This is a genomic window from Stutzerimonas tianxiuensis, assembly GCF_053470365.1.
The window spans coordinates 461,107-516,372 of sequence record NZ_JBPVWS010000002.1 but is presented as its reverse complement, the minus strand read 5'-3'; the positions used below and the strand labels follow the sequence as shown (position 1 = coordinate 516,372).

Here is a 55,266-nt window from a genome sequence, read left to right as displayed (position 1 = left end):
GACACCTTCATGGCGAACATGCAGAAGAACGGCACCTACTCGGTGGTGCCGCGCATTGCCGGCGGTGAAATCACCCCGGACAAGCTGATCGCGCTCGGTGCGGTGGCCAAGAAATACGATCTCTATACCAAGATCACCGGCGGCCAGCGCATCGACCTGTTTGGCGCCCAGCTGCACGAACTGCCGGACATCTGGGGCGAGCTGATCGAAGCAGGCTTCGAGACCGGTCACGCCTACGGCAAGTCGCTGCGCACGGTGAAGTCGTGCGTCGGCAGCACCTGGTGCCGCTACGGCGTGCAGGACAGCGTCGGCATGGCGCTGCGCCTGGAGGATCGTTACAAGGGCCTGCGCTCGCCACACAAGATCAAGTTTGGCGTCTCCGGTTGCACCCGCGAATGCGCCGAGGCGCAAAGCAAGGACATCGGCGTGATCGCTACCGAGAACGGCTGGAACCTGTATGTCGCAGGAAACGGCGGCATGCGTCCGCGCCACGCCGAGCTGTTCGCCACCGATCTGGATGACGAAACCCTGATCCGCTACATCGACCGCTTCCTGATGTTCTACATCCGTACCGCGGACAAGCTGCAGCGCACCTCGGTGTGGCGCGAATCGCTGGAAGGCGGCCTGGACTACCTCAAGGAGGTGGTCATCGACGACAGCCTGAACCTCGCCGCCGAGCTGGAAGCGCAGATGCAGCTGGTGGTCGACCGCTACGAATGCGAATGGGCCAACGCCATCAAGGACCCGGAAAAGCTCAAGCGCTTCCGCACCTTTATCAACGACAGGCGCGGCGACCCCGACGTCCACTTCGTCAGGGAACGCGGCCAGCGCCGTCCGGTACATGCACACGAACTTCACCTGATTCCCGTCACCGAGGAGGTGCTCTGATGAGCCAGCCCAACGCCGTACGTATTGATTCCGTTCAATCCGCCAGTTGGCGAGCCCTGTGCAGCCGCCGCGATCTGGTTGCCAATTCAGGCGTGGTCGCCTGGCTCGAGGGAGAACAGGTGGCGCTGTTCCACCTCCCCGACACCGAAACCGGCGAACAGGTCTTCGCCATCTCGAACAAGGACCCGAAATCGGGCGCCAATGTCATCGGTCGCGGCATCCTGGGGCAGCTGAAAGGCGACCTGGTGATTGCTTCGCCCCTGTACAAGCAGCACTTCCGCCTGGCCGATGGCAGCTGCCTGGAGTACCCGGAACAGCAATTGCAAGTATGGCCAGCGCGCCTCAACGGCGATGCAGTGGAGATTGCCGCGGTCTGACCGCGGCCCGGCACAACGAGTAGCGATACGCCAACAGCAGGATCACCTGCTTTGCCAACACAACCAGAGAATTGAAAAATGTCCTACATCGTCCCTTCGGAATTCGTCACCAAAATGGTCGACGCCGGTGAGTCCAAGGTCTTCATGTCCACTCGCGACACGCTGATCCGCGCCTTCATGGCCGGCGCCATCCTGGCTCTGGCTGCGGTATTCGCCGTGACCATTACCGTGCAGACCGGCTCGCCGCTGGTGGGCGCCATGCTGTTCCCGGTCGGTTTCGTCATGCTCTACCTGATGGGCTTTGATCTGCTCACCGGCGTCTTCGTCCTCGCCCCGCTGGCGTTGCTGGACAAGCGTCCGGGAGTGACCGTCAACGGCGTGCTGCGCAACTGGGGACTGGTATTTCTGGGTAACTTCGGCGGAGCGCTGACAGTCGCCTTCATGATGGCCTTTGTCTTCACCATGGGGTTCTCCACCGATCCGGGCCCGGTCGGCGAAAAGATCTCTCACGTGGGTGAGGCGCGTACGCTGGGTTACGCCGAGTTTGGTGCCGCTGGCTGGTTCACCATCTTTCTGCGCGGCATGCTGTGCAACTGGATGGTCTCGATGGGTGTGGTCGGCGCGATGATTTCCACCTCGGTCAGCGGCAAGGTCATCGCCATGTGGATGCCGATCATGCTGTTCTTCTTCATGGGCTTCGAGCATTCGGTGGTGAACATGTTCCTGTTCCCCTCGGCGATGATCATGGGCGGCAACTTCTCGATCATGGATTACATGGTGTGGAACGAAATCCCGACGGCCTTGGGCAACCTGGTCGGCGGTCTGGCCTTCACCGGCCTGACGCTTTACACCACTCACGTGCGGACTGCACCGAAGCGCGCCCTGGTTCGCTGATCGGTTGTGGACCCCGGGCAGCCGGGGTTCACTGCATCCCATGAGCAGTCAACTCAAGGTTTCGGTGGGCCAACACACCGACAAGGGCATCAAGGAAACCAATCAGGATTTCCACGGCGTCTACATTCCCAAAGAACCTCAACTGAGCAGCAAGGGCATCGCCATCGCCCTGGCCGATGGCATCAGCAGCAGCGCCGTCAGCCATATTGCCAGCGAGTCAGCGGTCAGTGGCTTTTTCGCTGACTACTACTGCACATCGGACGCCTGGTCAGTGAAAACCTCGGCGCAACGGGTGCTGATGGCGACCAATTCCTGGCTGCACGCCCAGGGCCAACAGAGCCCACATCGATTCGATCCGGATCGCGGCTACGTCTGCACCTTTAGCGCCATGGTCATCAAATCGACCACGGCGCATCTCTTTCATGCGGGCGATTCACGCATCTACCGCATTCAGGGCGCTACGCTCGAGCAGCTGACCAATGACCACCGCATGTGGGTCTCGGAAGACAAGAGCTATCTGAGCCGAGCGTTGGGCATTCACCCGCAACTGGATCTGGACTATCGCGCCGAACCGGTCGACGTGGGCGACACCTTTATCTTCGCTACCGACGGCGTGTACGAGTACGTCAGCGCGCCGTCGATGATCGGCGCCATCGCTCACTATGCGGATGATCTGGACGCAGCCGCACGGGCCATCGTCGCCCAGGCGCTGGAACAGGGCAGCGACGACAACCTGACGGTGCAAATCCTGCGCATCGAGGCGCTGCCGCTGCAGGCTGCCGACGAACTCCTGCAACAGCTGACCGAACTGCCCTTCCCGCCCATCCTTGAGGCGCGAGCGGCATTCGACGGCTACACCATCGTGCGAGAAGTCCACGCCAGCAGCCGCAGCCATGTCTACCTCGCCACCGATGATGACAGCCACGCAACGGTCATCATCAAAACGCCCTCGATGGATCTGCAACGGGATGTGCAGTACCTGGAACGTTTCCTCACGGAGGACTGGGTGGCACGACGCATCGATAGCGCACACGTCGCCAAGCCGTGCCTGCAGACGCGCAAACGCAGCTACCTCTACAGCGTGAGCGAATACATCGAAGGCCAGACGCTGGCGCAATGGATGATCGACAATCCGTGCCCCGACCTGGAAACGGTCCGCGGCATCGTCGAGCAGATTGCCAAGGGTGTTCGCGCCTTTCACCGGCTGGAAATGCTGCATCAGGATCTGCGCCCGGCCAACATCATGATCGACGCCACCGGCACGGTGAAAATCATCGACTTCGGCTCCACGCGGGTGGCCGGCATCATGGAAGTGGCGTCGCCCATCGAGCGCAACGAGCTGCTGGGCACAGCCCAGTACACTGCACCGGAGTACTTTCTCGGCGAGAGCGGTAGCACCCGATCCGACATGTTTTCGCTGGCGGTGATCACCTATCAGATGCTGACCGGCGCCCTGCCCTACGGCACTCAGGTCGCCAGCTGCCGCACCCGCGCCGCACAGAACAAACTCAGCTATCAACCGATCCGCGAGCACGACCGCGGCGTACCGGCCTGGATCGACGACGTGCTGCGCAAGGCGCTGCATCCGGACCCGTACAAGCGCTACGAGGAGCTGTCGGAGTTCGTTTTCGAGCTGCGCCAGCCAAATCAGGCTTTTCTGAACAAGGCGCGCCCGCCGCTTCTGGAGCGCAACCCGGTGCTGTTCTGGAAAGGTGTGTCGTTGCTGCTGATGATCGCCGTGATTGTTTTGCTGGCTCGCTAAGCGAAGGCATCAATCCGTACGTTGCGGCGCATAGACATTGAGTGCCGGATCGCTGATGCCGTCTTTCGAAGGGTCGAGAATCCAGCGCAGCTGCGTGACCAGCTCCTCACAGTTCTCGCCGCGCTGCTGCCAATCCTGAAAAGCAATGCGTGCCGCAGTCAGCGATGACTCCGCGATCTGCTCGGTTTCGGTCGTGGCATCGCCGGGCTGCCAGTGGTCAAAGACCGATTTGAGCGCATGCTGCGCCTCATCGGCACCCAGCTCGCCGTCGGCCCAGCGCGACGTGATGGCCTGCGCTTTCTGCAAGGCGGATACCGAGGGGGTAGACGATTCCATTTTGGGATTACCTCCAGCCAGTGCGTGTATGCGTTGGAGTCCGGCAGCGCCTGCAAATTCGCCGTTGAGCTGCCGTTGGTCCGCGGCTGTCGCATCGAGCGCGTGCCGGTTGGTCGTATCACAAACCACGCCGACGCTGGGAACCCTGACTATGCAACTCGTCCTTCTTTTTTTACCGCTGTACGACAATGCCCAACAGGCACTGCCAAAGTCCTTGTTTGCTGAAGTGCGGGACGAACTCATGGCCAAATTCGGTGGCCTGACCGCCCATAGCCGAGCCCCTGTCGACGGGCTCTGGCAGGAAGACGACAGTCATCCCGTGCGAGACGACCTGATCATTTATGAAGTGATGACCTCAGAACTGGACCGTACCTGGTGGAAGGAATATCGCAAGTCACTGGAGACCCGCTTTCGCCAGGAGCATCTGTTGATCCGCGCTCAGACAGTCGAAATGCTCTAGCGGCAAGCTGGTCTTTCGCACTGGTTCAGGCCCGCACTGCAGCGGTACTGGCCACGCCGCCCGCACAAAATCATGAAAATTTAATGAACCCCAAGGGCTTCCCGCTGTCAGTCCTGTCTGCAGAACTACAGGGGCCAATGGCTCCATTCTGGGAGAAAACATCCTCCCACTTACGATCGGCACTTCCGGAACGCCTGCTGTTCGACTCATCGAAACACGCAACTGGCGTACTTCGTCAGCCCGGAATACCGCTTATGTTTAGGCCCGTTCACCGGGGCCTCCATTTTTGCCAGCGCGAACACTACCCCATGTCCCTATCTCGTCCTCTCATTGCACTCATGTCCCGAATGTCCTGGTCCGCTGCTCAGCGCCGCGCTTTCAACGCGGGTCTGCTCGGTACGCTGCTAGCCGTCATCGCACCAGCCCAAGCCCAGGAGGCGACCACTGATCGTTGGGTCAGCGACGCGCTCACCACCTACGTGCGCAGCGGCCCAACCGACGGCTACCGTATCGTCGGCAGCCTCACGTCCGGCCAGAAAGTCGAGCTGCTGGAAACCAGCGGCGACTACAGCCAGGTCCGCGGCGAAAATGGCGACCGGGTATGGATTCGCAGCAGTGATCTGCAGGAGGTTCCCGGTCAGGCAGAGCGTCTGCCGCAGCTTGAGCAACAAGTGGCCGAGCTCAGCGAAGAGCTGAAAACCATCGACGATTCGTGGAAAACCCGCGTCAAGGGAATGCAGGAGACTCTCGATTCGCGCAAGGCGCTGATAGATGAGCTGGAAGCACGCCGTGTGGCCCTGGACGAAGCCCTCACTGCCACCGAATCGGAGTTGCGTGACGCCCAGGCGCGCTTGGGCGACGAAAACAATCAGGTACTGATGCGTTACATGGTTTACGGCGGCAGCATCGCCGGCGCCGGGCTGCTGGTCGGCTTGATCCTCCCAGCCATGACCCGTGGCCGCAAGCGCAACGACCGCTGGTTCTAAGTGGCTGAACCGCGCCCTGCTCAGCTCGGCGCGGCAACGTGCTCAGGCTCAGGCTCAGGCTCAGGCTCAGATTGGACGAAAACCGAAGGGCCAGCCAGCGCCTGAGCCGCTCGTTGCAGAACCTGCCCCGGCATCAGTGGCCCATCCAACAGTAAACCTCGCAGCGCTTGGCAAACTTGGACATTGAGAAAGGCGTGTTGCTCGGCCGTTTCCACGCCTTCTTCCATACCTCCCAAGAGCTCTGGCCAGCATGGGGATAGCCGAGACGATTACCGAATCTTCGTGTCCGGCGCCCATCTCCTTGACGCACGTGCGATCGATTTTCCACCCCCGTCCTGCAGACGATTGAGCTGGAACAGGCTCACGTTTCGCCGAGCCGACGTCGTCATTGGATACCGAGCGCCAAGTGTCGAGAGGCTTTTCTCCGTAACCATTCACCCCGCGCGAAGCCAGGCCGGCTCTCGCCGCCTGCGGCATAAACACGTCTGACGACGGCAAACCAAGCTGCCGATACTGCCAACGCAACGATGACCAAAGCCGCTCACCGGCCCGACCGGCGTTTCAAACCTGGCTCATATCTGCCGCTGCCACTCGCCGCTCACCGCCCGCCTCGAACTAGGCAACAGCTGAAATCGATGGGGCTCCTGTCCGCCCTCCAGGTGCGGATTTGCTCAAGCAAACGGCTGGACCTGGACCATGACGTCTGTCCGGCAAACTTGACCGAGCTACCAACTTGAGGCGAAATGCGACACTTTGCCACTACACTGGAACCAGCACATCGAGATATCCGCATGCTCTATCTCGAGCGAACCTGGCTTCAGCCAGCAAGACACGTCTACCCTGGTTCTCCAAGATCGGTATAGCCTGCTCAAGAGCCCCATCCGTCTGCCTGCGTATCGAGCGTAAGAAGTTTTGCTCAACCGGAACGCCTGTCAGCAATTCGGATCAAACCCGACAATCGCTGCACCTCCCCTAAAGGACCCGCGCCAATGGCCTCATTGCAACAACGCACCTTCACTGTAATCGCCAAGAAAGAGCACGAGTTGCTCGACAGCTGGACCCGCGAACTTGAAGCCAGCGGCCTGTACCGCAACGTCAAGATCGAAGAGTTTCGCCAGCAGACAGCCGAGTTCATCCGTTTACTGATCGAGGGCGCTGGCCAGGCCGAGTCCACCGATCTGCGCGGATCAAATTGGGAAGACATGCGGCAGTTCCTCGAACAGCTGTCACACAGCCGCGTGTTGCTGGGCTTCGACTCTCAGCAAACCGCCGGCTTCATCTTTTCGTTCAAGCGCCCGCTGATGCCGCTGATGCAGAGCGAATATGCCGATGAGCCAGCGATCCTCGCCGAGCAACTCTGGGCGCTGTCCGAGCTGATCGACCAATTCGGCCTGCACACGGTCCGCACGTTCCAGAAGTCCCGCGAGGCGGTCATCAAGCGCCAGCAGGAAGAACTGCTCGAGCTGTCCACGCCAGTGGTCAAGCTGTGGGATGGCGTCCTCGCGCTGCCGATGATTGGCACCCTTGATTCCCAACGTACCCAGGTGGTGATGGAGTCGCTGCTGCAGCGCATCGTCGATACCGGTTCGGAAATCGCCATCATCGACATCACCGGCGTGCCGACCGTTGACACACTGGTCGCGCAGCACCTGCTGAAAACCGTCACGGCAATCCGCCTGATGGGCGCCGATGCAATCATCAGCGGCGTACGCCCGCAGATTGCACAAACCATCGTGCACCTCGGCCTGGATCTGCAGGGCATCGTCACCAAGGCTTCCCTGGCCGATGCGCTGGCGCTTGCGCTGCGTCGCTCCGGGCTGACTGTCAGCAAGGCGGTGTAATGGAGCGCATCCCAATACTCCGGATGGGCGAGTTCCTGCTCGTTACCATTCAGGTCGATATGCATGACCAACTGGCAATGACGCTGCAGGACGATCTAGCCGAGCGCATCAGCTCTACGTCGGCCAAAGCGGTGCTGATCGACATCTCTGCGCTGGACATGGTCGATTCGTTCATCGGCCGCATGATCAGCTCGATCTCGGGTCTGTCCAGCATCATGGACGCCGAGACCGTGGTGGTCGGCATGCAGCCTGCCGTAGCGATCACGCTGGTCGAGCTGGGCCTGACGCTGCAAGGCGTCAGCACGGCGCTCAATGTCGAGAGAGGCATGCAGCTGCTGCATAAACGGATGGCCGCTAAATGACCGTGCGCGGCAGCGGCAGCACACCGGTACGGATCGAACAGGACGTGGTCTTGGCCCGCCAGGCGGTCCGTAAGCTGGCGCAGGACAGCGGTATGCGCTTGATCGACCAGACCAAGCTGGTTACTGCCGTCAGCGAGCTGGCCCGTAACACCGTCGTGTACGGTGGCGGCGGCGACATGGACTGGGAGATCCTCGACGAAGGCCCGCGCACCGGCATTCGGCTGACCTTCCGCGACGAGGGCCCCGGGATTGCCGATATCAAATTGGCCTTGACCGATGGCTGGACCTCTGGCGGCGGCCTCGGCCTGGGGCTGACCGGCGCCAAGCGTTTGGTCGACGACTTCGAGCTCGACAGTACACCCGGCATCGGCACACGCATCAGCATTACCAAATGGTCATGAACATTCAGGGCTCGATGACCACCGTTCTGCCGATCGAAGACGAAAGTCAGGTCGGCCACGCGCGGCGCGTGGCGCAATCGCTAGCCATCGAATTTGCGTTCGATGAGACCGATGCCGGACGCGTGGCGCTCGTTGCGACAGAGCTGGCAACCAATCTGCTCAAGCATGCACACCATGGTGCTCTGCATCTGCGTGCGATACCGGCGCAGAGCGGATATGGCGTCGAACTGATCGCCATTGACCGTGGCCCCGGATTCAACCCCAATGAATGCCTGACCGATGGTTTCTCCACTGGCGGCACGCAGGGCACGGGGCTCGGTGCGTTGATGCGTCAGGCACAGCTGTTCGACATTTATTCCGACAGCAGAGGTTCGGTGGTCCTGGCGCAGCTGTACCCGCGGCACGTCTCGGCGCTGCCCCTTCGGTTCGGGGTCAGTCAGCATTCACTGAAGAACGATCCGGCATGCGGGGACGTCTGGCATCTGGCTGTCGATGGCTCGCGACTCAGCGCGTTGGTCATCGACGGTATCGGACATGGCGAAGATGCTGAGGCGGCCGGCCTGGCAGGTGCTGCCGCCTTTGCCGAGAACCCGTTCGCCGACCCGACGATCAGCATGCTCGACATGCACCAGGCGATGACCGGTTCGCGGGGTGGCGCAGCGGCGATCGCCTTACATGACGCTAGCAAGGTGCGTTTCGCCGGAATTGGCAACATCGGGGCCTGCCTGCTGACTGCTGAAAAGAGTCGCGGCATGGCATCCCATCCTGGCATCGTGGGCTCCCAGTTCCGCAAGGCCGTCGCCTTCGATTATCCCGTCGAGTCCCGACAGCTGCTGGTCATGTACAGCGATGGACTGCAGTCGCGCTGGGACCTGCGCGACTACCCCGGCCTGGTGCATCGTCACCCGGCCATAATTGCAGCGCTGTTGCACCGCGATTTCTGTCGCGGTCGTGATGACGTGACCGTTATGGTGATTGCACTGGAGGCAATCGTTGACTGACTCGAACACGAACGACCTCATCGAACAGCTGCGCAGCGAGAACGATCTGCTACGCGCCGAGCTCGAGGAAACCAACCAAGGTGTCCTAGCACTGTATGCCGAGCTCGACACCCAGGCCGAGCAGCTACGCCAGGCATCGGACCTGAAAAGCCGCTTCCTGTCGTACATGAGCCACGAGTTCCGTACGCCTTTGGGCTCCATTCGCAGCATTACCCGCCTGCTCAGCGATGAGCTGGACGGCCCGCTCAGCGCGGAACAGCACAAGCAGGTATCGTTCATCAGTGGTGCTGCAGGCGAACTCAGCGACATGGTCGATGACTTGCTCGATCTGGCGAAGATCGAGGCCGGGCGCATCACCATATCGCCCGCCTGGTTCGACATGCTGGATCTGTTCGCTGCCTTGCGCGGAATGTTTCGCCCGATCGTCGATGCCAACGCGGTGGATCTGATTTTCGAAGAGCCCCACGACATGCCGCGGCTGTACACGGACGACAAAAAGCTCGCGCAGATTCTGCGTAACTTCATCTCCAACGCCCTCAAGTTCACCCAGAACGGCGAGGTGCGCATTTCCGCCTGCGCCGAAGGTGACGGCGAAGTTCGCTTCGCCGTAACAGACACGGGCATCGGCATCCCAGAAGACATGCACGGCAACCTGTTCGAGGATTTCGTGCAGATCGATACGCCGCTGCAGAAGCGTCTGCGTGGCACCGGCCTGGGGCTGTCGCTGTGCAAGCGTTTCGCCGAATTGCTCGGAGGCCGAGTGGGCGTCGACAGCAAACCGGGGGTGGGATCGACTTTCTACGTAATCATTCCCGTCGCGATTTCCACGGAGAGCGCTGATGGATAAGAGCCGGCTGCTGATCGTCGATGACAACGCTGCCACTCGCTATGCAATACGCCGGGTGCTGGAGCGCCACGGTTATGCCGTGCTCGAAGCCGGAACGGGTACCGAAGGATTGGGCCTGATCGCCACCGGGCAAATCGACGCGCTGATTCTCGACGTGAACTTACCGGACATGAGCGGCTTCGACATCGTGCGGCAGCTGCGAATCGATGACCGCACGCGGCTGCTGCCGGTCATTCACGTTTCCGCAGCCTCAATCCAGACCGGCGACATCATTACCGGCCTGGACGCAGGGGCCGACGCCTACCTCATCCACCCTGTCGATCCGGACGTGCTTCTGGCGACACTGCGTACGCTGTTGCGGGTGCGCGATACCGAGCATGCGCTGCGCGAAAGCGAGGCTCGCTTTCGTGAAATCTTTTCCCAGGTGGCGGCCCCCATCGCGGTGATCGACCCGAACCTGCAGATCCACGAGAGCAACCGAGCGCTGTCCTTGCTGCTAGGTGACCAGCCGGAACCATCGGCGCTTACGGCAAGCCTTGCCGGGGGACAGGACGCCAAGCTGCTGACACTGCGGGCGAGCCTGGCCAGTGGTGCCCGCTGGCACGACACGCTGTTCATGCAGGTTGCTGGGGAGCGGCTTGAAACCAAGTGGCAGGTTTCGCCATACCGGGCCTCCGAGCTGGGGCTGGTCGTTATCGAAGATATTACCGAACAGCGTCAACGCGAGCGCTCGCAACGGCAGCAACTCGACAACGCCACCAACGAGCTTGCCCGCGAGGTCGCCGAGCGTGTGCGCACTGAAGGGCAGCTGATGCAGGCGCAGAAAATGGACGCGCTGGGCAAGTTGACCGGCGGCATTGCGCACGACTTTAACAACCTGCTGACCGGCATCATTACCGGCATTGAGCTGCTCAAGAAGCGCGTGCACGAAGGCCGCACCGATGCCGTCCTGCGTTTTGCCGATACAGCGCTAAATTCGGCTCGCAGTGCCGCCTCGATGACCAACCGGCTGTTGGCTTTCGCCCGCCAGCAACCGCTTGATGCGCGCCCCGCCGACCTCAACGATCAGGTTCGCTCGCTCGAGGAGCTTTTGCAGCGAACCATTGGCGAGCACATATCGCTGAATCTGGAGCTGTCCGAGCAAGGTGCGGTGGCACAGGTCGATGCCAACCAGCTCGAAAGCGCCATCCTCAATCTGGTCATCAATGCGCGCGATGCCCTGCCCCGTGGCGGCAACATCACCATCCGCACCGCAGCGCTGCAGTGTGAGGGCGATGCGGACCTGGCTGACGGAAGCTATGTCGTGCTCACGGTGGAGGATGATGGCATCGGCATTGCGCCCGATGTGCTGGGTAAGGTGTTCGATCCCTTCTTCACGACGAAACCGCTGGGCCAAGGCACCGGTTTGGGATTGTCCTCGATTTACGGTTTTGCCCGGCAGTCCGGGGGCGAAGCCAGACTAAGCAGCGTTGCTAGTGAGGGTACGCAAGTTTCTCTGGTGTTGCCGGCTGCCATTGCTGCGCAAGCGACAACCGCGTTGGTCAAAGAGTTGTCGCAAGGCAATGGGGAGCACGTGCTCATCGTCGAGGACATGCCGGCAGTCCGCATGCTGGTGACCGAGATGCTGTGCGAGGCCGGCTACCGCTGCAGTGAAGCCGGCGATGTCGCCACGGCGTTGTCAGTCCTGCGGGATGATGCCACCGTCGACCTGCTTTTGACCGACGTTGGGCTTCCACAAATGTCAGGGCGGGATCTGGCTGACGCAGCGCGAATCCACCGCCCTGCGTTACCGGTGCTGTTCATGACCGGTTACGCTGAAAACGCCGTTCGCCGCGATCGCTTTCTCGCCGCAGGCATGGATATGGTGATCAAGCCATTCCAGATCGGCGAGCTGCTCGACAAAGTGCGCCACATGCTCGATCAGTCGGCAACTTCCCCGGCTGACTGACCAAGCGAAAACCCAGCTGCACTACCCCTTTCTTTTCTGAACCTTGTCGATCGCGATCAAGTCTCCCCAGTCACCGTATTCGTACCAGTCGTCCCCCATCATTTCAGCCGGATGCTGAGTTCTGCCAGCACCATTGCCGCAGGCCAGCGAGTCGGCTGGGCAATAGCGATCACACCCCCAGCAGATGCGCTCGGGATGCGGCGGATTGAGCGGAAATTTCTTGGCCACCACAGCCTTCCAGGTTTGCGCGGAAAGAAGCATTCAGGCTAACCAGACCGTCGTTGGCTGAACTTGATCAGGCTCAAAGATGGTCATTTCCAGCAGATAGGTAAGGGTTTGGCAGCGTCCAAACGCGGCCCCTCTGTACCAGTCTGAGTGTCTTTACGGTCTTGCGAGCTGAACCCTGGCCGTGTGGGTAGCTCTACTGAGTCATTACCGCAACGATGCGATTACGCCAGAGGGCCCGTTTTGCCAGAACTTCAGACAATGGGATTGTCGATGAGCGTAGGCCTTTTATTGGTCTGCGCGGTGGTGATTGGCATCGTGGGCACCCGCCTTACACGGGTCGTCGATGAGCTCGCTGACCGCACCGGCATGGGCGAAGCGATGGCCGGCGCCATCCTGCTGGGAATGGCGACCTCGTTGTCAGGGATCGTTCTGTCGGTCACCGCCGCCTGGGAAGGCCGCCCCGAGCTGGCAATGAGTAACGCGCTGGGCGGCATCGCGGTACAGACGCTGTTCCTCACGGTCGCCGACCTCGCCTTGCGGCGGGTCAACCTAGAGCACGCAGCGGCTTCGATCGGCAATCTCATGCAAGGCACGCTGGTGTTGTGCCTGCTGTCGCTGATCCTTGTCGGCTGCTTTTCCCCGGATGTCACCGTTTGGAGCATTCATCCTGTCACCCCGCTTTTGTTGATCGGGTATCTCTATGGCCTGCGCGTAATTGCTAAAGGCCAAAACGAAGCCATGTGGTTTCCAGCGCGTACCCGCGAGACTCGCGAGGACACGCCGGATGAAGAATCGACGGATCGCTCGCTGACTTCACTCTGGGTCCGCTTCGTGATCATGGCTGCAATACTGGGCATCAGCGGCTGGTTGCTGGAGGGAGCGGCCAGTGAGATCGCAACCCAAACCTGGCTCAGCGAAGCGGTCGTTGGCGTTCTCATGACGGCCGTGGTGACGTCGCTGCCGGAGCTGGTCACCTCGGTCGCGGCCGTCAGGCGCGGTGCATTGACTCTGGCCGTTGGCGGCATCATCGGAGGCAACGCGTTCGATACATTGTTTGTCGCGGCCTCGGATATTGCGTACCGAGACGGTTCGATCTACCACCATGTTTCCAACAGCGTGCTGCTCTGGGTGGCGCTGTCGATACTGATGACCGGCGTGCTGCTCATGGGCCTGCTACGCCGCGAGAAGCACGGACTGGGCAAGATCGGCTTCGAAAGCGTCACGCTGATCGGCTTGTATTTCGCCGGCGTCGCAATGGTCCTCGCCAAAAGCCAGCTCGGTTGATAGCCGCGTTAGAACAAGCCGAGCTGCTCGTCGATCAGTGCGTTGAAGCTGTCATTCACGAACGGCAGGATGGCATCGGCGACAGGCTGCAATTGGCGGCTCACGTAGTGGTCGTAGTCGATAGGCGCCCGCCGCACTTCGAGCGGTTCCGGCCCGGCCACAGTGATCAGGTAGCTGATCCAGCCGCCGTTCTGGTACTGCCGCTGGCGACCGTTTTGCAGGTTGTATTCGTCGGCAATACGCGCAGCCCGCACGTGTGGCGGGACGTTGCGCTCGTAGTCATCCAGGCGCCGACGCAAGCGCTTGCGAAAGATCAGCAGGTGGTCCAGCTCACCGGCCAGCGTACGCTGGACGTAGGTGCGCACGTAGTCCTGATAGGGCTGGCGACTGAAGATGCGCCGATACAACTCCTGTTGGAACTGCTGAGCCAGCGGCGACCAATCGGTCCGCACCGTTTCCAGCCCTTTGAACACCAGGCCGTCGCTACCATCGGGACGCGTGACCAGCCCGGCATAGCGCTTCTTGCTGCCCTCCTCCGCGCCACGGATGGTCGGCATCAGGAAGCGCTTGAAGTGTGTTTCGTATTGCAGTTCCAGCGCACTGTGTAGACCGAACGTTTGCTGAAGGTGTTCGCGCCACCAATCGTTGATGCGCTGCACCAGTTGCTTGCCAATACGCGCGGCGTCTTCGTCATCATGGGCGCGCTTGAGCCAGACGAAGGTGGAGTCGGTATCGCCGTAGATCACGCTGTACCCCTCTGCCTCGATCAACTCGCGGGTGCGCCGCATGATCTCGTGGCCGCGCAAGGTGATCGACGAGGCCAGCCGCGGATCGAAAAACCGGCAGCCGCTTGAGCCGAGCACGCCGTAGAAAGCATTCATGATGATTTTCAGCGCCTGCGACAGCGGTTTGTTGCCCTCGCGCTTAGCCGATTCGCGCCCTTCCCAGACGCGCTCGACAATCGCCGGCAGGCAATGCCGCTTACGCGAGAAACGCGCACCGCGAAAGCCGGGCACCGAGTCGCTGTCTTCCGGTTGGCGCATGCCTTCGACCAGCCCCACCGGATCGATCAGAAAGGTACGGATAATCGAGGGGTACAGGCTCTTGTAGTCCAGCACCAGCACAGACTCGTACAGGCCCGGCTGTGAATTCATCACGAAGCCGCCAGGGCTGGCCTCCGGTGGTCGCTCGCCGAGGTTGGGCGCGACGAAGCCCTGGCGATGCATCAATGGGATATAGAGGTGTTCGAACGCCGCCACCGAGCCCCCGCTACGGTCGGCCGGCAACCCGGTGACAGTGGCGCGTTCGAGCAGAAAGGTCAGCAACTCGGTCTTGTGGAAGATCCGCGTGACCAGCTCGCAATCCTTGAGGTTGTAGCGCGCCAGCGCCGGCTTGTCTTCGGCGAACATGCGGTTGATTTCATCCATCCGCTGATAGGGCGTGTCGATGGCCTTGCCTTCACCAAGCAGCGTCTGCGCGACATTCTCCAGGCTGAAAGAAGGAAAACTCCAAGTGGCCGAGCGCAGGGCTTCGATGCCATCGATGATCAGCCGGCCCGCCGCTGCAGCAAAAAAATGGTTGCCTCGGCTGCCGTGTTCACGCCAGGCCATTTCCTCGCCACCACGACCCAAACGCAGCGGCACCTGATAGCGCTGGGCCTGATCACGCAGCACCCGCAGGTCGAACTGCACCAGATTCCAGCCAATGATGGCGTCTGGGTCGTGACGTGCCATCCAGTCGTTCAGTCTTTCGATCAGCTGTTTGCGGCTGTCGCAGTATTCCAGCTGAAAATCCACGGTTTCGGCATTGCCGTTGGCCGGACCGAGCATATAGACCTGGCGCTCCCCGCAGCCTTCCAGGCCTATGGAATACAGCTCGCCGCGCATGGTGGTTTCGATGTCCAGCGAGACCAGCCTGAGTTGCGGCCGATAGCTCGGCGCAGGCTTGATCTGCGCCTCGATCCACACACCCTCTACGTTCGGCTGGCCGGTATAACTGACCGGGGCGGTGATAAAGCGCTCCATCAGGTAACGCTCTGGCGGACGGATGTCGCCTTCGTAAACATCCAGTCCCGCGTCGCGCAGGCGCTTGTCGAGGTTCATCAGCTGACGGTGCTGCTTGCAATACAGCCCGACCACCGGACGGTGGCGGAAATCAGTCAGATTCAAGGGCCTCAGCTCAACGTCGCGCTCGCCCTTGAGCAGCATTTCAACCTTGTGCTGCTGAGCCTCCGGAATGAAGGCAATCGAAGGCTGGTACGGCACCCGCAGGCGACGTGGGCCGGCATCAGTTGCCAACCCGAACTCGACCTCTGTACCCGCCGCGGTATCGCGCCAGTGCCGAGTGAGCACAAATCCTTGCTGCAGATTCACCGTTCGCCGCCCCACCTATTGCCGTGACAGCCATTCTACGTGGCTAAGGCCGCGGGAGCGCCCTTGGATGAAAAACCATAGTTATCGGACAACATCAGGGTTGAGCAATTGAATAAAGCCCCATTTCAGCGTCATTTCGCTTTGACAATGGCAAAGACGCTGACAATACTCATCGACGTTGTACGACGTCTAACAATAACAAACGGATGAAGTCCTCATGACGATCACCATCAACGCGCCACTGGCCAGCGACAAGCCAGAAAACGATAGACGCTCTTTTTTGAAAAGCTCGCTGATGTTCTCAGCCGGCGTTGCGTCGATGGGCAGCCTCGGCTTTCCCAGGCTTGCTTCAGCTGAACCGCTGACCCAGCGTTACCCAGACGAGTTGGTTGAAATACTCGACGAGAGTTTCGCCAAGTACCGGTTGTTCAACGCCAGCGTCGAACGCCTCGCTACCGGCATGCGCTGGGCAGAGGGCCCTGTCTGGGTGGGCGACGGTCGCTACCTGCTGGTCAGCGATATTCCGGAAAACCGCATCATGCGTTGGGACGAAATCACCGGCTCCTTCGATGTGTTCCGCCAGCCTTCCAACCATTCCAACGGCCTCGCGCGCGACCTTCAGGGCCGGCTGCTGACGTGCGAAGGTTCGACCACCAATGATCTGGGCCGTCGTGTGACCCGCACCGAGCCCGACGGCAGCATCACTGTGCTGGCCAGCGAGTTCGAGGGTAAGCGCTTCAACTCGCCCAATGACCTGGCAGTTCGCGGCGACGGCTCGATCTGGTTTACCGACCCGCCTTTCCAGACCGGCAACTATTACGAGGGCCACAAGGTTCAGACTGAGCTGTCGGATGCCGTTTACCGTATCGACGGTGAAACCGGCGCCGTGACTCGCGTGATCGATTCGATTTCCGGGCCTAACGGGCTGTGCTTCTCCCCTGATCAGAAGACGCTCTATGTCGTGGAAGGTCGGGCCAAGCCAAACCGGTTGATCTGGGCTTACCCGGTCAAGGACGACGGCACCCTTGGCGAACGCCGCAAGCACATTGAAGCCTCGGCTTTTGGCGCACTAGACGGCATCAAATGCGACGAGGACGGTAATCTGTGGTGTGGCTGGGGCAGCTCAGGCGCCCCGGAAGCGGTGACCGCCGACCTTGATGGCGTGATGATCTTCAACCCGGCAGGCAAGGCGATCGGCAAGATCCGATTACCGGAACGCTGTGCCAACCTGTGCTTCGGCGGCGCCAAGGGCAACCGCCTGTTCATGGCCAGCAGCCACTCGCTGTATGCGCTCTACGTCAACACACGTGATGCGAGCTTCGGCAAGTACGGCGCGTGAAGATCAAGGCGGCGCTTTCAGCGCCGCCGCTACGCAGGAAAGGCTTTCGCGAAAAATACGACAACAGGCTTTTCAAGCGACCGACGCATCCTCGCCGAGGTGAATCACCCGGGCCGCACGTAGCATGCATTTGGTCATTTCGGGTGGTGAAAACTTGGTCAGGATGTCATTGGCACCGGCAGCCTTGGCCTTGTCGGTGCTGATGGTGCTGTCCAGCGAGGTATGCAGCAGCACATAAATGGAAGCGTAGTCCGGGTGCTTGCGCAGCGCCTGGGTGAAGGAATAGCCATCCATTTCGGGCATCTCGATGTCCGACACCACGCAATTGATCGCCTCGTAGCCACCCTTGAGGCTATCGAGTGTCTCGAACGCTTCACGCGCACTTCGCACCGCATGGCAGGTGATGCCCATCTTGGTCAGCGCGGACACCGACATATGGATGGCTACCTGGCTGTCATCAACGATCAACGCGCGGGTTTCGGTGAGCAGTTGCGCATCCTGGTCATCAAGATGAGAAATATCGGCCTCACCGGGCACGGGGGCGATGTTGTGAATGACCTTTTCCACATCGAGGATCTGGATCAGTTCGCCATCCACTTCCGCCGTTCCGGTAATGAACGAGCTGGCGCGTGCGCCATAGGGCGGCGGCAAAATTTTCGACGTCTGGATATGCACGATCTTGACCACCGCCTGAACATGCAAGCCCTGTTTGGAACGGCTGATCTCGGTGACGATCAGGCATCCCCCTTTGGGGTCTTGCAACGGCGCCATTCCAATCGCCAGGCTGAGGTCGATCACCGACAACGGCTGGCCGCGCAGCGTAGCGACGCCGCGGACATGGGGATGCGACTCGGGCAGCCGCGTCAGCGACGGCGTCGGAATGATTTCGCTGACCTTCAACAGGTTGATCGCCATCTGCTTGCCGCTGCGCAGCGTGAACAGCAGAAGCGATAAGGCGTCGGTAGCGGATGCGTTGTTCATGGATGGTCCTGTGGAAAGCCGGTCTCGTGCCGAGTGGTCACCTCGCTAGAGCCTTGTCGGCTGCTGCGCGCAAATCTTCAATGCAATCGGCGCCGGCCCGACGAGTTGTTGTCGCGGCGCTGGATTCAGCAACGCTCGAAGACCGCCGCGATACCCTGCCCGCCGCCGATACACATGGTCACCAGCGCGTAGCGGCCCTGAACGCGCAGCAGTTCATGGATCGCCTTGACCGTGATGATCGCACCGGTCGCGCCCACTGGATGACCGAGGGAGATACCCGAACCGTTGGGATTGACTCGCGCCGGGTCCATGCCCAGCTCCTGCATGACTGCGCAGGCCTGGGCAGCAAAGGCTTCGTTGGCTTCGATCACGTCATTCTGGTCGAGGCTGATTCCGGTGCGTTCCAGCACCCTGCGCACAGCCGGCACCGGTCCAATGCCCATGTACGCCGGGTCGACGCCGGCATGCGCGTAGCCAACCAGCCGAGCCATGGGCTTGAGCCCCAACGCACGCGCCCGCCCGGCTTCGGCCAGCACCAGCGCAGCAGCACCATCGTTGAGGCCGGAGGCGTTACCCGCCGTCACGCTGCCACCGTCTTTCTTGAAGATCGGCTTCAACGCCGCGAGGCGCTCGGCGGTCAGGTCCGCGCGCGGGTGCTCGTCGGTGTCGAACAGCACACTGCCTTTTCGGGTGGTGATTCCAACCGGAACGATCTGCTCGCGAAAGCGGCCACTTTCGATTGCCTGCACGGCGCGCTGCTGACTTTCCAGCGCCAGCGCATCCTGCTGTTCGCGACTGATGCCATAATGCTCGGCCACGTTTTCCGCGGTGACGCCCATGTGGAATTTGCCCCAAGGATCATGCAACAGGGTGTTCATGTAGTCGATTGCCTGGCTGTCACCGAGGCGCGCGCCCCAGCGCAGGTTCGGCAGGATGAACGGGCCGCGGCTCATGCTTTCCGCGCCGCCACCAATAGCCACATCGGTGTCACCCAGCAGGATTGACTGGGCCGCCGAAATCACCGCCTGCAAGCCCGAGCCGCACAGTCGGTTGACGTTGAATGCAGGAGTTTCCAATGGGATACCGGCGTCCACTGCAGCGACCCGCGCCAGGTAGCCGTCCCGTGGTTCGGTGGGGATCACGTTGCCCATCACCACGTGACCGACGGCGTCCGCTGGCGTGCCGGAACGCTCCAGCGCACCGCGACAGGCGGTGGTGGCAAGGGTGATCAGGTCGACGTCCTTGAGTGCACCACCAAAGGAGCCAATCGGCGTGCGCACTGCACCGACAACCACGATTTCACGTTCAGCCATGAGTTTCTCTCTGCAGCCAAGTTCGGGGCGTGCCGGGGATGCCGACACGGCGAGTCGCTCGATCCTAGCGACCTGATGCAGGAGAACAATACGCAGCAGCGCAGACGCATTGTGCGATTTTGCAGAACCGAGCGGTCAGCCAGAAGCGACGATCAGCAGGCCGGTGCACGCGGCGCCATGGCATCACTGGCGATCAGCCCGCTCTGCGCCTGTCTGGCCGCCTTCTCGGATCGCTTGCGCGCGCTGATGGTGGCCACGCACTGGTCATCGTTGTTGAGGATGACGATGCACTCCAAGCACTGGATGCACTCGTCATAGTCGATACGCCCATCGCGCTTGATGGCGCCGATCTCGCACTGATGCTTGCAGTGCTGGCAGGGCTGGCCGCACGCGTCGATGCGCTTGAGCCAGGAGAACAGGTGGAACTTGCCGAGCATCGCCAGCCCCGCACCCAGCGGGCAGACGTAGCGGCAGTAAAACTTGTGCACGAACAGACCGAGCCCGAGCAGAACCACTGCATAAAGCACGAACGGCCAGCTGCGCACGAAGAACAGCGTGATGCTGGTCTTGAACGGCTCCACTTCGGCAAGCCTCTCGGCCAACGTCAGTGAATAGAAGGCGGTCGGCACCAGGCCGATGAGGATCAGGTACTTCAACCACTGCAAGCGCTGATGGCTGCGATCGGAGATTTTCCATTGGCGAATGTGCAGGCGCTTGGCCAGCCAACCGAGCATTTCCTGCAGCGCGCCAAACGGACAGAGCCATCCGCAGAATACGCCACGGCCCCAGATGAACAGGCTGACAAAGGTAAAGCTCCAGAGGATGAAGATCACCGGGTCCATCAGGAACACACGGATATCGAAGTTCTCCCCCAGCGCCAACAGCAGCGTGAAGATGTTCACCACCGAGAGCTGACCTTGGGCATAAAGACCAATAAACACCAGGGTGAACAACAAGAAACCCGCGCGGAACAGATGGAAACCACGGCTGTGCTGGCTGATGCGGTGCTGCCAGATAAACACCCCGCTCAGCAGGATCAGCGACACGCCAAGCACGCCGATCTGCCACACGCGCTCCTGCCACATGCGCAACCAGATGGGCGTCGGCTCGACTGCGGCCTGTGCCTCTTCGATGTTGAACAGCGCCTGGTCGAGCTGAAAGTCACGGGTGAAGTCCGTGCTGCTTTGCACCAGATGGTTGCGCTGCAGGTTCACGTTCAGGCGCAATCCAGCAGGCTCGGCCGGGTTGAACGCGCTATGTGCCTTGATGCGGAAGATCTGCGCCTCGCCCTCTTCAAGCGGTGCGTCGAGCAACTCCATCACCGCGCCGTTGTTGAAGTTCATGTCGTAGAGGTCGATGGCGCGACCGTTCTGCATCAACACCAGTCGGCTGGGCGATGTGGCCGGAACGAAGTCGTCCGGCACATGGCGGTACATGCCCGAAGAGAGCACCAGCACCGCCTGCTCGTCGGCTTTCAATTCTTCGTTGAGTCTGGCGAATCCTGCGTCACCCAACAGGTTGCGACCGATGCTTGGCGCGTTCAGGTAGGCGAAGTAGAGGTCGGTGAAAGGCTGGGTATCGCTCTCCGGCTCGATACCCAGGTATCCATCAATAGAATGGCCCAAGCCACGTTCGACCTCCTCGCGGCTGATCGTCCAGTGCTGAAGATAGTCACGCTGCAGCAGCTGTGACCAGTCGAGTGGTTCATAGAGGTCAGGCTTGGCCGTGGCCAAGGGACCACTGGCGAACCCTTCGAGCAGCTTGCGAGCCACGCTCAGCGCGGAGAGCAACACGGTTTCGTTGAGGATCACCACCGACACGGTTGCCTTGCTCACCCCGTCGATTCGGACAATCGACTCACTGGCGCTGGCCGATCCCTGTGAACCGCCCACCACAATGGGGATGCCGATCGATTTCTGTTGGTACTGGTCAACGAAGTCGAACAGAGGTTGTTCGCCCAGCCCGTGCAGGAAAACCGGCTCGTGATGTTCAAGCACTTTCACCCCGGCCAGCACACCCTGAGTGTCCATGCCGATCAGCAGACGGATCGGTTTGCCGGAAAACCCCTGCAGGTTCGAATAGTCGGTGGACTCGAAGGCATAGCCGAGCAATTCGTCCAGCTGGTAGACACTGTGCACCGGCGGGTTGTCTTGCTTCGCCTCGATGCGCGTAGCTTTAGGAAATAATTGCTGAATCTGCGCGTCCAACTCCTGCGCAAACAGCGTTGGGCAGGCCAGCAGGCTCAACAGCAACAACATGCGCGAGAAGAAGCTGGCGCGACGTGTCATGGATGCTCCAGTCGTATTGTTATACGGCCATGCTATCCCCCACTCGACACACCGCCATGCGACTTGCTGGTCGATACGGCGCTACTTCAGTCGCATACCCAGCCCTCGTCGGCTGATGTCGCGCCCGTCGCACGCACCCACCGTGACGGAACGATGCACGCCAACTGCAGGCCCAAGCTACACAACCCCTAAGGGAGGCCCAGCGATGACCAAGGCAGTCAAACCGGACGCCGAAGAGCCGTACTTCGAAGCCCCTGCCCATATACCCAGCGGCAGCAACCATCAGATTCCGCACAGCCATCGGCTGGTCTACCGCGATCACGACGTAATCGTGCACCTCACCGGGTATGAGTACGAAACCTTTGGCGAGACGTTGTGGGCCGTAGGCGCTGAAGTGGTGAAAGATCTGGAAATCGTCGTCCCGGTAAGCGTCGACCAGACACAGCATTTCAGCAGCTATGACGAAGCCTTGGCACACGGCACCGACCTGGGCAAGCGCCTGGTCGACGAGCGCTAGCGCTCAACACCTGAACAGCCCTGCCGCCTAACCGCGGCCAGACCAACCGGAGATTCAATTCAATGAACGACAACAACGCAGTCGTGCGTCACGACGAGTCCCGGCAATGCTATGTCCTGGCCGTTGACGGCGAGGCGCTAGGCGTCGCCAGCTATGAAGACGATGGCGATCGCCGGGTATTCAGCCATACCGAGGTCGACTCAAGCCTGGAGGGTCAGGGCATGGGCAGCAAGTTGATCCGCGAATCGCTTGATGACACCCGTCAGAGTGGCAAGCGCATCGTGCCGGTGTGCGAGTTCGTTGCGGCGTACGTGAAAAAGCATCACGACTGGGACGACATCATCGAGGCGCGATAAAAGCACGCCGAGGGGCAGGCATTTATCGCTCAGGCGAGTACCATGCCGGCCCCCTGATCGAAATGCCGCGCATGACCTGTACCAACCGCAAAATCGATCACCTGCGCCGCCAGATTCCTGGCTTCGTCTGCGAACCCGGCTGTCACGATTGTTGTGGCCCGGTCACCGCTTCTTCGGAAGAAATGGCCCGCTTGCCGCACAAGAGCGTTGCTGAGCACGACGCCGCCCTCGCCCACTGGAATTGCGTGCACCTGGGGCCGAACGGCTGCGAGGCCTATGCGCAGCGACCGCTGATTTGTCGACTGTTCGGCACCACAGCCAGCCTGCCCTGCCCGCGCGGCCGCGGCCCGGAAACGCCCACCGCGCCAGACGTGGAAAAGCAGGTGCATCAACTTATTGCCAGCACGCGCCAGGTGCTGGTCTAGCAACGCACACAACAAGACATCACGAGAGACACGATGAGCAACGAACTTAGGATCGAAGACATCCAGCTTGGCGACGGCAAGGCCGTGGTCAAAGGCGCCCTGATCACCACGCAGTACCACGGCCAACTCGAAGACGGCCGCGTCTTCGACTCGTCCTATGATCGCGGCAAGCCATTCCAGTGCGTGATCGGCACCGGCCGGGTGATCAAGGGCTGGGACCAGGGGTTGATAGGCATGAAAGTCGGCGGCAAACGCAGGCTTTTCGTCCCCGCCCACCTCGCCTATGGCGAACGGCAGGTAGGTGAACACATCGCGCCGAACTCGAACCTGCTGTTCGAGATCGAGCTGTTGGAAGTGCTGACCCGTGACGACTGAGCACAGCCGCTCACTGCAGGGTTGAATAGAGAGCAGCCTGTTCCGCAGCCGCTCCACAAGCAGACGCTACTCGCACCGATGACGGCTGCAGCCAGCGCAACAGCCGTCATACGCTTCAGGCGTGGGCGGGCTGGCCGCTAGCCGCGGTCGTCGATGAGGCGCTGCCCATCGAATCGCTCACCACGTCACCCAGCATGTCGGCGGTGATGGCGCACAGCGTCCAGCCCAGGTGGCCATGACCGGTGTTGTAGAACACACAGGGTGAACTGCCGCGGCCGACCTTGGGCATCATGTTCGGCATCATCGGTCGAAGGCCGGCCCAGGGGACCACACTCTGGGTACTGACCCCTGGGAAGCACTCGGCTACCCACTCCACCAGCGGACGGATCCGATCCGCGCGAATGTCACGGTTATAGCCGTTGAACTCGGCGGTGCCGGCTACCCGCAGGCGGCTGTCGCCCAGGCGACTGGTGACCAGCTTGGTTTCGTCATCCAGCAAGCTAACGGTAGGCGCCGAGGCGCGGCTGGTCTCGTCGTTGAGGTTCACCGTGATCGAATAGCCCTTGACCGGGTAAATGTTCACCCGATCGCCGAGTTGCGCAGCCAGCGCGCGGCTGGCGGTTCCGGCGCATACCACCACGCCATCGAAGATTTCGGTTTCGTCTCCACCCGGTGTAGCGAGCGTCACCCTTGCTTGGCTGCCGTTAGTCGACACGCCTTTCACTTCCTGACCGTAACGGCATTCGACACCCAAGCGTATGGCCGCCGCTGCGAGGCCGTTGGTGAACATGTGAATGTCGCCAGTGGAATCGCACTCGGTGTAATAGCCACCGTAGTATTTCCCTGCCAGCGTCGGCTCGATAGCCCGCATCTCGTCGGGTGTCACGCTACGCCGCGGTAGCCCGCCTTGCGCCAATAAGCTGGATACCTGGCCGGCATGGTCGTAGCCGGCCTTGTCACGGTAGATGTGCAGGATGCCGGCCTGTTTCAGGTCGAAATCGATGCCCTCTTCCTCGGCCCAGGCGAACAGGTGCTCGCGAGCGGCAATAGCCATGCGAGCCGTTTCGATGGTGTTCTGGCGGTATTGCGGAATAGAGCCGATGAACTCGGCGAACCAGGACAGCTTGTGCCAGCTCGGTTTGGGGTTGACCAGCAGAGGCGCGTCGCTCTTGAGCATCCACTTGATGCCCTTGAGGATGGTTGACCAGTGATTCCAGACCTCGGCGTTGGAGGCGGACAATTGGCCGCCGTTGGCGAACGAGGTTTCCATCGCCGCGTAGCGATGCTTTTCCAACAGCGTGACGGCGAAACCGCGCTTGGCCAGCGCGTAGGCCGTAGTGATGCCGGTGATACCGCCACCAATGACAGCGATCGTTTTCATGCTTACAGCTCCAGAACGTCAAGGGGTCAGAGCCCGTCCACACTATGCGGATCAGGCGCCCCCTCTGTTCTGGACCTGAGAGTTTCACGAGCACCGCTCGCTTGCTCCTTCGGTGCGACGGGCGACGATGGCCCGACGGCTCTTCAGAGTTCACCCGTGATAACGGTCCTTTTGCCTGAGAGTTTCCGGGGCGGTTGCTCCTTCGGCGCTGCACACGGCCAAACCGTTGCAGTCTCTCCCGATATCACTTCAAAGCCATGAACACTTGCTCACGGCAGTCTTGTCACAAGCACAATGCGCGCCACTCAGCACTGGTACGCCACGGCTGCAGCCAGCCCTATGCCAGGACTGGATACTGCACCGCCACAGCTCAATGTCCATGCGAGTCGCAAGCGGATGCTCTTTTCTAGCGCAGTAGCGAGACAGAAGCTAGCCTACCCCAACATCGCCTAACCTCAACCGCCGACTACGGCGATCAACCGACGCAGGTCGACTGGCTTGGTCATATGAATATCGAAGCCTGCGGCTAGAGCCTGCTCACGATCGCTCGGCTGGCCCCACCCGGTGATGGCGATCAATCGCACACTGGCGCCGCCTGGATGAGCACGGATCGCCCGCGCCACTTCGTCACCCCGCTGGCCGGGCATGCCAATGTCCAGCACAACCACCTCCGGTTTGAGCTGCAGGTAACGCTCGAAGGCTTCGATGCCATCAAACGCCAGGTGTACCTCGTGCCCTTCCAGCCGCAAGATCTCGGCCATGGTCTCGGCAATGTCCCGGTTGTCGTCCGCGACAAGAACGAGCCTTTTGTTCAGGGTGATGCTTTCGCTGACGTCATCGTCCGTGCCTATGCTACTGGCAGGCAGCACCGGCAGGGTCAGGATGAACTCCGAGCCGTGACCCAGCCCTTCGCTGCGCACCCGAAGGTCTGCTCCGTGCAGCTTCGCCAAGCCTTTGGCCAATGCCAGGCCGATGCCGAGGCCGGAGTTGATGTGCGATCCGGCGACCGGCACCTGAGCGAACCGTTCGAATATCAACCTGAGATTTTCACGCGCAATACCCACCCCGTTATCAATGACCGAGACCTTGGCGGTTTCGCCGTCCCGAGCTGCCGTGATGCGAATGCAACCACCATTGGGGGTGAATTTCGCGGCATTGTTGAGCAGGTTGGTCAGAATCTGCTCGAGACGAAGCGGATCGGCGTCCAGCAGGATGGGCGTGGCCGGCAGCGTCACTATCAGCTCATGTTGCTTCGCTTCAATCTTCTCTCGCGCCGTCTCGACAGCCGCCTCGATGACATTCCGCAGATCCAGCTGCTCCTTTCGCAGGGCCAGCTTGCCAAGCGTGATACGGGAAATGTCGAACAGGTCGTCGAGCAGCAGCGCCATGTGCCGTACCTGCCGTTCGATGATCTGCTGGCTGCGGATCTTCTGCGCATCGCTTGCCGCTGCTGAACCGAAAATCCCGGCAGCCAGGCGAATCGGCGCCAGTGGGTTGCGCAGCTCATGGGCTAAGGTTGCAAGGAATTCATCCTTGCGCTGCGCAGATTCACGGATCTCCTGCTCATGCTGCTTGGCCTGGGATACGTCAGCGAACCACACGGCCAGGCGCTGCTCGAACGGCGTCGCGATCACCCGCACCCAGCGCTCGTTTTCGAACGCCGTGCTACGGAGTTCCAGATCGCACGGCTGCTGAAACCGTGCCACCTCCAACAAAGTTTCCAAGGCTTGCGGATTCGCAGCATCGCCAAGCACCTCGCGTAGCCGCCGCCCAGTCAGTTCGGCGACTGTTCCGCGCAAGCTGGTTGCGCCGGTAAGGTTGATGAAGTCGAAGCGGAAATCATCCACCTCGCCCGCCGGGTTCCGCTGGGGATACAGGATTGCGAAGGGCACGGTGGAGGAGTTGAGCGCGACCTGCAGGCGCTGCTCGAACATGCCCGCCTTGGTCTGCGCCCGCGCCCGGTCAATGAACACCGCGGCGATCCCGGCTGCGAGATCGGCCAGACGAATCTCCCGTGCGGTGGGTAGCCGAGGAGCTGGGCCGTGCACCGTGATCGTTCCGAGCACACTGTTGTCGCTGTGCCGAATGGGTGTGCTGTGCACCGAGCGGAAGCCTTCGCTGCGCGAAATGGCTACCAGATCGCCGAAGCGTGGCTCGGTCTCGGTACTGGCCAGGGTCACGCGTGTCCCATCCTTTACCGCCATGCCACAGGGACTTGAGCCGGGCTCAAGGTTATCCATGAATGTCAGCGAGTCATCAGAAAACCCCGTCGAAGCATGGATGCGCAGCGGCGACGAGCCATCGCTGAGCATCACTAGCCCGTGCGAGGCGCCGTGAAGAGTGCAAAGCGCATCGAGAATGGCCTGCAACTGATCGTCGAGCGCGGGCATCTGCAGCAGGCGATTACTCAGGTCCTGTAGCAACTCCAGGTCGCTGACCTGCTGCGTCAGATCCTGCTGCGCTATCTCCAGCCGCGAAAGCATGTTGTCCCGCTCGGCCTCGCTCGACAGACGCGCCTGCGCGGCGCTTTCCAGCGCCCGACCGACCTCACGGATTTCTTCGATCTCGCTCTTGGGCGCCTGAAATGCCTGCCCCTGGCCGATAGCCTGAGCCGCGCGCCGCAAATGCCTCATCGGGACGTTGATTCGCCGAGTTGCGAACAGTGCTGCGGCCACCGCAAACACTAGCGACAGCAGAAGTCCACCACCGTAAAGCGTGTAGGCCCGCGTCGCCCCGGCTTCGACAGCCTGGGTGGGCACCCCGGTCGCCACCACCCAGCCGGACGGCTGCAATCTCACGAACGAGGTATAGACCGAATTGCCTTCCATGGTCGTAGAGAGGCCGATGCCCTCTTCGCTGGAATTATCCTGCAGCATGGCCGCTAGCGTAGCCGAAGCCGGCATGCCCAGCGTCTGCTCGTGATGCAGTGATCGCGCGATACGCGTTCCGTTGGAATCCAGTACGGTGTTGACCCAACCGGTCGGCAGCCTGCGGTTTGCAATCACATCGGCGACCGCTTGTGGACTGAGCACCGCGGTCAATACGTACTGAACCACATCGCCTTGCTGGACCGGCACTCGCAGAGGGACACCCCAGATACCGCCGGGTCCCCGGCTCATGCTCCCGACCTGCGGTTTGCCCGTTCGAATCAGCTCGGTAAAGCTGCGCCGCTCGGCCATAGTTTTGGAAGCTGGAGGATTGTGCAGCGATACTCGCCTTAACACCTCGCCTTCCGGACTCAGGATCAGCAAGGCATACCAGCTGGGGACCGAGGGCAACACGCGGCGAACCATATCGGCGAAGCCATCAATATCGCCGTTATCCAGTAAGGGCGACTGCGACAGTGCCTGGAGCACGTTGAGCGACCGGCTCAGCTCTACTTCCACGGCGGTCGCGGCAAGGCGTGTCGCTTCAAGGCTGCGCTGCTTGGCCAGCTCTGTCTGTTCGGAGACGATCGAGAGCATACCCAGCCCTGCGACCAGGGCCAGCGGCAGAATTCCCGCCAGTGCGATGGTCAACAGACGGCTGCGCAACGGTACCGACCGTCCCGATTTGGCTCCCGGTGCGTGATTCAAAATATCGTGTCCTTTGACGCCTAGACGGATCAGCCGCGAAATATTCTGCCGAAACGGGTACAGCGTGGCGCGCAGCGCGCTAGCTTAAGCGATCGGTAGATGGCGCGCATTGAATTGGAATGCCGGGTGCCAAACAGGTTCCATCTACCCCCTGGGCGTGCCCTGGCATGCAGTACCCCAGCTGGAGTGCCCGACGTCATTCGTCTCGGATGCAGGTCAGCAAGGCATTCAATGTTGAATCACCGTATTCGCCGCTCATCGTGAGCGCACGGCGCCCTTCCGGCGCGATGATGGTGATGGGCGTGCTATCCAGGCCAGGCGAGGCTTCGGTTTCTCCGGGATGGAGCTGGCACGCGACTTTGAAGCGCTCGTGATTGGTGATCAGAACCTGAACTAGCCCGGACTCGATTCCGGGGCCGGGATCTGTCTCCAGCTCACTGACCTCGACATCGACACGCAAGTCATTCAGCTCACGTTCAAGATGCAGCGGCTCGGCCATGGCCACCGCAGGTACTAGCAATAATCCCAGCGTCAGGGACGGATTCATGGAAACCTCCAGAGCGTGGTTCAAACCATATGGAGCCACTACCGGGCCGGGGAGTTCGCGACCAACGCCGCGAAGCTTGGCCTTGCACTCCCTGATATCCCTCTCTAATGCAAGAAGGCCCGCACATGGCGGGCCTTCTTGTCTTGCTTGATGACCGCTTACTTGGGCAGCTTGAAGGTGATGAAACTGGCGCGACCTTCACGCAGTACCCGCATCGAAACAGAGCGGTTCTTCGGCAGATCCTTGACCACCTTAGTGAACTGCTTGACCGAATCGATCGCTTCGTTGTTCAGGTGCGTAATGACGTCACCCGGGCGCAGGCCGATCATCGCTGCCGGGCCCTGGCTGATGTCGCGGATCACCACGCCGCCGGAGATCTCCAGCGCCTGACGCTGCGCATCGGTCAGTTCGGCGACCGAAACGCCGAGGCGATTGGCGCTCTGCGTGTTGGCACCCGAGCCATCGGCCAAAGCCACGACGTCACCGTCTTCCGGCAGCGCACCGATGCTGATGTTCAACGTCTTGCGCTGGCCATCACGCACCACTTCCAGCTTGGCTTTGCTACCGGGTTTCATCGCGCCAACCAGATGCGGCAGATCACCGGACATATCGATCGACTTGCCGTCGACGCTCAGGATCACGTCGCCTACTTTCAGTCCGCCCTTCGCTGCAGGTCCACCATCCATCACCTGCGCAACGAGCGCACCAGCGGGACGATCAAGCCCGAACGACTCGGCCAGATCCTTGTTCACTTCCTGGATGACTACGCCAAGCCAACCGCGACTGACCTTGCCGTCATCGCGCAGCTGATTGGCCACGTCCATGGCAACATCGATCGGGATCGCAAACGACAGCCCCATGAACCCACCGGAACGGGTGAAGATCTGCGAGTTGATGCCTACAACTTCGCCTTCAAGGTTGAACAGCGGGCCGCCGGAGTTACCTGGGTTGATTGCCACGTCGGTCTGGATGAAAGGCACGTAGCTCTCGTTCGGCAGGCTGCGACCTTTGGCGCTGACCACGCCAGCAGTCACCGTATGGTCGAACCCGAAGGGCGAGCCAATCGCGACCACCCACTCCCCTGCTTTCAGCTCTTCGGAGCTTCCAATCTTGACGGTCGGCAGGCCGTCACCTTCGATTTTCAGCAAGGCCACGTCGCTGCGCGGGTCAGCACCCACCAGCTTGGCTTGCATCTCGCTGCGATCCGGCAGGCGAACCATGATCTCGTCCGCGTCGGCTACAACGTGGTTGTTGGTCAGAACATAGCCGTCTTCGGAAATGATGAAGCCCGAACCCAGCGATTGAGCTTCACGACGACGCTCGGGTTGCTGAGGCATCCCACGCTCGAAAAACTCGCGGAACATAGGCGGGATGCCCTCAAGATCAGGCATCTGTGCCTGCGCGTTGCCGCGCATCGGCTGCTTCTGCTTGGTGCTGATGTTCACCACTGCGGGCGAAGCATCCTCGACCAGAGGTGTGAAGTCCGGCAGGTCAGCGTGGGCAATGAGCGTCTGTCCAAACAACGCCACGCCGGCCACGGCAGCCAGGAAGTTTCTACGAAGAATCATAGTGACGGGTCTCTCCACGATGAAAAAATGGGGTTAAAAACGACCGGTCTCGCGCCACAGCCGATCCTGGTCAAAAAAAGCAGCGGGTTGCCGCATGCACAATGGCTGACTCTAAGCTGACAGCCGGGCTGCGGCAAACCCACCCAAGGGAGCTGGCTGTTCCGTCAGCCTGAAGCAGACTTTACGCGTAAGACAGTCAGCTAGGTGTGTAGCGGGCGTAAAGGAAAAGTAAGGTTTTACACACAGCACTCACTGGAGCGATCGCTCCGATAGTCGGTAACCCCGCTAGCTCGAAACGTCTAGCAGCCCTATCTCCTGCGCTGCCTGTCGAACCCGTTGATAGTCATCAGGCAGCGACAACCCTGCCTCTGCGCGTTTGAGCGACAACCGGGCATGATGGTTCGCTGCAAGCGTCATAGCCGCGTCGCCAAGTCGCGCAAGCGATGCAAATGCCTGCTGCAAGCGAATTCCGACTTCGACAACCGCCGCACCGTCACGCGCAATAGGCGTAAAGAAATCGTCGAGCATGTCCGCTACGGTCAGCCCCGGCGCGAATACCCGGTCGAACTTCGGGTCTTCCGGCGGCGTCGGCCTGGACAGGTGCGACAGTACGCGAACGCCTCGGCCAATCACATCAACGGCGGTGCCTTGATCGTTGATTCCAGGCGACAGTGCACGCGAGGCGACCTCGGCCATCACTATGACGCCGTAGCGGGGGTCTCGGTCGAAGGTCCGCTGCGCGCCGATCACAAACGCATCGCGCAGCGCATCGTCGCAGTCTTTATCGATCCCCACCGACCAGGCGATTGGCTGCGAGGGCTCCACAAAGATGCCCGGAAGTACACAGATGTAGACCGCACAACCCTCCGTCTCGGTCAGCTCGCCCAGCGCAGGCATGTCGATATGCTGGACGAAGCCGATCTTGTTCGAGAACAACGGGCGTGCGCCCGGCAGGGCTTTGGGATCGACGTCTAGTGGGCGACCGCCCAGAAACGGCTGTTCCATCCGCTGGCACAGCGCCTGGGTGGCGGCCTTCTCGACTCGGGCCGTCGTTTCGGCGACTCGGCCAAGCCCGGATAACTGATCGATCCAACGCAACAGCGCGTAAAGCACCAGGGCGACCACGACGATCGTCGCGGCGAACAGCACCACGCGGCCGTTATCACCGTATAGGCCGGTGCTCAAGGCGATGATGCCGACCAGACTGAAAATGAATGAACCAATAAAAGTGGAGAGCGTGTTCTGCGTCGTGGGGTCCTCTACCAGCAGAGAAATGGCACGTGGCGTGACATTGTTCGTCGCTGAGCCATAAGCCGCCACCATGATGCTTAGGGAAAAGGTGGTGACCGCCAGCATGCTGGACGCCAGTACACCCAGGATGTTGTCGACGGCATCGGAACCAATCTTCGTTGATAGATCATCCGGGATGTAGGGAGCCACCACCAGTGCTACCAGTGCAGTGGCTATTCCCAACACCGAATACAGGCTGGCCCGGAACCAGGGTCGCTTACTGATGCGGATTACAAACCACTTCCAACGCTCGACCATTTGGTACTCACACTCCATTCGTTTCAGTACAGACAAGCGTACTGAAGGACCGTTGCGTGGGATCCGCGGTTTCTTCGTGCAGTCTCGTTCAACAGTTGTTAGCGGGCCAATGCCTCGACTGCCGCTGGCAGGTCACGCATGTCATTGATCACGGCGGCCACGCCCAACTCCCGCAGCGCCTGGTCATGCCCGGCGGGGATATGGCTGGCACCGGTGAAGCCGATTACCTGCATCCCGGCTGTTCGTGCCGCCAGCACGCCGGTAGGGCTGTCTTCGACGACAAGACAATGGCCAGGCGCGACGCCCATGCGTTCGGCCGCCAGCAGATAGACGTCGGGCGCCGGTTTGGGCGAGCGAACCATTTCAGCACAGAAGATGTTGCCAGCCACCCGCTCGACCAGGCCCGCACGCTGCAAGGATGATTCAACATTATGTAAACGGCTGTTCGACGCCACCGCCAACGGCAGCTTGATCGCCAGCAGCGCCTCGCGCACGCCGGGAATTGCCTGCACTTCTTCCGCCACGACCTTCTCGCTCTGCCGACGCAGATCGGCATCGAAGGTTTCCGGCATGGCCAGGCCGAAGCGCTTTTCGATCAGATCGATGATGCTAGGGACGGTCAGACCGAAAGTGCCCTCCAAAGCGGCATGCAGTTGCTCGGCCGGAACATGCAGGCTCAGCGCTTCGAAGAGCACGCGGTGGCTGATGATTTCGCTGTCGACGATGACGCCGTCACAGTCGCTGATCAGCAAGTCGATAGAGGCCATCGAATCTCCGTGATTGATGCGCAGAAAGGCGCGGCGACTCCGGTTTGGAGACAGCCGCTTGGACTGCACAGGCAGCGTTGAGTTTAGCCTGCAACGCTAAAGCGACCGTTCAACCACGCCGCCTCAGCGAATGCCCAACATCCGGTCTGCTGACCACTGCCCCGCACCGCGTCCGATAACAAGCACCATCAGCCCGATCCAGGTCAGGTGCGTGGGCCAGGCATCGGGGTATACGAAAAGCTGGATCACCAGCGTCATGCCCAGCAGGGCCAAGGCTGATAGCCGCGTTAAGAGCCCGATTACCAGCAGAAGCGGGAACAGATGCTCGGCATAAGTGGCCAGATGCGCTGCCAGCTGAGGCGACAACAGCGGAAGCGCGTACTCGGTTTCAAACAGGTTGAAGGTGCTGGGTTTGATCGTGAGAAATCCGCTGACCTTGGTTCGCCCCGAATAGAAGAACACCGCGGCGATGGCCAGCCGCGCCACCAGGCTCAACGTCGACTCGCTGACGTGGTGCTGCAGCCATAAGGCGAGTCGATTCCAGTGCTGCAACGGGCTCGATGTCGGGCTCGCTGGGTTCCTGTGCAAGGTGTGCATGTCGGTTACTCCAGTGGGTTATCACTCGGCGGGGAAGAGCTGGGCTGCAAACAGACCCGCCAGCAAAGCGTTGAAATCCAGCGCGGGCTGGGACTCGAGCGCGAGATCCGATGCGCTGGCAAGGGTATGGCCATCGGCACAGGCGTCGAGAAAGGCGCAACCGCCAAGACTCAGGGGCTGCCAGACGACCCGGTTGTCTCGCCTGCAGAGCAATGTGCCCTCGCCCTGCCAGAGCAGCGGATCGGGCAGCTCGGCGCGTTCGCGGTTGCAACGCCACAGGGTGAAGGCCGGCATACCGGACCAGTGCCAGTGCGCCGCTGCGCTGGGTCGCAGACGCAGTTCGGCGAGTTGCGCCGGCGCCATCGAACTCAGCGTATGCAATTCAAGGCGGGGGTGTTCCGGAGCGGCAAAGGCTAAAAGCCACAGCTGATCGAGGCGCGCGACCTCGGCGAGGTAAGGCAAGTCGCGGGCAGGTTCGAATCGTTCAAGAAAGTCTGCAAAGCGCTCGCCATAGCGAACCAACTGCGGTTGGGTCGGAGGGCACTGCTGTGCAAACACGCGCGCTGCCGCACTCATCCACTCGGCACCCACCAGTCGTTCGACCGTCGGGAAGTTCGCCCGCAGCGCATCGACGCACCCCTTCAGCACGGTGTTGCGGTAGACCGCGAACCCTGGTTGCGCCGCCAGCCTCGCCAGCCAATCAGTGGGGGGATTGGCAGCAGAAGGACCAGGGCCCATGGGTTCGTCGGTCCATAGCGCTTCAGCCAAGCCATCCTGAAAATCAGCGAGCGTGAGCGTCATGTCGCCCCCTTTTCTCAAGCAGCCGCTGCGCATGGTCGCGCTCGATCAGCAGCTCGGCGAAGGTTGGCAGCTGGTCATCACGTTCGATCAATGTGGGTCGTGTGCCGATACGCTCGATTAATCGGTCATAGAGCGACCAGACGGCGGCCGCTATCGGCGCGTCGTGCGAATCGATCAACAGTCCTGAATGCGCGGAGCTGTCCTGCCTATGCCCGGCCAGATGCACCTCCAGTACAGCTTCAGCGGGAAAACGATCGATATATGCAGCAGCATCGAAGCCGAGATTGTGAGCGCTGACGTGTACGTTATTGACGTCCAGCAACAGGCCGCAGCCGCTGCGACGGGCCAGCTCAGCCAGAAACTCGATTTCATCCCACTCATGTCCCTCGAGGCGCAGGTAGTGGCTGGGGTTTTCCACTGCGATCTGCCGACCCAGCACCTCCTGGGTGCGCTGGATGTTATCGACGATTCGAGCCAGAGCCGCCTCGGTTCGCGGAAAAGGCAACAGGTCGGGGTTGTACTGACCTCGCCAGGCAGACCAGGCCAGGTGTTCGGAAACCAGTGCCGGCCGAACCCGCTCGATCAATGACCTGAGGCCTTGCAGATGGGATTCGTCCGGCGGGCAATCGGCAGCCAGTGACAGCGATACGCCATGCAACGAAAGCGGATGACGCTCGCCGATGGCGTCCAGCCAGGCCAGACGGGGGCCGCCGCCGAGCATGTAGTTTTCCGGATGCACTTCGAACCAGAGGCCCGGCGCGGCACAGTCGTACGCCGGCTCGTAATGCTCGGGCTTCAAGCTAAGACCTGCTCCCAGAACTGACATGCTCATGCGGCGGCTCCTGTCAGGACTCGATCGGCGTCAGCGAGCCCATGCCTTCGGGCGTCTTGATTTCAGTGCAAGTACCGGCCGGTACTTTTTTCCAGGCATTGCCCTGGTAATCCACTTTCGAGGTGCCGGCGCAGCTGGTGCCGGCACCAGCTTTACAATCGTTTTGGCCGGCGAGCGCGACGCCGTAGCATTTCTCCATGGCGCCTTCGGTTTTTTCAGCAGCCGTGGCGCCGGCGGCGATGGATGCAAGGGCAACGGCTGCTGCAGCAAGGGCGAGATTATTCATTTGATGTTTCTCCAGGCTGTGTGGCTGACAGTGGTTTACTGGCAGCTCGACCAGTAATTCGCCCTGTTCGGTCGCTCGGTTACAGCGGGAGCAAGAAATATATTTTTGAGATTTCTTCCATCTCGTCCTACCGTAGCGGCACGCCGCCACCCTGTCGTGGGTTGGATGCAACGGGCGCACAGCATCGTTTTTTTCCTTCCGTGTAACCAGAGCGACCGATGCAACGAACTACCAGTCATGAGGCGCTCAAGGCACGCGAAGCCCACCTGCAACAGCTATTACTGCTGGGGCTGGACGGCGACGAGGAGGCCTATCGGCAATTCTTGACGCTGCTCGGCGCGCATCTGCGAAGCTTCCTCAGGCGCCGACTGCAATCGCCCGAGGTCGAAGACCTGTTGCAGGAAGCCCTGCTGGCGGTGCACAACGCCCGGCATACCTATCGCCGCGAGCAACCGGTGACCGCCTGGGTACAGGCGATAGCGCGTTACAAACTGATGGACCATTTTCGAGCCCATGCAAGGCACGATGCCTTGAACGATTCATTGAGCGACCAGGCAGAGCTGCTGGCCGACGAAGATCACCAGGCGCAGCAAGCGCAGCGGGACCTGGCCCGACTGCTCGAACAACTCCCGGACAAGCAACGCTTGCCCATTCTTCACGTCAAATTGCAGGGGCTTTCGGTGGAAGAAACCGCTCGACGCACCGGGCTTTCGGCATCAGCGGTCAAAGTGGGCGTTCACCGTGGCCTGAAAGCGCTGGCCGCCCTGATTGGAGGACATCGATGAAGACCGACGAGCTGATCAACATGCTCGCCAACCACGCACCGCCCGTGGATCGGCAGATCGTCGCGCGACGCTTTGGGACCGCCTTGGTCATTGGCCTGGTGCTGGCATTGCTGCTGTTACTGACGGTCTTCGGTATTCGCCCGGACATCGGCCAAGTCGCGACGACACCGCTGTTCTGGGCCAAGCTGGCGCTACCGGCAAGCCTGCTCGCCGGCGCTTTGCTGGTAACTACGCGGCTCGCCAGACCAGGAGCGCCTATTGGTAACGGCTGGGCCACAGTCGCATTGCCGGTGATAGCAGTTTGGCTGGCAGCGTTGGGCCTGTTGCTCAGCGTCTCGGCCAACATCCGTTGGGCACTGATATTCGGTGAAACCTGGCGAGTCTGTCCGCTAAACATTGCGCTGCTGTCGATTCCCACGTTCGCCTGCGTGTTCTGGGCGATCCGTGGTTTTGCGCCGACCCGGCTGCGTCTCGCCGGCGCAGCTGGGGGGTTGCTGGCCGGCTCGATGGCAACGCTTGCCTACAGCCTGCATTGCCCGGAGATGAGTGTCGCTTTCTGGGCCGTCTGGTATGTGCTTGGCATGCTCATCCCCACCGCCGTCGGCGCCCTACTCGGCCCACGGCTGTTGCGTTGGTAAACCGTACAACGCGCATTTTCTTCAATACGACGGCTGTGTCCGCTCCTATTGTCGCGCTGGTGTTCAAGCGTACGTTCAGGAGTTTTCGATGAGTCTTTTGCTGTCTATGGCCGCCTTCGCGCTGGCGTCCTCGATATCACCCGGCCCGGTCAATATCGTTGCGCTCAGCGCTGGCGCGCAGTTCGGCTTGCGCCCAGCCATGCGCCACGTCAGCGGCGCGACCCTTGGCTTCACGCTGTTGCTGTTGCTGATCGGGCTGGGCCTGAACCAAGCGCTCGATCATTGGCCCTGGCTGACGGAATCGATCAGGCTGGCTGGCGTGGCTTTTCTGCTGTACATGGCGTTTCGGCTGGCGGCGGATGACGGTCGTCTGAATGCAGACAAACCTGTGGTGCCGCCGACCATGCTGTATGGCGCAGCAATGCAGTGGCTCAATCCCAAGGCCTGGCTGGCTTCGGTCGCGGGAATGGGCTTGTTCGCTGCGGCCGGCGATGCGCCTTCGGTATGGCGATTCGCCGCGGTCTATTTCGTGATTTGCTACGCCTCAGTAGCCTGCTGGGCGTATGCCGGCACCTTCCTGCGGCATTACCTTAACGAGCCCGCACGAGTACGGCTGTTCAATCGGCTGATGGCAGCGCTACTGACCGCCTGCGCGACTTACTTGCTGCTGACCTGACGGATGTTGTGGTGCACGTTTTGGCCCCCTGTTCGATAGTGCCCGGGCGTGGCGGCCAGCAGTTGCTTGAAGGCGCGCTGCAGGTGCGCCTGGTCGGCAAACCCCGCAGCCAGCGCCACATCCGAGATAGGCCGGCCGCGCCGCAGTTCGGCGCGCGCGAACTGCACGCGCCGGTTGGTCAGATACGCATGAGGGGTCATCCCGAAATGCTTTTTGAAAGCGCGGATGAGACTCGACGGTGAGACGCCCGCAATCAGGCTGATCTCGTCCAGCTTGAGGGAGCGCTGATAATTGTCCGCAATGTATTCAGCGGCGCGCTGCAGCTTTAGATCGCTCACTGGAACCTCAACGTCGAGTCCCAATCGCTCGTGCAGCTGGGAGAAGAACGCTACGGCGCCCGTCTCCTTTTGCAGCAAGTCGGCGTTGTCGTCGATGAGTACCGCATGAAAACGGCGAAAACCAGCCTGCAGCAGCGGGTCGCGGGTCATTATCGGGGCGAAGCGGCGAAAATCCATGCCATCCATGCCCAAGCCGTCCTGCAGTTCGCTCAACCATCGGGTCTCGACGTAGAGCATGCGATACGCCCACGGCTGGTTCTGGATCGGATTGCAGGCATGCACGTCGCCGGGGTTCATCAGTACCAGCGTGCCGGCCTCGATGCGGCACTGATGATCGCCGTTGATATAGGCACTGGCGCCGCGGTCGATCAAGCCGATGGAAAAGGTTTCGTGACTGTGCCGTGCATAACAGACGCGGCGACCATCTTCCACGCTGCGCGACTCGATGAACGGCAGCGCCGCGTCGCGCCAGAAGCTGGACCCGGAAGCTGAACGAGATTGCGCGGGGATGTGCTGATGCATGTTCGAGTCTGTAACGACACCAGGGAGCCTCAGCGTAGCCGAAAACCGCGCCAGTGTTGGGCAACCCACTGTGTTTCGGCATGGCGAGCAATGATCGTCTAGGCAACAAGAACGGTCATCAAAGAATTTCCAGACCCTCGCATTTGTAATCACCGATGAAGATATCGTCCAGAAGCACCTCCCCGTCGAGGTTGAAGCAGAACAGATAGCTCTCGGTTCGATCACCGATTTCGACGCTTTTCAGGCCAATGCATTCGTTGGGATGGCCCGGCAGGATCTTGAACGAGGAGATGCCCCGTTCAGGAATACGCTGACCAACTTCCAGGGTTCGGATCTGGCTGAAATCCTCATTGGCAATAATCAATGTATTGGCCCCGCGCTCCCGCCCATCTACTGCCTCGTCGAAGGGCTCAGTCGAGATTTTGCGCGGAAAGAACAGCCATTCGCGGCGAAAAGGATGCCATTCAGCCGCCTCATGAATCACATAGCCGTCTGGCCCGACGCCGAGCGCATCGCGGATGCGTTGATAGCGACCCGACCAGTCCACGCTCTGCACGGCGTAATGCCGGTCAAGCAGCTTTATCCACTCCTCGGCGGCGTTCTTGCCGTGGCTCCCGACGACCAGCTGATCGTTGTAGAGCGTTGCCCACTCCGCCTTGAAGCCCTTGAAGGCCTCGTCGCCGCTGCCGGTCATGAGAATGTTTCGGGGCACCAACTGATTCTGGTCGCGTATTTCACAGACCAATCCGGTGCGGTCGTCGAAGGTCACCAAGCGTTTGCCGAACATGGCCAGCTCGGAAAACTCGGCGCCACGACCGCCCTCGGCGATGAGGCTTACCAGCTGGAACTCACCACCCTCTTGCTCCGGGATATCCTCGAATCGGTAGTGTGGCTTGCCCGTCTGCGGGTCGATGTCACGGTGCAACCGATCATGGCGCAGGGTCGATTGCCAGCCGATCTGGCCGCAGTCCAGTTCAACCTGGGAGGCGTGGTCCTCATCTGTGATGATGGCCAGCATGTATTCACGGGTGGTGCTGTCGTAGCGTTCGAGTCGCCGAACGTCGAAGTGCGATTCGCTCATGAGGTAAGGTGCTCGTCTCAGGTTGGCGCCACCGGCACGCCGGGGGCTCGTCTGGTTTCGGACAGCACGCACCACTCAAGTTCACCAGCAATCGCATCAGCTGCGGCAGAACGGCTGCGTCTGTTTTACTGTCCGAACCTGCACCACGTATTCAGACGGGACCGCATGATTTTTCTGCTCTCCAAGCGGCCGGCCTCGATTGCCGACTCGCACGCGCCTACCTCGACCCTTTCTACCTGGGCCAAGCGCCGGCTCGCCATTACTGCGGCGGGCGCCTTGCTGGCTGGCCTGGCCGGCTGCGGCACGCAAAAACCTGAGATCCCAGCGCCTCGTCCGGACGAAGTCCGCGCCAAGATCGCTCGGCTGATCCCCAGCACCATCCCGAATCGCCAGGGCTGGGCTACCGACATCTACGCTGCCTTCGATGCGTTGGCGATCCCACCGACCAATGAAAACCTCTGCGCTGTCCTGGCCGTGACGGTGCAGGAATCCACTTTCCAGGCGACGCCACCGGTCCCGGGCCTGGCCAAAATCGCCCGTGAAGAGATCTACCGCCGCGCGTCCCGATTGCATGTCCCCCGCTTCATTGTCGACGCGGCTCTGGACGTTCAATCACCCAACGGCAAGACATACAGCCAGCGCCTTGCAGCGGTGCGCACTGAAGAACAGCTAAGCGCGATCTTTGACGATTTCCTCGGGATCATGCCGCTCGGCAAGCAATTGTTCGGCACATTGAATCCGGTCAAGACCGGCGGCCCGATGCAAGTCAGCATCGCGTTCGCTGAAGACCGCGCACGTGACTATCCCTACCGCCGGGAAGGCTCTATTCGAGATGAGGTGTTCACGCGCCGCGGTGGCATGTACTTCGGTATCGCACATCTGTTGGATTACCCCGCCAGCTACACACAGCCGCTGTACCGCTTCGCAGACTTCAACGCCGGCTGGTATGCCAGCCGCAACGCCGCATTTCAGGCTGCAGTCAGCCGCGCCAGTGGCATCAAGCTGGCCATCGATGGCGACCTGATCATTCATGGAAGCAGCAAAGCCGGCCAGACCGAACGTGCGGTTCGCTCGCTGGCGGGCAAGCTCGACATGAGCGAGACGGCGATCCGCAACGCCCTTGAACGCGGCGACACACACGGATTCGAGAAAACCATCTTGTATGAACGAGTGTTCGCACTAGCCGAAAAACGCGCCGGAAAGCCCCTTCCCCGCGCCGTGCTTCCCGGCATTCGCCTGGAAAGCCCGAAAATCACTCGCAACCTGACGACTGCCTGGTTTGCCAATAGGGTCAACGACCGCCATCTGGCCTGTATGAAACGCGCCGGCAGCTAGCGGGAACATTTTGTTACCGGCACCGTTCGCAATGGAGGTATCGCGAATACGGAGCCTTCATGACCCAGCTGAACATTGCACTCGCCCTCATGGGCGGCGTTGCCGTCTGTATTGCCTTGCTGTCGGCGCTGATCAAGCGCAGCCCTGTATCCGAGCCGGCGCTGGCAGTGCTGGTCGGCGTTGCCGTTGGGCCCTACGGCCTGAGTTGGCTCGACCTTGCACGCTGGGGTGATACGTTCAGCATTCTCGAGCAGGCGGCTCGGCTGACGCTGGCGATTGGACTGATGGGCGTTGCACTGCGCCTGCAGCCCGCGGCGCTGAAGGCCATGCTCAAGCCGATCATGCTCCTGTTGACCTTTGTCATGCTCGGCATGTGGCTGGTGTCGTCGTTATTGGCCGGCTGGCTGCTCGGCTTGTCGCTATGGGCCGCCTTGCTGCTGGGTGCAGTAGTCACCCCCACCGATCCGGTTGTTGCAAGCTCGATCGTGACGGGCAAGTTCGCCAAGGAACATCTCCCCTTGCGCCTGCGCGACACCCTCTCGGCGGAATCTGGTGCCAACGACGGCCTCGCCTACGCCTTCGTCATGCTACCGATCCTGATGCTCAGCCATGCGCCAGATCAGGCCTGGTCGCGCTGGCTCATCGAGTCGGTGCTGATCGGCATCGGTGGCGCCGCGCTCCTGGGTTCAGTGGTAGGGCTTGCAGCAGCCAAACTGCTGGCTCTATCCGAGCGCAAGAAGCTGGTCGCCAGTTCCTCGCTGCTGGGTTACACCGTGGCGTTCTCGCTACTCACACTCGGGCTCGCCAAACTGCTAGCGACGGATGGCGTGCTGGCGGTATTCGCGGCAGGCTTGGCGTTCAACCTCTTCAGCGAGAGGTACGAGGAGCAGGAGGAAGAGAACATCCAGGAGGCGGTGGCCAAGCTTTTCACACTGCCGATGTTTGTGATTTTCGGTATCGCCCTGCCGTTGCGCGAGTGGGCCACGCTGGGGTGGCCGCTGGTGGCACTTGCGGTGCTGATATTGCTGTTGCGTCGACCACCAGTAGTGATGTTGCTTTCCGCCATCTGGCGCAATTCACTCAACTTACGGGACTCGCTCTACCTCGGCTGGTTCGGCCCGCTGGGTATCGCCGCGATCTACTATTCCGCGCTCGCTCACAGCCAGCTTGACGATCCGCTCTATTGGCATGCGGCAAGCGCGCTGATATTCGCCTCAATCATGATTCATGGCGTATCCGCGGCGCCGCTATCACGTCTATATGCGAGCCATCACGGCGCGGCACCGCCAGGCAGTGCTCGTCTACACGACGAGTCGGACTGAGCCAGGTATGAAGAACCGTGCCCTGGGGACGAGCCGATTACCCAATCAGGCCCATACCCGCGAAGACAAAGGCGCCAACGGCAAGGATCAGTCCCAACACGATGGCTGCGCCGTCCTGGGTGGTGATGCCAAGGCCGAACAGACCAATCGCCGCGAATGGAGCCGTCGAGGCAAATGGCAGCAATTCCAGCGGTGGCACCGAGGTTGCTAGCACAATGCACAGCATTGCGATAAATCGCAGAAAGCCTTTGCTCGTGGCCCAGCCCAACCGCTTATTGCTTACCTTGTCGAGCCAGCGCACCACCGGACGAATTTTATTCAGGCCTTTCTCAAGCTTCTGTCCGCTGACGGAGCGATGCGCTAGAAACCCGGGCATCCAGAAATGATGTCGACCGAATAGCAGCTGGAAGGCAAACAGCGCAACGATCAGTGCCAGCATGCTTGGCACCCCGGGAATGCCTCCGACCGGACTGATCTCGATGATTGCAGGAACGAACAGGAAGGGCCCGAAGCTGCGCTGGCCGACTTTCTTCTGAATGTCACCAACCGATACCTTGGGCTGGTCATCTCCCAACTCGACGACACCGTCGATCACTTGTTCAAGGCAACCATGGTCGTTGGCCTCACTCATGTGCTCCTCCTGATCGCAGCTTTCTGAAGATGCGGCAAGCTCCCGCAGGGGTCTTACCCGCTTCGCTAACTATAGCCTTGATGGACTGCAGCATTTTATGTTGGCAACGAAGCAACGATTAACAACTCAGCAATACAAGTTTTACAGAACCTGTACAACTGTCATGCCTTGCGCTTATACATGATTCGCCAAGCCCATTAACCGAAAAAATAAAAAACGGAACTTGCAAAGCAAGTTCCGTTTATATTGGCGAAGGTTAGCAACTAAGCATAAACGTATTACGAATTACGGCCACCTCCGTGGCTGTTCTGACCACCTTTCTGGCCAGCCTCGGACGCCTTCTCACGGTCGTTGGCAAAGTTTCCGCCGCTGTTCTTCTGGCCACCTTTCTGTCCGGTATCAGAGGCTTTTTCGCGGTCATTAGCGAAGTTACCGCCGCTGCCCTGGCCGCCTTTCTGCCCGGCTTCTGAGGCCTTCTCGCGATCGTTTGAAAAGTTACCCGGATTTCCGCTCTTATCGTTCGACATGAGATTACTCCAGTTACTTGGTGATGCTTGAGAACAGCGACCGCTCTGCAGTCGCCTCACTATTTTGGAGGGTAGAACCAGGGCCTAAGTTCTACCGAGAAATCCCTATTTCGATGAGCGGCTTAGCGTTTCAACTCGCTATTACAAACGCAAAACCTGAATGCAGGTAATTGCATTTAGATAGCAACGGAACGCCAAACACCTCTCCCGCCCTAGTTGCAGCGCTATAGCAATTAAGGCCCCACACCAGACATATACGAGGACAACTTAGTAGCGGGGAAATACCGCTCGTCAGCCCAATTAAACAGACATGCGTTGTCAACAACCTGTAACCGAATCAGGGCAGTCTCGGAGCCATGGAAAGCCGGGAAGGCTGGCGCAAGGACGCGACTTTATTCAGGACCACCAACCACTCTACCGAGACATTGGAGGCCACATGAGCAACAAAACGCTGGAAAACCTGGTCAAGCAATCCGACCTCAGCACCAAACAGCCGCTGGAACTCTGGAAGCAGCTGCACCGTAGCAAGCGCGACTACCGCCCCAGCGCGGCGGCACTGGCAAGGCGCGCTTCGCTGGATCTCGGCATGTGCGCGCAAAGCCAATGAGCCAGCATGGGTATCGGTCAGGCGGGCCCACCCGCCATGGCTGGATCAGGCTTCGGTGCCACGTTCCTGCCGCAACAACAACCAGACAATCGACAGCCCAGCCACGGCCATGAAGGCCGCTCCCAGGAAGATGCTTTGCATTCCGATATAGGCGGCAAGCGCACCCATAATGGCACCGGACAAACCCAGCGACAGGTCGAAAAACATCGCGAAAACGCTGAGACCGGAGCTGCGGTTAGCGACTCCTACGCGTGACACCACACCGACGCCCAGAGCTGGATACAGCAGCGACAAGCCGCAGCCGGTCAGTGCCGAGCCTGCCAAGGCAAAGCTCGGGGCCTCGGCCAGCCAGAGCAGCAACAGCCCTAAGATTTCCACCACCAGACATACCATCGCCACCGAATAACCGCCGACTCGGTTGATCAGGTTGGGCAACAACAAACGCGTCCCGATAAAGGCAAACGCAAAGGCGGTGAGGCACCAGGCCGCGCCATCCCAGCCGCGCGCGTTGTAATACAACGCGATAAACGCGGTCAGCGTGCCGTAACCGATGGTCGCCAATGCCAGGCTGAGTCCGGGCGGTGCAACCTTCCACAGCACTTTGCCGAACGGCAGCCGCTTGCCGGGATTCAGCGGAGCATCGCCGCGCCGCCAGGCCAGTGCCAGGCCGGTCGAGGCGAGGAGCATCGTCACCACACCCAGTGACCATAAGCCTAATGACTGCGACAGAAACACGCCTAGCGGCGCGCCGATGCCTACGCCGCCATACGCCGCAACACCGTTCCAGGAAATCATTCGCGCCGTGCTTTCTGCACCCAGCCGGCTGATGCCCCAGCTGATGGCGGAAATGCCGATCAGGCTTTGCGCGAAGCCCAGAATCAACCGGCTCCCGATCATCACCGCAATGCTCGCCATCGGCCAGGCTTCCAATAGCGCTGACGCGAGCAGCAGCAGTCCGCTGATCAACCCAGACGTCATGCCGATCAAAACGGTTTTCTTAGCGCCCCGCTCGTCCGCCAGCCGCCCCGCCAAAGGGCGGCACAATAATGTGGTGAGGTATTGCGCACCGATCACGATGCCCGCGACGGCGGTGCTGAATCCCAAGTTTTCATGGATATAGCCAGGCAATGACGCCAGCGGAATACCAATGGAAATGAACGAGATGAAGTTGAAAACCACCAGCGACAGAATGAAAAGAGTGTCGTTGGAAGCGGGTTGTTTCGCAGCGGGCATCGGAGCGCCTGTCGTGGATGAACAATGGGATATGACCATGCCAAGCCGGGCAGCCCCAGCGCAGGATGCTGGGTCCCGGTTGCCAAGGGCTCAGACCGCCAAGCGAGCAGTTTGATCTTGCCCAAGAGGCAGTCATCATACAACCTCCGTAAGGCCGACGGTTCGAGCGATCTAGGTATTGCTTGGCGCAACAGCGACTTTTGGTCGGCGCCACTGAGGCAGTCCGATCAGCACCACCGCGCTTACGATTACCGTCATCGCCAACCATTCTTCGACACCGATTCGCTCACCGGCAAAGGTAATACCCAGCAGCACGGCGACCACTGGGTTCACGTAGGCATAGCTGGTTGCCGCCGCTGGCCTTACATGTTTGAGCAGATAGAGATACGCGCTGAACGCTACGATCGAGCCGAGCAACGTGAGGTAGACCAGGGCAAGCCAACCGGCCATATCCGGCATCTGCTGCAAGCGTTCTCCGCTGACCGCGCTACCGAACAGCAACACAGCGCCACCGATCAGCATTTGCGCGGCGCTCGCCATCGCACCGTTCGGCAAACTGAGATGCCTGCTCCACATCGAGCCGAACGCCCAGCTCGCTGCCGCCATTAGCACTATCACTGCGCCAAGCGGACTGGCCTGCAGGTTGTGTCCCAGATTGAGCAAACCGATGCCGATCAGCCCCAGAAGAATGCCGCCCCACTCCAACCCGGTCGTCCGCTGCCCCCAGATCAAGCCGAACAGCAACGCGAACAGCGGAACCGTAGCAATCGCCAGTGCCGCAACTGCAGACGCCACGCCGAGATGTTCGGCGATGGTGACACCACCGTTACCGCAGCTGAGCAGAAGAAAACCTACAACCGCGCAAGACCGCCATTCGCGCGCGGTGGGTAGCGGCACACCGCGCCAGCGCAGCCAGGCAAACATCAGGCTGCCAGCAATGACAAAGCGCAACCCGGCCAGCAGCATCGGCGGCCATGACTGGACGCCAACCCTGATCACGAAATAGGTCGAACCCCAGATCAGATACAGGGCGAGAAAAGCGCCCACGAGCAGCAGCGGGAAGCGGCGCGAAGACATGAGACGAGATCCGGGTGAAAGGCTTGACCCATGATTCTAGATAACCCACGCACCGGAGAATAAGCACAGTCAGCTTCTTGTTTAACGGTGCAGTTAGCCGCACCGCGCGGCCGCTCAACGAGCGAGGCCGAAGGGGTCATCAATGCTGTGGCTCGGCTCGGTGAACCAGCGCGGCCCACTCTCGTCCATGTAGAAGTGGTCCTCTAGGCGAATGCCGAACTCACCGGGCACGCAGATCATCGGTTCATTACTGAAACACATGCCGACGTCGATGGGTGTCTGGTCGCCGCGAACCTGTGTCTGGCATGGTTGAACCAGAGTCTGCGGAGAACGACGCAACCCACTCGGTCCGTCAAGCGATTGTGAGCAGAAACGAAAAAGGCCCCGAGATTCGGGGCCTTTTTTTGATATGGCGGAGGAGGTGAGATTCGAACTCACGGAAGAGTTTCCCCTTCGACGGTTTTCAAGACCGTTGCATTCAACCGCTCTGCCACTCCTCCGCAGAGAGCGGGCGCCATAGTACCCGAACGAAACAGTCTGTCAAACACTGTTGTTAGGACGAAACAAAAGCTCTGTTATGATCCGTGGCAGTTTGTTCCAGGCTGAATCCATTTGAAGGAGTGTCGCCATGCTTAGGCAACAGTACGCATCTACGCACACGCAGGTTGAACAGAAGGAAGTCAGCCGCGTTCTGCGCAACACCTATGGCCTTCTGGCCATCACACTGGGCTTCAGCGCCTTTGTCGCCTACATGGCGATGCAAGCCAACGCGGCCTATCCAAACATCTTTGTGGTGCTGGTCGGTTTCTATGGCCTGTTCTTCCTAACGGTCAAACTTCGCAATTCCGCGTGGGGTCTGCTCTCTACCTTCGCCTTGACCGGTTTCATGGGTTACACGCTGGGGCCGATCCTCAACATGTACCTGGGCACCGCCAATGGCGGTGAGCTGATTGCATCGGCGCTGTCGATGACCGCTCTGGTGTTCTTCGGGCTGTCAGCGTTCGTGCTGATTACGCGTAAGGACATGAGCTTCCTTAGCGGCTTTATTACCGCTGGTTTCTTTGTCCTGCTGGGCGCAATGGTTGCTGGTTTCTTCTTCGAGATCAGCGGCCTGCAACTGGCGATCAGCGCCGGCTTCGTGCTGTTCTCCTCGGTCTGCATCCTTTACCAGACCAGCGCCATCATTCATGGCGGCGAGCGCAACTACATCATGGCCACCATCGGCCTGTACGTTTCGCTGTACAACCTGTTCATCAGCCTTCTGCAACTGATGGGCATCATGGGCGGCGACGACTAACAGCCGCGCTTAGAATGAGCCCGCTTCGGCGGGCTTTTTCGTTTCCAAAGCTCGCGTATCATGTCCGCCAGTACTGAAACTGGTGGCCCATGAAATTCGCAATCGCTCTGTTTTCACCTCCGCACTCTCCTGCTGCACGGCGCGCATTGCGTTTTGCAGAAGCAGCGCTGGCGGGTGGACACGAGATTGTCCGGCTGTTCCTCTATCAGGACGGCGTGCATAGCGCCTCGGCCAACATTGTCGCTGCACAGGACGAGCTAAACGTGAGCGAACAGTGGAACCAGTTCATCACTCGCCACCGGCTGGATGGTGTCGTCTGCATTGCCGCCGGCCTGCGCCGCGGTGTGCTGGATCAACAGGAAGCAAAACGTTATCAGCGTCCGGCGGCAAACCTGGCTGCTGGGTGGGAGCTGTCCGGTCTAGGTCAACTACACGAAGCCAGCCAGCAGGCCGACCGCCTGGTGTGTTTCGGAGGTCATTGATGGCTCGCTCGATGCTCATCATCACTCGCCACTCGCCGTGGTGTGGTCCGTCTGCGCGCGAGGCGCTGGATATCGTCCTGGCAGGAGGTGCGTTTGAGCTGCCGCTCGCCCTGCTGTTTCTGGATGACGGTGTGTTTCAGCTGGTGTCTGCACAACAAGCTGCACGGCTTGAGCAGAAGGATTTGACTGCAAACTTGCAGGCGTTGCCGATGTTCGGTATCGAGTCGCTGTATGCAGCCAAACGCAGCCTCAGCGAGCGCGGCCTGGATGATGCACAGCTGTCTCTTCCGGTTGAGCTGCTGGATGACGCTGGCCTCGGCGCTCTTATCAACCGCTACGACCATGTGATTACGCTCTGATGGCAACCTTGCACCTGCTTTCACATTCGCCTTTTTCCGATGACCGCCTGGTCAGCTGCCTGCGACTGCTCTCAGTTGATGATGCGCTGTTGCTCTGCGGCGACGCCGTGTACGCCCTGCAAAACGGCACGGCTCAGTGTCAGGCACTGGAGTTGATGCCAGATAACATCGCGCTTTTCGCACTGGAGGAAGACATCTCCGCGCGCAACCTTGGTGCCCTTCCGGCACGCTTGCAACAGATTGACTATGAGGGTTTCGTCGAGCTGTGCTGCCGGTTTGAGCGGACCAACTCCTGGCTATGAACACGATGAACGTGGATGGCACACAGGTTGCTGTGGATCAGGAAGGCTTTTTGCTCGACCTGAATGACTGGAGCGAACCTGTGGCCGAGGCATTGGCCCATGCAGAAGACATCTCGCTTCAGCCCGAGCACTGGGAAATCATCAAGGTACTGCGCGAGTTTTATCAGGAGTTTCAGCTGTCGCCCGCAACCCGTCCGCTGATCAAGTACACCGCCCTGAAGCTAGGCCCGGACAAGGGCAACAGCATGCACCTGAACCGTCTATTCAAAGGCACCCCCGCCAAGCTTGCAGCAAAGTTGGCAGGCCTGCCGAAACCGAGCAACTGCATATGAGCGTCATCACCCCTGCTGAACACCCGTTCGCCGTCTTCGTCCGTATTCTCGGCAAAGGCAAACGCGGCGCCCGCGACCTGACTCGTGAAGAGGCCCGCGAAGCGATGGGCATGTTGCTGGACGGCAAAGCCGAGGACACGCAACTCGGCGCCTTTCTTATGCTGCTACGCCATAAAGAGGAAAGTGCAGAAGAACTCGCCGGCTTCACCGAAGCCGTGCGCGAACGACTGAACGCCCCAGCGATCGCGGTGGACATTGACTGGCCCACCTACGCGGGCAAAAAGCGGCACCTACCGTGGTACTTGCTGGCGGCCAAATGCCTGGCACGCAATGGCGTTCGAATATTCATGCACGGCGGTGGCGCGCATACCGCAGGGCGCATGTATACCGAACAGCAGCTTGAGTTGTTGGACATCCCGCGATGCGAGAACTGGGCTGAGGCTAGCGCCGCGCTGGACCAGCGCAATCTTGCATTCATGCCGCTCGGTGCCTGGATGCCAGGGCTTCAGCACATGATCGATCAACGCAACATTCTTGGTCTGCGATCACCGATCCATTCTCTGGCCCGAATCCTCAATCCCCTGGGTGCTCGCTGCGGGCTGCAGAGCATTTTTCATCCCGGCTATCAGGCCAACCACCGGGAAGCCAGCCGATTACTGGGCGACACCTCCATCGTGATCAAGGGCGAAGGTGGCGAAATCGAGGTCAACCCGGACGGTGTCGCCCACCTGTACGGTACGCAGGCAGGCGAATCTTGGGACGAAGATTGGCCTGCCCTATCACCCCAGCGTCACGTCAAGCCGGCGCAACTTGATCCGCAGCACCTGCTCGCTGTCTGGGAGGGGGGCGAAGATGCCTACGGCGAACTCGCGGTCGTTGCGACCATGGCGTTAGCGCTGCGAGGCCTCGGACAGCCGCGCGACGCCGCGTTTGCGCAGGCCCGGGAGTTCTGGATGAATCGAATCTATCGAGCTAAACGATTGGTTTGACCGGGCATTACGACTGATCCATCGAACCGTGCCACCTACACTGTTTCTCATTCGAAACTTGGAGGCGAACATGGGGCTTTTAGTAGACGGACAGTGGCAAGACCGTTGGTACGAAAACAATGGAGACGGTGAATTTCAGCGAGAGCAGGCTCAGCGGCGAAATTGGATCACTGCGGACGGCACGCCGGGCCCAGATGACCGCCCTGCGGTCCAGGCGCAAGCCGGCCGTTATCATCTCTATGTATCGCTGGCTTGTCCCTGGGCCCACCGCACTCTGATCTACCGCAAGCTCAAAGGACTCGAGTCGCTGATTGATGTTTCGGTAGTCAGCTGGCTCATGGCCGAACACGGCTGGACGTTCGACAGGGAGAAAGGCTCCACCGGCGATGCGCTGGACGGGCTGACCTACCTGCATCAGCGCTACACCGCGGACGATAAGGATTACACCGGCCGCGTGACGGTTCCCGTCCTGTGGGACCGGGAGCAGCAGCGGATCGTCAATAACGAGTCCGCCGAGCTGATCCGAATCTTCAATACTGCTTTCGATGAGCTGACCGGTTCGACGCTGGATCTCTACCCGGAGCCGTTACGTGCCGAGATTGACTCACTCAACGAGCGCATCTATCCGCACATCAACAACGGTGTTTATCGGGCAGGCTTCGCTTCGACGCAAAAAGCCTACGAGGCGGCGTTCGATGAGGTATTTGCGGAACTCGACTGGCTGGAGCAGCGCCTCGGTGAAAGACGCTACCTGACTGGGGAATACCTGACCGAAGCCGATTGGCGACTGTTCACCACGATTGTTCGCTTTGACGCGGTCTACCACGGCCATTTCAAGTGCAACCTGCGACGTATCGAAGACTACCCGAACCTTTCGAACTGGCTTCGAGAGCTTTTCCAATGGTCAGGCATTGCGGAAACCGTCGACTTCACCCACATCAAGCAGCACTACTACGCCAGTCATCGGCACATCAACGCCAACGGTATCGTGCCTAAAGGCCCCGACTTGGCGCTCCACCGCGCCCATGACCGCGACCGTCTGCCCGGCAAAGGCATCTGGTCGCGGTAATCACTCAACTGCCGACATTCCGCGACAGATCATCTGTCGCGGTTCTGGGCACCCTCGAACCAGGCGAGTTTTTCGCGCAACTGTACAACTTCGCCGACGATAACCAACGTAGGTGCTTGAACCTGCTCACTGGCGACCCGCTCGGCCAGATCTGCAAGCGTTCCGGTGAAGACTCGCTGGCTCACCGTAGTGCCCTGCTGAACCAGTGCTGCTGGCGTATCAGCGGCGCGACCATGGGCAATCAATTGCTGGCAGATGACCGGCAACCCGACCAGGCCCATGTAAAACACCAGCGTCTGACTTGGCGCCACGAGCTCCGACCATGGCAGATCGGAGCTGCCATCCTTTAAGTGCCCGGTCACAAAGCGCACTGACTGCGCGTGATCGCGATGCGTCAGCGGAATACCTGCATAGGCGGCGCAACCGCTGGCTGCCGTGATGCCGGGTACGACCTGGAACGGTACGTCGTGCGCAGCCAGCTCCTCAATCTCTTCACCACCGCGGCCAAAGATGAACGGATCTCCTCCTTTTAGGCGCAGCACGCGCTTGCCTTCCTTGGCCAAGGTCACCAGCAACTGGTTGATCTGGTCCTGCGGCACCGCATGCGCGGCGCGTTGCTTCCCGACATAGATACGATCAGCATCCCGACGGCACAGATCGAGAATCGCTGGCGCGACGAGACGGTCATAGAGCACCACGTCGGCTTGCTGCATCAAACGCAGGGCGCGGAACGTCAGCAGGTCAGGATCACCGGGGCCTGCGCCGACCAGATACACCTCTCCAAGGCTTTTTGGCTCGGCGCCGGAAAGCTTCTCGACCAACAGGCGCTCAGCTTCCTGCTGCTGTCCTGCCAGTGCTCGCTCAGCGACATCGCCTTGGAAGACCTCCTCCCAGAACACACGACGCTGTTGCACGTTGGCGAACTTCGCTTTGACCTGCCCGCGGAATTTTTTCGCCAGACCGGCCAGCTCGCCATAAACCGAGGGTACCCAGGTTTCGATGCGCGCACGCATCAGTCGGGCCAGCACCGGCGCGTCACCGCCGCTTGAGACGGCGATCATCAACGGAGAGCGATCGACGATTGCAGGGAAGATCACCGTGCACAGCTGTGGTGAGTCCACCACGTTGACGGGCATACCAAGCGCCTTGGCATCTTCAGAAACCTGCGCGTTCAAGGGCTCATCATCAGTCGCCGCAATGGCCAGCACGCACCCTGACAGATCGCTGTGGAGGTAACCGCGGTGCAGGGTCTGACCACCGCCCTCCGCAACCAACTCACTCAGCTCTGCTGCTACTTCTGGAGCGACCACGCGCAGCACAGCGCCCGCTTCTGACAATAACCGCGCCTTGCGCAGCGCAATCTCGCCGCCGCCGACAACCAATACGGTACGGCCCTTCAGATTGTGAAAAAGCGGCAGAAAATCCATGGGCAAGTCCTGATGACGTAATGAGATAGGGCCATCTCAACCATTACGGCAAAGACAGCCCTTGTCGAGAATCAAGGAGCCCGGACGGGCCGTTGATTATCGGCTGGCAGCGAGTTCGATGCTCAGGTCCGCGAAAGCAGGCCCCGCCGAATCAACCAATTAGTTCAATTCCGCCCATGTATGGCTTGAGCGCTTCGGGCACGCGGATAGTGCCGTCGGCCTGCTGGTAGTTTTCCAGCACAGCAACCAGCGTGCGGCCGACGGCGAGGCCGGAGCCGTTCAATGTATGTACCAGTTCAGGCTTACCGGTTTCCGGGTTGCGGTAGCGCGCCTGCATACGACGGGCCTGGAAGTCACCGCAGCTGGAGCAAGAGGAGATTTCACGATACTTGTCCTGGCTTGGAACCCAAACCTCCAGGTCGTAGGTCTTGACGGCGCTAAAGCCCATGTCGCCCGTGCACAGGGACAAAACCCGGTAAGGCAGCTCGAGAAGTTGAAGCACTTTCTCGGCATTCGCTGTGAGACCCTCAAGCGCTTCAAGTGACTGGCTCGGCTCGACGATCTGAACCATCTCGACCTTGTCGAACTGATGCTGGCGAATCATCCCGCGCGTGTCGCGGCCCGACGCGCCTGCCTCGCTGCGGAAACATGGAGTATGCGCAACGAACTTCAACGGTAGGAGCTTGGCATCAAGAATCTCACCAGCCACGATATTGGTCAGCGAGACCTCCGCTGTTGGAATCAGGTAGAGATCAGCCTCGTTCTCACGGCTGATCTTGAACAGGTCTTCTTCGAACTTGGGCAGCTGCCCGGTGCCCTGCAGTGCCGGCGCCTGGACCAGATAAGGCGTGTAGGCCTCTTCATAGCCGTGCTCGCGGGTATGCAGATCGAGCATGAACTGTGCCAGCGCCCGGTGCAGACGAGCAATCGGACCGCGCATCAGCGCAAAGCGTGCGCCGGACAACTTGGCAGCCGTCTCGAAATCCAGCCAACCGTGTTGCTCACCCAGCGCGACGTGGTCCTTAACGTCGAACTCGAACGTCTTGGGCGTTCCCCAGCGACGCACTTCAACGTTCTCATCCTCATCCTTGCCGACAGGAACCGACTCGTGAGGCACGTTCGGCAGGCTGAGCATCAGTTGATCCAGTTCGCTCTGGATGTTCTCCAGTTCGGTCTTTCCGGCTTCCAGTTCGGACCCCATACGATCGACGTCAGCAAGTAACGGCGCGATGTCTTCACCACGCTGCTTGGCCTGACCAATGGACTTGGAGCGAGCGTTGCGCTCAGCCTGAAGTTGCTCGGTACGGGTCTGCACGGTTTTGCGCTGGGCTTCCAGGGCCTCGATACGCGCTACGTCCAGCTGATAGCCGCGGGTGGCGAGGCGCTCGGCCACGTCTTGCAGCTGTGTGCGTACCAGTTTCGAATCAAGCATGGTGGGTCTCGTCTATGAAAGCTTTGAGGAAAGGCGAAGAGGAACAGGAGTTTACTGCGATATGTGCCAGGTTCATAACCGCGCGAGCGCAAGCCCGGCCCAGGCAGCCAACAGACCACCGAATACGCTTACACCGATATAGCTAAACGCCGTCGCAGCCTGACCGCTCTCCAGCAAACGCAATCCATCCAGGGAAAAGCTGGAAAAGGTGGTCAAGGCGCCGAGGAAACCAATGATCAAACCGCCGCGTAGCTCCGGCGAGAGGTCTGGACGCTGCAGAAACGACGCGTAGAGATAGCCAATGAGCAGGCAACCGAGCACATTGACCGCCAAGGTCGCCAGGTAGAAATGCTTTGGCCATTGAGCAGAAACCCAGGTTGAAACACCGAACCGGATCAGTGTCCCGACAACCCCGCCAGCGGCCACAGCCAATGCCATGCGAATCATGTCTTTCTCCGTTGACGCGGGCTCTGCCGATCAAGCCGCGTCAGGTGCTCAAGCTTGTCGCGTATCTTGCTTTCCAGCCCGCGCGGCGCCGGATGATAGTACTGCCGCGGCTCTATGGCTTCCGGGAAGTAATCTTCGCCAGCGGCGTACGCCTCAGGTTCATCGTGTGCGTAGCGGTATTCGTTGCCGTAACCCAGTTCCCTCATCAGGCGTGTTGGCGCATTGCGCAGGTGCAACGGAACCTCTTGTGAACCATTCTCGCGAACATCACGCATCGCCGCATTGAAGGCGCTGTAGACGGAGTTGCTCTTGGGCGCACACGCGAGATAGACGATTGCCTGCGCCACTGCCAGTTCACCTTCAGGGCTACCCAGCCGTTCTTGAACATCCCAGGCCGATAGGCACAGGCTTAGCGCTCGTGGATCGGCATTCCCGACCTCTTCACTGGCCATGCGCACCACCCGGCGTGCGATGTACAGCGGGTCGCAGCCGCCGTCGATCATTCGTGCAAACCAATACAGCGAGGCATCCGGGTTCGATCCACGCACGGATTTGTGCAGCGCCGAGATCTGGTCGTAAAAAGCTTCGCCACCTTTATCGAAGCGCCGACGGCTGTCGCCCAACAGGTCCTGTAGCAGTTCGACGCTGATCTCGCCGCCTTCTTCCGCCAGATCGGAAGCGTTTTCCAGCAGATTCAGCAACCGTCGCCCGTCGCCATCCGCGGCCGCCATCAGGATCTGAAAGCTCTCGTCCGGCAGGCTCAGATGCAAATCACCAAGGCCTTTCGGTTCGGTCAAGGCGCGGGTGACAAGCCTTCGCAGTGCCGCTTCATCGAGGCTCTTGAGTACATAAACGCGTGCGCGAGAGAGCAGCGC

At 60.5% G+C, this 55,266-nt stretch carries 57 protein-coding genes, 1 tRNA gene, 1 pseudogene and 2 riboswitches (2 of these 61 cut by a window edge); of the genes and pseudogenes, 31 read left to right on the top strand and 28 right to left on the bottom strand.

The genetic code is table 11. The features are described from left to right. The 4 genes from nirB to ACSSNI_RS05045 all read left to right on the top strand — a co-directional run. A protein-coding gene (gene nirB, locus ACSSNI_RS05060; protein ID WP_200639539.1) for a nitrite reductase large subunit NirB crosses the window boundary here: on the top strand, window positions 1–888 show its end. It extends 1,686 nt beyond the left edge of the window; only the last 888 of its 2,574 coding nucleotides appear in the window; its start codon lies off the left edge, out of view; the stop codon is at window positions 886–888. Next, window positions 888–1,265: a nitrite reductase small subunit NirD gene (gene nirD / locus ACSSNI_RS05055; protein ID WP_102836396.1), complete on the top strand. Its 378-nt coding sequence runs from the start codon at window positions 888–890 to the stop codon at window positions 1,263–1,265. The genes nirB and nirD overlap by 1 nt, the downstream gene beginning before the upstream one ends. Before the next feature lie 78 nt (window positions 1,266–1,343). After that, window positions 1,344–2,159 carry a formate/nitrite transporter family protein gene (locus ACSSNI_RS05050; RefSeq protein ID WP_064482442.1) on the top strand — a complete coding sequence of 272 codons (816 nt, stop codon included), beginning with the start codon at window positions 1,344–1,346 and terminating at the stop codon, window positions 2,157–2,159. 40 nt (window positions 2,160–2,199) lie between these two features. Next, entirely contained in the window at window positions 2,200–3,921 is a 1,722-nt protein-coding gene (locus ACSSNI_RS05045; protein ID WP_200639538.1) for a bifunctional protein-serine/threonine kinase/phosphatase, read from the top strand. Between the two features lie 9 nt (window positions 3,922–3,930). Here the strand turns inward: ACSSNI_RS05045 and ACSSNI_RS05040 are convergent, their stop codons facing one another. After that, a complete protein-coding gene (locus tag ACSSNI_RS05040) occupies window positions 3,931–4,257 on the bottom strand; it encodes a hypothetical protein (RefSeq protein WP_200639537.1) in 327 nt (108 codons plus the stop codon). A 151-nt stretch (window positions 4,258–4,408) separates the two neighbouring features. Here ACSSNI_RS05040 and ACSSNI_RS05035 point away from each other — a divergent pair, with 151 nt between their 5' ends. From ACSSNI_RS05035 to ACSSNI_RS05000, 8 genes are all read left to right on the top strand, one after another. Beyond that, window positions 4,409–4,717 carry a hypothetical protein gene (locus ACSSNI_RS05035; protein WP_200639536.1) on the top strand — a complete coding sequence of 103 codons (309 nt, stop codon included), beginning with the start codon at window positions 4,409–4,411 and terminating at the stop codon, window positions 4,715–4,717. 347 nt (window positions 4,718–5,064) lie between these two features. Continuing rightward, on the top strand, window positions 5,065–5,703 hold the full coding sequence (locus tag ACSSNI_RS05030) for a TIGR04211 family SH3 domain-containing protein (protein WP_418952671.1): 639 nt from the start codon (window positions 5,065–5,067) through the stop codon (window positions 5,701–5,703). A 989-nt stretch (window positions 5,704–6,692) separates the two neighbouring features. Beyond that, on the top strand, window positions 6,693–7,544 hold the full coding sequence (locus tag ACSSNI_RS05025; RefSeq protein WP_102836390.1) for an STAS domain-containing protein: 852 nt from the start codon (window positions 6,693–6,695) through the stop codon (window positions 7,542–7,544). After that, window positions 7,544–7,906 carry an STAS domain-containing protein gene (locus ACSSNI_RS05020; RefSeq protein WP_102836389.1) on the top strand — a complete coding sequence of 121 codons (363 nt, stop codon included), beginning with the start codon at window positions 7,544–7,546 and terminating at the stop codon, window positions 7,904–7,906. The genes ACSSNI_RS05025 and ACSSNI_RS05020 overlap by 1 nt, the downstream gene beginning before the upstream one ends. Beyond that, a complete protein-coding gene (locus tag ACSSNI_RS05015) occupies window positions 7,903–8,307 on the top strand; it encodes an anti-sigma regulatory factor (protein ID WP_102836388.1) in 405 nt (134 codons plus the stop codon). Before ACSSNI_RS05020 ends, ACSSNI_RS05015 begins: the two co-directional genes overlap by 4 nt. Beyond that, complete coding sequence (locus tag ACSSNI_RS05010) at window positions 8,304–9,308, top strand: ATP-binding protein (protein ID WP_148926968.1); 1,005 nt, start codon at window positions 8,304–8,306, stop codon at window positions 9,306–9,308. Before ACSSNI_RS05015 ends, ACSSNI_RS05010 begins: the two co-directional genes overlap by 4 nt. After that, a complete protein-coding gene (locus ACSSNI_RS05005) occupies window positions 9,301–10,155 on the top strand; it encodes a sensor histidine kinase (protein ID WP_159967907.1) in 855 nt (284 codons plus the stop codon). The genes ACSSNI_RS05010 and ACSSNI_RS05005 overlap by 8 nt, the downstream gene beginning before the upstream one ends. Beyond that, the gene (locus ACSSNI_RS05000) at window positions 10,148–12,103 is read left to right on the top strand and encodes a response regulator (RefSeq protein WP_200639534.1); all 1,956 of its coding nucleotides are present in this window, start codon (window positions 10,148–10,150) and stop codon (window positions 12,101–12,103) included. The genes ACSSNI_RS05005 and ACSSNI_RS05000 overlap by 8 nt, the downstream gene beginning before the upstream one ends. Before the next feature lie 21 nt (window positions 12,104–12,124). Here the strand turns inward: ACSSNI_RS05000 and ACSSNI_RS04995 are convergent, their stop codons facing one another. After that, window positions 12,125–12,331, bottom strand: a complete 207-nt coding sequence (locus ACSSNI_RS04995) for a DUF3079 domain-containing protein (RefSeq protein WP_200639533.1) — start codon at window positions 12,329–12,331, stop codon at window positions 12,125–12,127. 270 nt (window positions 12,332–12,601) lie between these two features. Here ACSSNI_RS04995 and ACSSNI_RS04990 point away from each other — a divergent pair, with 270 nt between their 5' ends. Beyond that, a complete protein-coding gene (locus ACSSNI_RS04990; RefSeq protein ID WP_200639532.1) occupies window positions 12,602–13,615 on the top strand; it encodes a sodium:calcium antiporter in 1,014 nt (337 codons plus the stop codon). A gap of 8 nt (window positions 13,616–13,623) precedes the next feature. Here the strand turns inward: ACSSNI_RS04990 and ACSSNI_RS04985 are convergent, their stop codons facing one another. Next, a complete protein-coding gene (locus tag ACSSNI_RS04985; protein WP_448258978.1) occupies window positions 13,624–15,987 on the bottom strand; it encodes a DNA polymerase II in 2,364 nt (787 codons plus the stop codon). Between the two features lie 217 nt (window positions 15,988–16,204). Between ACSSNI_RS04985 and ACSSNI_RS04980 the strand changes: the two genes are divergently transcribed. Beyond that, a complete protein-coding gene (locus ACSSNI_RS04980; protein WP_200639530.1) occupies window positions 16,205–17,326 on the top strand; it encodes an SMP-30/gluconolactonase/LRE family protein in 1,122 nt (373 codons plus the stop codon). 72 nt (window positions 17,327–17,398) lie between these two features. On the opposite strand, the gene ACSSNI_RS04975 is transcribed toward ACSSNI_RS04980, so the two are convergent. The 3 genes from ACSSNI_RS04975 to ACSSNI_RS04965 form a co-directional block, all read right to left on the bottom strand. Then, window positions 17,399–18,307 carry a chemotaxis protein CheV gene (locus ACSSNI_RS04975; protein WP_102836382.1) on the bottom strand — a complete coding sequence of 303 codons (909 nt, stop codon included), beginning with the start codon at window positions 18,305–18,307 and terminating at the stop codon, window positions 17,399–17,401. A 125-nt stretch (window positions 18,308–18,432) separates the two neighbouring features. Next, entirely contained in the window at window positions 18,433–19,620 is a 1,188-nt protein-coding gene (locus tag ACSSNI_RS04970; protein ID WP_200639529.1) for an acetyl-CoA C-acyltransferase family protein, read from the bottom strand. 152 nt (window positions 19,621–19,772) lie between these two features. Then, window positions 19,773–21,908, bottom strand: a complete 2,136-nt coding sequence (locus ACSSNI_RS04965; protein WP_200639528.1) for a NosR/NirI family protein — start codon at window positions 21,906–21,908, stop codon at window positions 19,773–19,775. Window positions 21,909–22,113: 205 nt separating this feature from the next. On the opposite strand from ACSSNI_RS04965, the gene ACSSNI_RS04960 reads away from it, so the two are divergent. The 4 genes from ACSSNI_RS04960 (at window position 22,114) to ACSSNI_RS04945 (ending at window position 23,581) form a co-directional block, all read left to right on the top strand. After that, window positions 22,114–22,425, top strand: a complete 312-nt coding sequence (locus tag ACSSNI_RS04960; protein WP_200639527.1) for a hypothetical protein — start codon at window positions 22,114–22,116, stop codon at window positions 22,423–22,425. A 20-nt stretch (window positions 22,426–22,445) separates the two neighbouring features. Further along, window positions 22,446–22,781, top strand: coding sequence for a GNAT family N-acetyltransferase (locus ACSSNI_RS04955; RefSeq protein WP_267908334.1), 336 nt, complete (start codon window positions 22,446–22,448; stop codon window positions 22,779–22,781). Between the two features lie 71 nt (window positions 22,782–22,852). Then, complete coding sequence (locus ACSSNI_RS04950; protein ID WP_200639525.1) at window positions 22,853–23,206, top strand: YkgJ family cysteine cluster protein; 354 nt, start codon at window positions 22,853–22,855, stop codon at window positions 23,204–23,206. Between the two features lie 33 nt (window positions 23,207–23,239). Next, on the top strand, window positions 23,240–23,581 hold the full coding sequence (locus tag ACSSNI_RS04945; protein WP_200639524.1) for an FKBP-type peptidyl-prolyl cis-trans isomerase: 342 nt from the start codon (window positions 23,240–23,242) through the stop codon (window positions 23,579–23,581). Between the two features lie 115 nt (window positions 23,582–23,696). Here ACSSNI_RS04945 and ACSSNI_RS04940 read toward each other — a convergent pair whose 3' ends face one another. From ACSSNI_RS04940 to ACSSNI_RS04895, 10 genes are all read right to left on the bottom strand, one after another. Beyond that, window positions 23,697–24,962 carry a D-amino acid dehydrogenase gene (locus tag ACSSNI_RS04940; protein WP_200639523.1) on the bottom strand — a complete coding sequence of 422 codons (1,266 nt, stop codon included), beginning with the start codon at window positions 24,960–24,962 and terminating at the stop codon, window positions 23,697–23,699. Between the two features lie 62 nt (window positions 24,963–25,024). After that, window positions 25,025–25,111: riboswitch (glycine riboswitch) on the bottom strand. A 4-nt stretch (window positions 25,112–25,115) separates the two neighbouring features. Beyond that, window positions 25,116–25,213, bottom strand: a riboswitch (glycine riboswitch). A gap of 204 nt (window positions 25,214–25,417) precedes the next feature. Then, entirely contained in the window at window positions 25,418–28,537 is a 3,120-nt protein-coding gene (locus ACSSNI_RS04935) for a hybrid sensor histidine kinase/response regulator (protein WP_200639522.1), read from the bottom strand. Between the two features lie 196 nt (window positions 28,538–28,733). Continuing rightward, window positions 28,734–29,084, bottom strand: coding sequence for a hypothetical protein (locus ACSSNI_RS04930; protein WP_102836373.1), 351 nt, complete (start codon window positions 29,082–29,084; stop codon window positions 28,734–28,736). A gap of 158 nt (window positions 29,085–29,242) precedes the next feature. Beyond that, complete coding sequence (locus tag ACSSNI_RS04925; RefSeq protein ID WP_200639521.1) at window positions 29,243–30,652, bottom strand: DegQ family serine endoprotease; 1,410 nt, start codon at window positions 30,650–30,652, stop codon at window positions 29,243–29,245. A gap of 285 nt (window positions 30,653–30,937) precedes the next feature. After that, window positions 30,938–32,200 (bottom strand): DUF2254 domain-containing protein, encoded by a 1,263-nt coding sequence (locus tag ACSSNI_RS04920; RefSeq protein WP_200639520.1) that lies wholly within the window; start codon window positions 32,198–32,200, stop codon window positions 30,938–30,940. 98 nt (window positions 32,201–32,298) lie between these two features. Beyond that, complete coding sequence (locus ACSSNI_RS04915) at window positions 32,299–32,967, bottom strand: HAD family hydrolase (protein WP_200639519.1); 669 nt, start codon at window positions 32,965–32,967, stop codon at window positions 32,299–32,301. A 123-nt stretch (window positions 32,968–33,090) separates the two neighbouring features. After that, window positions 33,091–33,564, bottom strand: a complete 474-nt coding sequence (locus tag ACSSNI_RS04910; RefSeq protein WP_200639518.1) for a DoxX family protein — start codon at window positions 33,562–33,564, stop codon at window positions 33,091–33,093. Between the two features lie 21 nt (window positions 33,565–33,585). Next, window positions 33,586–34,365, bottom strand: a complete 780-nt coding sequence (locus tag ACSSNI_RS04905; protein WP_448258977.1) for an HvfC/BufC family peptide modification chaperone — start codon at window positions 34,363–34,365, stop codon at window positions 33,586–33,588. Beyond that, window positions 34,346–35,191, bottom strand: a complete 846-nt coding sequence (bufB, locus tag ACSSNI_RS04900) for an MNIO family bufferin maturase (protein WP_418952679.1) — start codon at window positions 35,189–35,191, stop codon at window positions 34,346–34,348. Before bufB ends, ACSSNI_RS04905 begins: the two co-directional genes overlap by 20 nt. A 19-nt stretch (window positions 35,192–35,210) precedes the next feature. Beyond that, window positions 35,211–35,483, bottom strand: a complete 273-nt coding sequence (locus ACSSNI_RS04895) for a BufA1 family periplasmic bufferin-type metallophore (RefSeq protein WP_102836367.1) — start codon at window positions 35,481–35,483, stop codon at window positions 35,211–35,213. 218 nt (window positions 35,484–35,701) lie between these two features. Between ACSSNI_RS04895 and ACSSNI_RS04890 the strand changes: the two genes are divergently transcribed. The 3 genes from ACSSNI_RS04890 (at window position 35,702) to ACSSNI_RS04880 (ending at window position 37,582) form a co-directional block, all read left to right on the top strand. Further along, entirely contained in the window at window positions 35,702–36,268 is a 567-nt protein-coding gene (locus ACSSNI_RS04890; RefSeq protein WP_200639515.1) for a sigma-70 family RNA polymerase sigma factor, read from the top strand. Continuing rightward, window positions 36,265–36,906, top strand: a complete 642-nt coding sequence (locus ACSSNI_RS04885; RefSeq protein ID WP_200639514.1) for a DUF1109 domain-containing protein — start codon at window positions 36,265–36,267, stop codon at window positions 36,904–36,906. Before ACSSNI_RS04890 ends, ACSSNI_RS04885 begins: the two co-directional genes overlap by 4 nt. 88 nt (window positions 36,907–36,994) lie before the next feature. Then, a complete protein-coding gene (locus tag ACSSNI_RS04880; protein ID WP_200639513.1) occupies window positions 36,995–37,582 on the top strand; it encodes a LysE family translocator in 588 nt (195 codons plus the stop codon). On the opposite strand, the gene ACSSNI_RS04875 is transcribed toward ACSSNI_RS04880, so the two are convergent. Together ACSSNI_RS04875 and ACSSNI_RS04870 are read right to left on the bottom strand one after the other, a co-directional pair. Further along, entirely contained in the window at window positions 37,564–38,442 is an 879-nt protein-coding gene (locus ACSSNI_RS04875; protein WP_200639512.1) for an AraC family transcriptional regulator, read from the bottom strand. The two genes, ACSSNI_RS04880 and ACSSNI_RS04875, sit on opposite strands and share 19 nt — an antisense overlap. Before the next feature lie 118 nt (window positions 38,443–38,560). Continuing rightward, window positions 38,561–39,523: a hypothetical protein gene (locus ACSSNI_RS04870; RefSeq protein ID WP_200639511.1), complete on the bottom strand. Its 963-nt coding sequence runs from the start codon at window positions 39,521–39,523 to the stop codon at window positions 38,561–38,563. A gap of 165 nt (window positions 39,524–39,688) precedes the next feature. Here ACSSNI_RS04870 and ACSSNI_RS04865 point away from each other — a divergent pair, with 165 nt between their 5' ends. Together ACSSNI_RS04865 and ACSSNI_RS04860 are read left to right on the top strand one after the other, a co-directional pair. Continuing rightward, window positions 39,689–40,858: a DUF1615 domain-containing protein gene (locus ACSSNI_RS04865; protein ID WP_234484561.1), complete on the top strand. Its 1,170-nt coding sequence runs from the start codon at window positions 39,689–39,691 to the stop codon at window positions 40,856–40,858. Between the two features lie 59 nt (window positions 40,859–40,917). Then, the gene (locus ACSSNI_RS04860; protein ID WP_200639510.1) at window positions 40,918–42,180 is read left to right on the top strand and encodes a cation:proton antiporter domain-containing protein; all 1,263 of its coding nucleotides are present in this window, start codon (window positions 40,918–40,920) and stop codon (window positions 42,178–42,180) included. A 37-nt stretch (window positions 42,181–42,217) separates the two neighbouring features. Here ACSSNI_RS04860 and ACSSNI_RS04855 read toward each other — a convergent pair whose 3' ends face one another. Both ACSSNI_RS04855 and ACSSNI_RS04850 read right to left on the bottom strand, forming a co-directional pair. Beyond that, window positions 42,218–42,811 (bottom strand): exopolysaccharide biosynthesis protein, encoded by a 594-nt coding sequence (locus ACSSNI_RS04855; RefSeq protein WP_200639509.1) that lies wholly within the window; start codon window positions 42,809–42,811, stop codon window positions 42,218–42,220. Between the two features lie 278 nt (window positions 42,812–43,089). Next, complete coding sequence (locus ACSSNI_RS04850) at window positions 43,090–43,338, bottom strand: con-10 family general stress protein (protein WP_200639508.1); 249 nt, start codon at window positions 43,336–43,338, stop codon at window positions 43,090–43,092. A gap of 436 nt (window positions 43,339–43,774) precedes the next feature. Here ACSSNI_RS04850 and ACSSNI_RS04845 point away from each other — a divergent pair, with 436 nt between their 5' ends. Beyond that, window positions 43,775–43,945, top strand: a complete 171-nt coding sequence (locus ACSSNI_RS04845) for a hypothetical protein (protein ID WP_200639507.1) — start codon at window positions 43,775–43,777, stop codon at window positions 43,943–43,945. 45 nt (window positions 43,946–43,990) lie between these two features. Here the strand turns inward: ACSSNI_RS04845 and ACSSNI_RS04840 are convergent, their stop codons facing one another. From ACSSNI_RS04840 to ACSSNI_RS04825, 4 genes and pseudogenes are all read right to left on the bottom strand, one after another. Further along, on the bottom strand, window positions 43,991–45,178 hold the full coding sequence (locus ACSSNI_RS04840) for an MFS transporter (RefSeq protein ID WP_200639506.1): 1,188 nt from the start codon (window positions 45,176–45,178) through the stop codon (window positions 43,991–43,993). Window positions 45,179–45,349: 171 nt separating this feature from the next. Next, a complete protein-coding gene (yedA, locus tag ACSSNI_RS04835; RefSeq protein ID WP_200639505.1) occupies window positions 45,350–46,255 on the bottom strand; it encodes a drug/metabolite exporter YedA in 906 nt (301 codons plus the stop codon). 114 nt (window positions 46,256–46,369) lie between these two features. Next, a pseudogene (locus tag ACSSNI_RS04830) lies at window positions 46,370–46,549 on the bottom strand (M24 family metallopeptidase); the annotation flags it as partial. Window positions 46,550–46,665: 116 nt separating this feature from the next. Then, window positions 46,666–46,755, bottom strand: a tRNA-Ser gene (locus ACSSNI_RS04825). A 128-nt stretch (window positions 46,756–46,883) separates the two neighbouring features. Between ACSSNI_RS04825 and ACSSNI_RS04820 the strand changes: the two genes are divergently transcribed. The 7 genes from ACSSNI_RS04820 to ACSSNI_RS04790 all read left to right on the top strand — a co-directional run bounded on the left by ACSSNI_RS04820 (window position 46,884) and on the right by ACSSNI_RS04790 (window position 51,085). Then, entirely contained in the window at window positions 46,884–47,552 is a 669-nt protein-coding gene (locus tag ACSSNI_RS04820) for a Bax inhibitor-1/YccA family protein (protein ID WP_159967959.1), read from the top strand. 89 nt (window positions 47,553–47,641) lie between these two features. After that, entirely contained in the window at window positions 47,642–48,034 is a 393-nt protein-coding gene (gene tusD, locus ACSSNI_RS04815; protein WP_200639504.1) for a sulfurtransferase complex subunit TusD, read from the top strand. Further along, window positions 48,034–48,393, top strand: coding sequence for a sulfurtransferase complex subunit TusC (gene tusC / locus ACSSNI_RS04810; protein WP_200639503.1), 360 nt, complete (start codon window positions 48,034–48,036; stop codon window positions 48,391–48,393). The genes tusD and tusC overlap by 1 nt, the downstream gene beginning before the upstream one ends. Further along, window positions 48,393–48,695 (top strand): sulfurtransferase complex subunit TusB, encoded by a 303-nt coding sequence (gene tusB / locus ACSSNI_RS04805; RefSeq protein WP_102836351.1) that lies wholly within the window; start codon window positions 48,393–48,395, stop codon window positions 48,693–48,695. Before tusC ends, tusB begins: the two co-directional genes overlap by 1 nt. Further along, window positions 48,692–49,027: a TusE/DsrC/DsvC family sulfur relay protein gene (locus ACSSNI_RS04800; RefSeq protein WP_200639502.1), complete on the top strand. Its 336-nt coding sequence runs from the start codon at window positions 48,692–48,694 to the stop codon at window positions 49,025–49,027. Before tusB ends, ACSSNI_RS04800 begins: the two co-directional genes overlap by 4 nt. Next, window positions 49,024–50,016: a glycosyl transferase family protein gene (locus ACSSNI_RS04795; RefSeq protein ID WP_448258976.1), complete on the top strand. Its 993-nt coding sequence runs from the start codon at window positions 49,024–49,026 to the stop codon at window positions 50,014–50,016. Before ACSSNI_RS04800 ends, ACSSNI_RS04795 begins: the two co-directional genes overlap by 4 nt. 70 nt (window positions 50,017–50,086) lie before the next feature. Further along, entirely contained in the window at window positions 50,087–51,085 is a 999-nt protein-coding gene (locus ACSSNI_RS04790; protein ID WP_200639500.1) for a glutathione S-transferase family protein, read from the top strand. A gap of 29 nt (window positions 51,086–51,114) precedes the next feature. Here the strand turns inward: ACSSNI_RS04790 and cysG are convergent, their stop codons facing one another. The 4 genes from cysG to ACSSNI_RS04770 all read right to left on the bottom strand — a co-directional run. Further along, window positions 51,115–52,512, bottom strand: coding sequence for a siroheme synthase CysG (gene cysG / locus ACSSNI_RS04785; protein WP_200639499.1), 1,398 nt, complete (start codon window positions 52,510–52,512; stop codon window positions 51,115–51,117). 151 nt (window positions 52,513–52,663) lie between these two features. Continuing rightward, window positions 52,664–53,944: a serine--tRNA ligase gene (serS, locus tag ACSSNI_RS04780; protein ID WP_200639498.1), complete on the bottom strand. Its 1,281-nt coding sequence runs from the start codon at window positions 53,942–53,944 to the stop codon at window positions 52,664–52,666. Between the two features lie 72 nt (window positions 53,945–54,016). Continuing rightward, window positions 54,017–54,391 (bottom strand): fluoride efflux transporter CrcB, encoded by a 375-nt coding sequence (gene crcB, locus ACSSNI_RS04775; protein ID WP_148926086.1) that lies wholly within the window; start codon window positions 54,389–54,391, stop codon window positions 54,017–54,019. Further along, a protein-coding gene (locus ACSSNI_RS04770) for a replication-associated recombination protein A (RefSeq protein WP_200639497.1) crosses the window boundary here: on the bottom strand, window positions 54,388–55,266 show its 3' portion. The gene runs 447 nt beyond the window's last position; the window shows 879 of its 1,326 coding nt (coding positions 448–1,326); its start codon lies beyond the right edge, outside the window — the gene reads right to left on this strand; the stop codon is at window positions 54,388–54,390. Before ACSSNI_RS04770 ends, crcB begins: the two co-directional genes overlap by 4 nt.

Excerpts from the sequence above, each read along its gene's own strand:
- ACSSNI_RS04840 (WP_200639506.1), bottom strand. The coding sequence starts at position 45,178 with ATGCCCGCTGCGAAACAACCCGCTTCCAACGACACTCTTTTCATTCTG.
- ACSSNI_RS05025 (WP_102836390.1), top strand. The coding sequence starts at position 6,693 with ATGGCCTCATTGCAACAACGCACCTTCACTGTAATCGCCAAGAAAGAG.
- tusD (WP_200639504.1), top strand. The coding sequence starts at position 47,642 with ATGAAATTCGCAATCGCTCTGTTTTCACCTCCGCACTCTCCTGCTGCA.
- ACSSNI_RS04845 (WP_200639507.1), top strand. The coding sequence starts at position 43,775 with ATGAGCAACAAAACGCTGGAAAACCTGGTCAAGCAATCCGACCTCAGC.
- ACSSNI_RS04850 (WP_200639508.1), bottom strand. The coding sequence starts at position 43,338 with ATGTCGAACGATAAGAGCGGAAATCCGGGTAACTTTTCAAACGATCGC.
- ACSSNI_RS04920 (WP_200639520.1), bottom strand. The coding sequence starts at position 32,200 with ATGGTCGAGCGTTGGAAGTGGTTTGTAATCCGCATCAGTAAGCGACCC.
- ACSSNI_RS04930 (WP_102836373.1), bottom strand. The coding sequence starts at position 29,084 with ATGAATCCGTCCCTGACGCTGGGATTATTGCTAGTACCTGCGGTGGCC.
- ACSSNI_RS05050 (WP_064482442.1), top strand. The coding sequence starts at position 1,344 with ATGTCCTACATCGTCCCTTCGGAATTCGTCACCAAAATGGTCGACGCC.
- ACSSNI_RS04960 (WP_200639527.1), top strand. The coding sequence starts at position 22,114 with ATGACCAAGGCAGTCAAACCGGACGCCGAAGAGCCGTACTTCGAAGCC.
- ACSSNI_RS04905 (WP_448258977.1), bottom strand. The coding sequence starts at position 34,365 with ATGACGCTCACGCTCGCTGATTTTCAGGATGGCTTGGCTGAAGCGCTA.
- ACSSNI_RS04855 (WP_200639509.1), bottom strand. The coding sequence starts at position 42,811 with ATGAGTGAGGCCAACGACCATGGTTGCCTTGAACAAGTGATCGACGGT.
- ACSSNI_RS04980 (WP_200639530.1), top strand. The coding sequence starts at position 16,205 with ATGACGATCACCATCAACGCGCCACTGGCCAGCGACAAGCCAGAAAAC.
- ACSSNI_RS04795 (WP_448258976.1), top strand. The coding sequence starts at position 49,024 with ATGAGCGTCATCACCCCTGCTGAACACCCGTTCGCCGTCTTCGTCCGT.
- ACSSNI_RS04970 (WP_200639529.1), bottom strand. The coding sequence starts at position 19,620 with ATGGCTGAACGTGAAATCGTGGTTGTCGGTGCAGTGCGCACGCCGATT.
- bufB (WP_418952679.1), bottom strand. The coding sequence starts at position 35,191 with ATGTCAGTTCTGGGAGCAGGTCTTAGCTTGAAGCCCGAGCATTACGAG.
- ACSSNI_RS05015 (WP_102836388.1), top strand. The coding sequence starts at position 7,903 with ATGACCGTGCGCGGCAGCGGCAGCACACCGGTACGGATCGAACAGGAC.
- ACSSNI_RS04790 (WP_200639500.1), top strand. The coding sequence starts at position 50,087 with ATGGGGCTTTTAGTAGACGGACAGTGGCAAGACCGTTGGTACGAAAAC.
- ACSSNI_RS05030 (WP_418952671.1), top strand. The coding sequence starts at position 5,065 with ATGTCCTGGTCCGCTGCTCAGCGCCGCGCTTTCAACGCGGGTCTGCTC.
- ACSSNI_RS04875 (WP_200639512.1), bottom strand. The coding sequence starts at position 38,442 with ATGCATCAGCACATCCCCGCGCAATCTCGTTCAGCTTCCGGGTCCAGC.
- ACSSNI_RS04945 (WP_200639524.1), top strand. The coding sequence starts at position 23,240 with ATGAGCAACGAACTTAGGATCGAAGACATCCAGCTTGGCGACGGCAAG.
- ACSSNI_RS04975 (WP_102836382.1), bottom strand. The coding sequence starts at position 18,307 with ATGAACAACGCATCCGCTACCGACGCCTTATCGCTTCTGCTGTTCACG.
- ACSSNI_RS04915 (WP_200639519.1), bottom strand. The coding sequence starts at position 32,967 with ATGGCCTCTATCGACTTGCTGATCAGCGACTGTGACGGCGTCATCGTC.
- ACSSNI_RS04950 (WP_200639525.1), top strand. The coding sequence starts at position 22,853 with ATGACCTGTACCAACCGCAAAATCGATCACCTGCGCCGCCAGATTCCT.
- ACSSNI_RS04820 (WP_159967959.1), top strand. The coding sequence starts at position 46,884 with ATGCTTAGGCAACAGTACGCATCTACGCACACGCAGGTTGAACAGAAG.
- ACSSNI_RS04910 (WP_200639518.1), bottom strand. The coding sequence starts at position 33,564 with ATGCACACCTTGCACAGGAACCCAGCGAGCCCGACATCGAGCCCGTTG.
- ACSSNI_RS05000 (WP_200639534.1), top strand. The coding sequence starts at position 10,148 with ATGGATAAGAGCCGGCTGCTGATCGTCGATGACAACGCTGCCACTCGC.
- ACSSNI_RS05010 (WP_148926968.1), top strand. The coding sequence starts at position 8,304 with ATGAACATTCAGGGCTCGATGACCACCGTTCTGCCGATCGAAGACGAA.
- ACSSNI_RS04860 (WP_200639510.1), top strand. The coding sequence starts at position 40,918 with ATGACCCAGCTGAACATTGCACTCGCCCTCATGGGCGGCGTTGCCGTC.
- ACSSNI_RS04870 (WP_200639511.1), bottom strand. The coding sequence starts at position 39,523 with ATGAGCGAATCGCACTTCGACGTTCGGCGACTCGAACGCTACGACAGC.
- ACSSNI_RS04890 (WP_200639515.1), top strand. The coding sequence starts at position 35,702 with ATGCAACGAACTACCAGTCATGAGGCGCTCAAGGCACGCGAAGCCCAC.
- ACSSNI_RS05035 (WP_200639536.1), top strand. The coding sequence starts at position 4,409 with ATGCAACTCGTCCTTCTTTTTTTACCGCTGTACGACAATGCCCAACAG.
- ACSSNI_RS04865 (WP_234484561.1), top strand. The coding sequence starts at position 39,689 with ATGATTTTTCTGCTCTCCAAGCGGCCGGCCTCGATTGCCGACTCGCAC.
- ACSSNI_RS04800 (WP_200639502.1), top strand. The coding sequence starts at position 48,692 with ATGAACACGATGAACGTGGATGGCACACAGGTTGCTGTGGATCAGGAA.
- serS (WP_200639498.1), bottom strand. The coding sequence starts at position 53,944 with ATGCTTGATTCGAAACTGGTACGCACACAGCTGCAAGACGTGGCCGAG.
- ACSSNI_RS04925 (WP_200639521.1), bottom strand. The coding sequence starts at position 30,652 with ATGATTCTTCGTAGAAACTTCCTGGCTGCCGTGGCCGGCGTGGCGTTG.
- crcB (WP_148926086.1), bottom strand. The coding sequence starts at position 54,391 with ATGATTCGCATGGCATTGGCTGTGGCCGCTGGCGGGGTTGTCGGGACA.
- tusC (WP_200639503.1), top strand. The coding sequence starts at position 48,034 with ATGGCTCGCTCGATGCTCATCATCACTCGCCACTCGCCGTGGTGTGGT.
- ACSSNI_RS05045 (WP_200639538.1), top strand. The coding sequence starts at position 2,200 with ATGAGCAGTCAACTCAAGGTTTCGGTGGGCCAACACACCGACAAGGGC.
- cysG (WP_200639499.1), bottom strand. The coding sequence starts at position 52,512 with ATGGATTTTCTGCCGCTTTTTCACAATCTGAAGGGCCGTACCGTATTG.
- ACSSNI_RS04990 (WP_200639532.1), top strand. The coding sequence starts at position 12,602 with ATGAGCGTAGGCCTTTTATTGGTCTGCGCGGTGGTGATTGGCATCGTG.
- ACSSNI_RS04940 (WP_200639523.1), bottom strand. The coding sequence starts at position 24,962 with ATGAAAACGATCGCTGTCATTGGTGGCGGTATCACCGGCATCACTACG.
- tusB (WP_102836351.1), top strand. The coding sequence starts at position 48,393 with ATGGCAACCTTGCACCTGCTTTCACATTCGCCTTTTTCCGATGACCGC.
- ACSSNI_RS04885 (WP_200639514.1), top strand. The coding sequence starts at position 36,265 with ATGAAGACCGACGAGCTGATCAACATGCTCGCCAACCACGCACCGCCC.
- ACSSNI_RS04880 (WP_200639513.1), top strand. The coding sequence starts at position 36,995 with ATGAGTCTTTTGCTGTCTATGGCCGCCTTCGCGCTGGCGTCCTCGATA.
- yedA (WP_200639505.1), bottom strand. The coding sequence starts at position 46,255 with ATGTCTTCGCGCCGCTTCCCGCTGCTGCTCGTGGGCGCTTTTCTCGCC.
- ACSSNI_RS04965 (WP_200639528.1), bottom strand. The coding sequence starts at position 21,908 with ATGACACGTCGCGCCAGCTTCTTCTCGCGCATGTTGTTGCTGTTGAGC.
- ACSSNI_RS05020 (WP_102836389.1), top strand. The coding sequence starts at position 7,544 with ATGGAGCGCATCCCAATACTCCGGATGGGCGAGTTCCTGCTCGTTACC.
- nirD (WP_102836396.1), top strand. The coding sequence starts at position 888 with ATGAGCCAGCCCAACGCCGTACGTATTGATTCCGTTCAATCCGCCAGT.
- ACSSNI_RS04895 (WP_102836367.1), bottom strand. The coding sequence starts at position 35,483 with ATGAATAATCTCGCCCTTGCTGCAGCAGCCGTTGCCCTTGCATCCATC.
- ACSSNI_RS05040 (WP_200639537.1), bottom strand. The coding sequence starts at position 4,257 with ATGGAATCGTCTACCCCCTCGGTATCCGCCTTGCAGAAAGCGCAGGCC.